This is a genomic window from Centipeda noxia ATCC 43541 (assembly GCF_000160555.1).
Lineage (GTDB): Bacteria > Bacillota > Negativicutes > Selenomonadales > Selenomonadaceae > Centipeda > Centipeda noxia.
On the sequence record NZ_GG749279.1, the window covers coordinates 421,099 to 472,777 of the forward strand.

A 51,679-nucleotide genomic window follows, 5' to 3' on the forward strand; every position below is an offset into this window, starting at 1 on the left:
CAAGCATTTGCCATGAGTTTGGGAGGTCAATATGCGTGCGCAAATAGTCCTGATTCACTGCAAACACGATAGGATCATACCATACGCCTGTCCAATAGCCATTGGGATGACGAAATGTATCTGCGACCTGATCGCTTTTCTCGGAAATGTAGGGTACAAGGTATCCCGCGGCTGCAGCACGGCCCAGAGTCTCCTGGTCGGTCAATACAAGTGCAGATTTTCCTTCCTGCACTCCAAGAGCCTGCTCTTGCAGTCGTTTTAAAATTTGCTCGGAAGAGAGCTGAACGAAATTTACACGAATATTATACTCTTTTTCATATGCTTCCGACAACGCCATCGCGACCTCTGCAGGAAGCGACGTATATGCAGTAAACCCACGCATAGGGTGATGGTATTTAGCTTCGCGTGAGCCGGACGAAAGATATGCCGAACCTGCAGCAATCGATATTACTAGAAGGGCGGTCATCACAATGAACAGCGAATACCGCTTCATAAGGATTCCTCTTTCATTTAGAACAACTTGTCTTTTTATATTATAAACAATTCCCCCAAAATCCACAAGCCATTTTATCTATGCAGTCATGCTTCCGTGCCAAAATGAAAAAGATGCTCTCATCATAGCGAAAGCATCTTTTGGGTTCATTTATTTGCTGATAAGCTTTTTTGTATGAGCTACAATATGCTCTGAAGTAAGGCCAAATTGTTTCAAAAGCTCCGCAGCAGGTCCAGAGTGTCCGAACTCATCATTGACACCGATGCGGTGCACAGGAACTGGACAGTTCTCGGCAAGGACGGCGCAGACAGCTTCACCAAGACCACCGATAATATTGTGTTCTTCGACTGTTACAATCTTTCCGCAATCCTCCGCTGCCTGAATAACAATATCCTTATCAAGCGGCTTTATCGTCGCCATATTGATGACGCGGGCACGTATGCCCTCAGCAGCGAGACGTTCTCCGGCATCAATAGCCTCAGGAACAAGGATCCCTGTTGCAATAATTGCGACATCTTTTCCGTTTCGAAGCACTTCGCCTTTCCCCACAGCAAATGCGAAGGACTCGTCATGATACACCGGCGTTGCTGCCCGACCGAAACGGATGTACACGGGGCCCTCCATCTCGTACGCCGCACGCAGCATCTTACGTGCTTCCACATCATCCGACGGACACATAACGGTCATACCTGGGATCGTACGCATCAGAGCAAAATCCTCGCAGCACTGATGCGAGGCACCATCCTCCCCCACAGAAATGCCGCCGTGCGTCGCGCAGATCTTTACGTTCAGATGCGGGTAACCGATTGTATTGCGTATCTGCTCATAGGCTCGCCCCGCCACGAACATAGCAAAGGTGGAAACAAACGGAACAAGCCCCATTGTCGAGAGTCCGGCTCCGACACCGACCATATTTGATTCTGCAATACCGCAATTAAAATGCCGCTCCGGAAACGCCTTCTTGAACATTCCGCTCTTTGTGGCTCCTGCAAGATCCGCATCCAGCACAACAATATTCTCGTGTATTTTCCCAAGCTCTACAAGCCCGTTTCCATAGCTGTCACGCGTTGCAATCTTCTTTACGTCCGCCATTCTCACCCCTCCTCAAGATCCCGGCGAATCGCAGCAAGTTCCTCGAGGCCTCGAGCGAGTTCGTCATCATTAGGCGCCTTGCCATGCCAACCAGCATTGTTTTCCATAAAGGATATATCCTTCCCCTTGATCGTCTTCATTAGAATGACGGTAGGTTTTCCGCTGCTCTTATTGGCATGAAATGCAGTAAAAGCACGCTCAAGGGCCTCGTAATCATGTCCGTCAATCTTAAGTACTGCACAGCCAAATGCTTCGAATTTCTTATCGATCGGTTCCGTATTCATGACATCTGCTGTCGCTCCATCAATTTGAAGTCCATTAACATCAACCGTGATGCAGAGATTGTCAAGGCCATAGTGTGCAGCAAACATCGTGGCCTCCCAAACTTGCCCTTCGGCAAGTTCGCCGTCTCCAAGAAGTGTATAGACGTTGATGTTCTTCTTTAGATATTTTGCTCCCTTAGCCATGCCAACCGCTGTCGAAATTCCCTGGCCCAATGAGCCTGTAGACATATCCACGCCCGGCGTGAGGTTCATATTCGGGTGTCCCTGCAGACGCGACCCAATATGGCGAAGAGTCAGGAGTTCTTCCACGGGAAAAAATCCGCGATTGGCAAGTGTTGCATAGAGACCAGGGGCGACATGTCCCTTTGAGAGTACAAGGCGATCACGCTCCGGATCATGAGGCTTCTTAGGGTCCACACGAAGTTCCTTGTTGTAAAGGTAGGTAAAATATTCCGTCGATGAAAGTGAACCGCCGGGATGCCCACTCTTTGCGGCATGTGTGCTGCGTAGAATCCCCTCACGCACCTTTACGGCAAAAAGCCGAAGCTCTTTTTGTTCAGCTGCTGTCATAAAACTCCTCCTCACCCGAAAAGCCATAATAAAGCTACGTCTATTTTATCCTCTTTTCTTCTGGGACGCAACATGCTTAAAGTTACAATTTTACCTGTATCTCCAAAAAGAAAAGCCATCCCATAAGGATGGCTCGCAGATCAGATTTCCATAATGATGGGCAAAATCATTGGACGGCGACGCGTTTTATCGAAAAGATACCGGCTGAGCGCATCACGTACATTTGATTTAATCGCAGACCATTCGCGTACGTTCTCGTCCTCGCAGCGATCAAGCGCCTGCTGCACGCGCGCCCGGGCCTCCTCCATCAGCGCTTCCGACTCACGCACGTAGACGAAACCGCGCGATACAATATCGGGACCGGAAACCACTTGATTCGTCTGCCGATCCATCGTCACAACAATAATAAGTATGCCATCCTGCGAGAGCTGGCGACGATCACGCAAAACGATATTACCGACATCGCCGACTCCAAGCCCGTCGACCATAACCATGCCGGACTGCACACGACCAACAACCTGCCCCTTCTCCTTTGTAAACTCGAGGATCTGTCCGTTCTCACTGATGAAGATATTTTCCTTTGGCATCCCAAGTTCACGTGCCAAATCTGCGTGCTGTACGAGATGATGGTACTCACCATGCACCGGCATAAAGAATTTCGGACGTACAAGATTGTGCATCAGCTTGAGTTCTTCACGGCTGCCGTGCCCTGAGACATGAATTCCCTTATCACGTCCATAGATGACGTTTGCACCGAGCTTCATTAGATTATCTACCGTCTTGGATACAAGCTTTTCATTGCCCGGAATAGGCGTTGCCGAGATGATGACTGTATCTCCTGGGACAATCGTGATCTTTCGATGATCGGATGAAGCCATGCGCGATAATGCAGACATGGGTTCGCCTTGGCTGCCCGTAGTCACGATGACAATCTGATCCGCCCGAAAATTGTTGACTTCATCAATACTGATGATAGTTCCTTCCGGAGCAGTGAGATAACCGAGTTCAAGGGAGATTCCCACCACATTCTCCATACTGCGGCCAAGGACAGCAACGCGGCGATTATATTTCACGGCAGTATCAATGACCTGCTGAATGCGATGAACATTTGATGAAAATGTCGCTACAATAATTCGTCCGCGCATATTATGGAACGCCTTATCAAACGCTGCGCCGACAGTTCGCTCGCTCGCTGTATGACCATCACGCTCCGCATTCGTACTGTCAGCGAGAAGCAAAAGGACTCCTTTGTTGCCAAGATCTGAGAAACGGCGAAAATCCGTCATCTGGCCATCCACCGGCGTATAATCGAGCTTGAAGTCCCCTGTATGAACGATCATTCCTACCGGAGTCTTGATTGAAAGGCCAACCGCGTCGGGAATGGAGTGATTGACTCGAATAAAACCGACGCTGAAACAGCCGATGTTAATGATATCTCCTGCCATCACAGAGTGCAGATTAGCCGAGTCCACACCGTTTTCCTTAAGCCTTCCTTCGAGAATCCCAAGCGTCAACCGCGTCCCGTACACAGGTGCAGGAATCTGCTTCATTACATACGGCAAAGCACCAATATGATCTTCATGTCCGTGCGTAAGGACGATCGCGTTGACTTTATCCTTGTTCTCAATCAAATAAGTGATATCCGGAATAACAAGATCAACGCCGAGCATATCTTCCTCCGGGAACATCAGCCCAGAGTCTACAACGAGAATCTCATCGTCCACCCGGATGGCAGTCATATTCTTTCCGATCTCACCTAGGCCGCCAAGCGGTATTACCTGCACCTTCTGCACACTCTTTCCATGATTGCCATTACGATTTAACGACAAAAAACACACCTCCAAAATCATGAGACAAAGGGTTCTAGCCCCTCTGCTCTAAAATTATTTGTTCATATCATTCGATCATGAAATCAGAATTCATCCACACGAAAATACAGCGACCTGGAGGAGCTATTATCTCCGTTTGCCGCCATACATGGAAAAACGCCGTCTCCGTACGATTGCTGCGAAAAAATACGACCACACAGCAATTTCGAAAACTGCAAGAAAAATAATCCGATCCATTCACTTAATTTATATTTTACCATTGCAACAGCAACAATGCAAATAAAATTTAAAAGGCATCTCTCGCATGTGCAAGAGATGCCCAATGTTCTTTTATGTTTTCCTTTTGTGAACGGTCAAAATCGCATCGTAAGACCAACGCCGACCCCGTTTTCACGGGTGCCGTGATCCGGCTTAAAGTTATGATAGTTCACATTGAGATCAAGGTTGGCAATGAGCGATTTGTTAAGCCCTACTTGCGTCTCATTGAAATCCTTGCCGGCAATATAGGAGGCATATGCATTGAATCCGAGGACGCTCGGTGTACTGAGACCAAGTCCGCCGTATAGGTTGTTTTCATCTGTCGGCCCCATATCCCAACGATAGCCGCCGATCAAACGAATATTTTGTCCGAGAACATTATACTGCATATAGATATCCTTCGGATTTCCGTACTCATCACGATCATTGCGCGCAATACCAACCGTCATCTCATCTGTTGGCTTGTGTTCAATAAAAGCCTCTTTCGTTCCAATACCGACCGCAGTGTCGTGTGCGTCGAGATGATTAATCGGTGCCGCCATAGCTGCCGAAGAAATCGAAAGGCCTATCGCTGTAGCAAGAAGTGCACTTTTCCTCATCGTAAATCCTCCTTTCTGATATAGTATATTATCCATTTATTTCTTTATACTCAAATTAAATTATTATTATTGTTTGATAAATTTTAGTACCTAGCACTAAATCAAAAATTTCAGAGAAGATTCTGCTTCGCTTCAAGTTCAGAAATAATACGATGCTCCTCTGCCATTAGAGCCTCCGCCGCATCGAGCTGACTCTCAACCTGTTCATAAGATGTTCCCCCATAAGAGTTGCGGCATGCAACGCAAGTCTCCGGGCGAATCACCTCATATACGTCTTCATCGAAGAGTGGGGAGAGTTTCTGATAGTCAGCAAGCGACATATCACGGAGCCAGATTCCGCGTGCAATACACTGTGCTACAGATTGTCCCGCGACGGTATGTGCCTGACGGAACGGCATCCCCTTCTGAACGAGATAGTCGGCGAGATCCGTTGCATTGGAGAAATCGGCTTCAACAGCATGGCGCATTACATCGGCCCGTACCTTCATACCGCGAATCAGCTGCGCATAAACAGCAAGGCTGAACTTCACCGTATCAATGGCGTCAAAGAGTCCTTCTTTATCTTCCTGCAAATCCTTGTTGTAGGCGAGAGGCAACCCCTTTACTGCCGTGAGCATTGCCATGAGATGACCGACGACACGCCCGGTCTTTCCGCGCACAAGTTCGGAGACATCGGGATTTTTCTTCTGCGGCATCATGGACGATCCGGTACAGTGTGCATCGTCCAATTCAACAAACGAGAACTCACGGGAACACCAGAGGATAATCTCTTCTGAAAGCCGAGAAAGATGCACCATGAGGATAGATGCCGCTGCGAGGAATTCGAGAATGTAGTCGCGATCGCTGACCGCATCCATACTGTTCGTATAGATGCGGTCGAAGTTCAGCTTCCTAGCGACAAATGCACGATCAATCGGCAGCGTTGTTCCAGCAAGAGCACCGGCACCGAGCGGCATGAGATCCGTTCGCACATAAACCCCTTGAAATCGCTCAAAATCCCGCGTGAGCATGTTAAAATATGCCATAAGATGATGTGCAAAGAGAATTGGCTGCGCACGCTGGAGATGCGTATATCCTGGCATGATGATATCCTTGTTTGCATCTGCAGATTCAACAAGCGCATTTTGAAGTTCCCTGATATGGTCCAGCACCTCCACAACAGCATGCCGCACAAACATATGGGTATCAAGCGCTACCTGATCGTTGCGGCTGCGTGCCGTGTGCAGTCGGCTTCCGGCATCTCCGATGGCATCCGTGAGATGTTTTTCGATATTCATATGAATATCTTCAAGCTCCGTGCTGAACTCAAATTCCCCGCATTCGATCTGCCCAAGGATATCACGAAGCCCGGCATTAATCGCTTGATAATCTTCCTCTGAGATAATTCCCACTCTCATCAGCATTTCAGCATGCGCAAGAGAGCCTGCAATGTCCTCGCGGTACATCCGTCGGTCAAAGCCGATGGATGCTTGGAACTCGTTGATCATCTCATCAGTCGTTTTAGAGAAGCGCCCGCCCCAGAGCTTTTCGCTCATTTATTCTGCCCCTCCTGCATAAGAGCGCGCACCTTGAGCGGCAGTCCAAAGAGATTGATGAATCCCGTCGCATCTGCCTGGTTATAGACGTCGTCATGCTCAAACGTGACAAATTCCTTGCTGTACAGCGAGTATGGCGATGTTGTGCCTGCTGAAATGATATTGCCCTTGTAGAGTTTCAGACGCACCTCGCCCGTCACCGTCTCCTGCGTGCTGTCCACAAATGCGGAAAGCGCCTCACGCAGCTGGCAGAACCACATCCCATCGTAAACGAGCTCGCCGTAGCGGATCGCAAGCCCCTCTTTGTAGTGATAGGTTGCGCGATCAAGACAGAGATACTCGAGCTCGCGATGCGCGTAGTAGAGGATCGAGCCGCCCGGATTCTCATAGACGCCGCGCGACTTCATGCCGACAAGGCGGTTCTCGCAGATGTCCACGATACCGACGCCATTGCGCGCACCAATTTCGTTGAGCTTCGTCAGCAGCTCGACCGCGCCCAGCTTCTCGCCATTGACGGCGACGGGAACGCCCTTTTCAAACGTGACGGAAACATACTCCGGTGCATCCGGCGCATTCTCCGGTGCACAAGAAATCAGGAACATGGAGTTCTTCGGCTCATTCGCAGGATCCTCAAGGTCGGAGCCCTCATGGGAGAGATGCCAGATATTTCGGTCCATACTGTATGTCTTATTGTCCTCGGCAACCGGTATCCCATGCTTCTTGGCATACGCAATCTCAGCGCTGCGGGAATCAAGATCCCACTCACGCCACGGCGCAATGATCTGGAGGTTTGGAGCGAGAGCCTTTACCGTCAGTTCGAATCGAACCTGGTCATTTCCCTTTCCCGTTGCGCCGTGCGCAATGGCATCTGCCCCCTCGCGCTTTGCGATCTCGACGAGCGCCTTTGCAATCACGGGACGCGCAAACGATGTGCCGAGCAGATACTTCCCCTCATAGACGGCGCCCGCCTTGAGTGTCGGCCAAACATACTCCTCAAGGAACTCCTTTGTCAGATCGACAATGTGCACCTTCGATGCGCCGGATGCCAGCGCCTTGTCATGAACGGGTTCCAGTTCCTCGCCCTGCCCGATGTCCGCACAGACGGCAATGACCTCACAGCCGTCATAGTGCTCTTTGAGCCAGGGAATAATAACCGAGGTGTCAAGACCTCCGGAGTATGCAAGAACTACCTTTTTGATTTGCTTTGCCATACTTGAAACAACTCCTTTGTATAATCAGCCGCCCATAACGAGCGCCATGATGGCTTTTTGAACATGGAGACGGTTCTCCGCCTCATCAAAGATCACATTGGCAAATTCCTCAAAGACATCCTCCGTGATCTCCTCTCCCCGATAGGCGGGCAGACAGTGCATGACAATGCAGCGCGGATCGCCTGACTCGGCAACGAGTTCCCAATTCACCTGATAGGGACGAAAGACCGCCGTTCGCGCGTCGTGCTCCGCCTCCTGCCCCATGCTCGCCCACGTGTCCGTGACGATGACAGCTGCACCCGCAACCGCTTCCATCGGATTGTGCGTGATCGTGACGGTCGCGCCTGTTGCTGCCGCATCTGCCTTGGCATTTGCCACAACTTCGGCATTCGGCTCATATCCCTCGGGTGTTGCCACCGCGAAGTTCATGCCGACCTTTGCCGCCGCATACATGAGCGAGTGCGTCATATTGTTGCCGTCGCCGACGTATGCCATCTTCAACCCCGCGAGATTCTTGCCCTTATACTCACGGATCGTGAAGAGGTCAGTGAGCGCCTGGCACGGATGCAGGAGATCGCTGAGCGCATTGATAACAGGGATGTCCGCATAGCGTGCCAGCTCCTCGATACACTCATGCCCATAGGTACGGATCATGATGCCGTCGAGGTAGCGCGAGAGGACGCGCGCCGTATCCTTGATCGGTTCGCCGCGCCCGAGCTGCAGGTCCCGGCTGCTGAGAAAGAGCGCCTGTCCGCCGAGCTGATACATCCCGACCTCAAAGGATACGCGTGTACGCGTTGAGGCTTTCTCAAAGATCATACCGAGGGTCTTACCCGCAAGAATCGGATGCGTGATACCCGCCTTCTGCTTTGCCTTGAGATCAGCGGCAAACGTCAGAATCTCATCCACATCATCTGCACTGAGTGCATGGATGGAGAGTAAATCCATGCCTTTCTTCATCATAGCCCTCCTTGCTCGCATATGTCAAGAATGCAGCGCTCCAAAATACCAATCAGTTCATCCACTTCATTCTTTGTAAAAATCAGCGGCGGAATAAAGCGCAGGACATTCCCCGCCGTACAGTTGATAATAACGCCGCGTTCCAGCATAAGCCGTGCAATCGCAGCCGCATCCTTGCTCTGCTTCATCTCCATGCCGAGAATCAGTCCTGCGCCGCGCACCTCTGTGATATGTTCCGCGAATTTCTCCTGCAAGTCCATGAGGGCCCGCTTAAAGTGCGCGCCGACGGATTTCACAGTGCTCAAAAAATCCTCATCCGCAATTGTATCAAGGACGACATTTGCCGCCGCACAAGCAAGCGGGTTGCCGCCGAACGTAGAGCCGTGATCCCCTGCGTGAAAGGCTGCGGCAACCTTTTCTGTGACAACAAATGCACCGATCGGCACGCCACCGGCAAGCCCCTTGGCAAGGGTCACAATGTCCGGCGCCGCGCCATACATCTCGTAGGCATAAAAGCTGCCCGTGCGTCCCATCCCTGTCTGGATCTCGTCAAAGATCAAAAGTGCATCATACTTGTTGCAGAGGGCACGCACCTGCTGCAGATACTCCGCCAACGGCGTGCGTACGCCTCCCTCGCCCTGAATCGGTTCGAGTAAAACAGCCGCCGTATGCTCACTCATCTTTTCTTCGAGCGCCGCAATATCATTATACGGCACATAGTCAAATCCGCCCGGCAGCGGCTCGAATCCCTTGTGGAACTTCTCCTGTGCCGTTGCAGTCAAAGTCGCAAGCGTGCGTCCGTGGAAACTGCCGAGCGCCGTTATAATCTGCGATTTTTCCGGACTGATCGTATGCGCGTATTTACGAGCGGCCTTAATTGCTCCTTCATTCGCCTCAGCACCGGAGTTCCCAAAGAATACCTTGCCGCCTGCGGTCAGCCGAGACAGCTTTGCTGATGCATTCGCCTGTGCCTCCGTGTAGTATAGGTTCGATACGTGTATGAGGCGCTTTGCCTGATCCGCAATGGCATTCACGAGCGGAACATAGTTATGTCCTAGCACATTGACGGCAATGCCGCCAAGCGCATCCAGATATTTTCGTCCATTGACATCCCACACATACGATCCCTCGCCATGATCGAGGACAATCGGATAGCGCGCAAACACAGGCAAGTAGCTTGCCTGGTCTTCTTTCATAATCTCTTCTGCGTTTTTCATTGCAACTCCTGCCTACGGAAGCACCATCGTTCCGATGCCGCGCGACGTAAAAATCTCCAATATGATCGAGTGATCCAGCCGTCCGTCAATGATATGCGCTTTATGCGCCCCTGCCTCGAGAGCACGGAGACAGGCCTCCACTTTTGGAATCATCCCGCCGTCGATCACACCGCTGCGAATGTATGCTTTCGCTTCTTCCAGATGCAGCTGCGAGATCAGGCTGCTCTTATCTGCAAAATCTTTGTATACGCCCTCGACATCCGTCAGAAGCAGCAACTTCTCCGCCCGAAGCGCACCGGCAATCTCTGCAGCGACATAATCAGCGTTGATATTGTAGCTCTCGCCATGCTCGCCCATGCCGATGGGCGCAATGACGGGGACATAATCCTGCTGCAGAAGGTCTGTAATAATCCGCGTGTCAACGGCCGTAACTTCGCCGACATAGCCGATGTCCACCTCGCGCACGGCATCGCTTTCATACACGGCAGCCAGCTTCTTCTTTGCCTTAATCAGCCCTGCGTCCTTCCCGCTGAGACCGACGGCACGCACCCCGCGCAGATTCAAGAGGCTTACGATCTCGGAGTTCAGCTTGCCGTCCAAGACCATCTCTGCGATTTCAACCGTCTCTTCATCCGTCACCCTGAGCCCGGAGACAAATGACGATTCCTTGCCGACCTTTTTGAGAAATCCCGTGATCTCCGGGCCCCCTCCGTGTACGAGAATCGGCTGTATCCCGACGAACTTCATCAGCGCCACATTGCGCATGACGTTTTCTTTCAACGCCTCATTGATCATCGCATTCCCGCCGTATTTGATTACGACGGTCGTTCCGTAAAACTCCTGAATATACGGGAGTGCATCCATTAGGATCTCAGCTTTGTCTTTATCGGAGTACATGTCTCCCTCCTCTCAGGTATGGTATTCGCCGTTGATCTTGACGTACTCATACGAGAAATCGCACGTCCAGACCTTTGCCTCCTCCGGTCCGTCGCCGAGATCGACCTCGATCACAATATCATGCGCCGTCATGACCGCGCGCAGCGCATCTGCATCGTAGGCTGCACCAACACCGTCAGAATAAACGGGGATGCCGCCGAACTTTACGGTTGTGCGGTGCGGATCCATCGAAACACCGGAATAGCCAACTGCACAGATAACACGCCCCCAGTTTGGATCCTCGCCAAAGAATGCCGTTTTGACCAGCGGACTGTTTGCAACGCTCATGCCGACGGTTTTTGCATCGGCGAAGCTTTTTGCCCCCTTGACATGAATGGTCAGGAACTTCGTTGCGCCCTCGCCGTCGGCGGCAATCTTTTCCGAGATGCCTTGGCAGAGCGCAAGCAGCGCGTTCTTGAACGCCTCATAGTCCGCATTCTTCTCTTTGATCTTGGGGTTCCCGGCAGCGCCGTTAGCAAGCACAATCGCCATATCATTTGTACTCATGTCGCCGTCAATCGAGATCATATTGAGGCTGTGCTCAATGACTTCGGAGAGGGCCTCCTGGAGCAGTACACCGTCAATATCCGCATCGGTCGTGATAAAGCAGAGTACGGTTGCCATATCCGGGCGAATCATGCCGGAACCTTTTGCAATGACGCCAAACCGGACCTCTTTTCCGCCGAGCGCAACCGTTGTCGTCCCGGCTTTGGAATACGTATCTGTCGTAATGATGGCATTCCCCGCATCCGCACTGCCATCCAGAGAAAGCGCCTTGACTGCCGCGTGAATGCCGGATTCCACTTTATCCATCGGAAGCGGCTGTCCAATGATGCCGGTCGATGCGACGATCACATCCTGCGCTCTGCATCCAAGCGCATCGGCCGCAATCTCCTGCATGCAGACAGCATCTTCCTCTCCTTGGGCTCCCGTACAGGCATTTGCACAGCCTGCATTGGCAACAATCGCATGTGCCGTGTGTGTCGCAACAACCGCCTTAGAAACATGCACGGGAGCTGCTGCAACGGCATTCTTCGTGAATGTCCCTGCAACGGCAGCTTCTTTTTCACTGTAGATCACAGCAACATCGGGATTACCGCTTCTTTTGATGCCCGCCTTGACTCCAGCTGCCAGAAATCCTTTCGGGTAGGTAATCCCTGCTTTTGCACTCTGTTCACTAAACATATGTATTTCCTCCATTCAATTACGGATACATCGGCACAAGATCAAGCCCCGTGCGTTCATCAAATCCAAATGCAATATTCATATTCTGAATCGCTTGGCCCGCTGCGCCCTTGACGAGATTATCGATTGCTGAAAATACGACAACGCGCCGCGTGCGCGGGTCCACATGCCAGCCAATATCGCAGAAATTTGTGCCGCGGACGTATTTCGTCGAGGGATACCCTCCCCGTCCGAGCAAACGAATGAAAATTTCATCCGCATACATTTTTTCGAATGCCGCGTCAATTTCCTCGAATGCAGCGTCAGCGCGTATCGTCGCATAGCAGGTCGCAAGAATACCGCGTGAGATCGGAGCAAGATGCGGCGTAAAATTGACAATGATAGTTTCTCCCGCCTGATCACTCAGCGCTTGCTCGATCTCAGGTGTATGCCGGTGTGAAACAGCTCCATATGCCGTAAAATTGTCATAGAACTCCGGAAAATGCGAACTCTCCTTTGGGGATCGTCCAGCCCCTGACACCCCGGAGACCGCATCGACAAGCAGGGAATCCATATACACAAGATGTTCCTTTACAAGCGGTGCGAGCGCCAGAATACTCGCGGTTGTATAACACCCGGCATTTCCGATGATACGGGCTGTACGTACTTGACTGCGATAGAGCTCTGAAAGACCATATGCACGGTCTGCATGCGAATCAACGTGATCTACACGATACCATTCCTCATATACAGACACATCCGCGAAGCGATAATCTGCTCCAAGATCGATGATCCGCAGCGGCAAATCCGAAAGAGCCTTTGCTATCTTCATCGCATGACCATGCGGAAGAGCAATAAAGAGAACATCACTGGCTGCTCCGATGTCATGAATTTTCTCCATGGAGTCAAGTTTATTATCATAAATTCCCTTTAAATGCGGATAAAGTTTCGATATTTGTTCGCCTGTACGGCTTTCCGAAGTCAAATATGCAATCTCTGCTTTCGGGTGTCCATGCAGAAGACGAAGAAGTTCTTCCCCTGCATAGCCGGATGCTCCGATAATACTCGCTTTCATTTTATCCCTTCTCTATTCCCTTTCATAAAAGTTTTTATAATTATACATCTTTATTGGATATTTTTTCAAGTCTTTTCCAAAAAAATTTTACCGGCCTCGCAGCAGTTCAAAAACATACTACAGACCGGTAAATAAGGGAATCAGCCTCTTACCAGGGAATCTTTCCGGCGCAGAATACGCGCCCCCTTCGTATCCAGATGCAGATGCAAAGGCCGGGCATCGACATCATGCGCACGGAATGCTTTACGCATAGCCGCAGCAACTTCCTCCGTACAGTTTCGATGTTCCGGCACAAAAGCGATGAGACAGGGCCCCGCCCCGCTCAATACTGCACCGTAAGCCCCCGCCTTTTTTGCTGCCGCAAAGACATCAAACATTCCCGGGATAAGCGGCGCACGATAGTTTTGATGCAGGGCATCCTCGAAAGCATTCTCCAAATGCCTCTCCGAGCCTCGTGCAAGGGCTGCTGTCAGCATGGATGCATGGCTGATATTAAAAATGGCATCCTTCATCGGCACTTCTGATGGAAGCACCTGTCTGGCAGATTTCGTTGAAAGATAGAAATCCGGCACCATAACAACAAAATGTATGAGGATACGCGGTAAAAACGAAAAACACTCTACATAATTGTCCGTTACCGTATTCACTGTAAAGCCGCCGTAAATTGCAGGCGCGACATTATCCGGATGCCCCTCGATATCTGTCGCAAGCTGAAGCAGATCATGCCGACTGAACGGATTTCCAACGATAGCGTTCGCTGCTGTGAGCCCGGCAACAATCGCAGTTGCACTGCTGCCCAGACCACGCGAAAGCGGAATCCGATTGCTCATACGAATCTTTGCGCCCCGAAACTCATCCATACAATCCGCTCTCTGCAGGAGGTACTGTATCGATTTCCATACAATATTGCGTGCATCGGTTGGAATATAGGCCGCGCCTTCTCCACGTGCCACAATATTCAGACCCGGCTCAGGGGTGAGCGTAAGAGTCATTTCATTGTAAATCGTGCAGGCTATGCCAAGCGCATCAAATCCGGGTCCCAGATTCGCACTGGTCGCAGGAACACGAACCCGTACCGATCGCTCGTTCATATCGTGTCCTCCTGCCCATCAGCAACGCGAATCAAACTGCGTACCTCACGCACAACAGGGAGTGCTCTCAACGCTTCTGCTGCAGCAGATGCTGCCGCGTGCGTAACAACATGGGTCACAGCAACGATTTCCGCATCCCCGTCCTCGGTCCAGCGCGCCTGTATGACAGACTTTAAGCTGACCTTTGCACGGCCGAAGGTTGTTGCAATCTCTCCGAGCACGCCAGGTTCATCCGCAACGACAAGACGAAGATAATAGGATGATCGCGTTTTCTCTACGGGACAGAGTTTCTTCCTCTCTCCGATTCTATACTTCATACGTCCCGTTGTTCCAGAGACAATATCCCGTACGACCTCGATGATGTCAGCAACAACGGCCGATGCTGTTGGAAGTGCCCCCGCCCCACGCCCGTAGAACATGGCATCACCGATCACATCTCCGCGAACAAAAACTGCATTGAAAACACCGTTTACCGAAGCAAGCGGATGCATCTTCGGGAGGAATACCGGATGTACGCGAACATCAATACCGTCGTCCGTATTGCGCCCGACAGCAAGCAGTTTGATCACATAGCCCAGATTGAGCCCGTATTCAATGTCATCCTCTGTAATATGCGAGATTCCCTCAACGGAAACATCCTCAAACTCAATAACCGTATCAAAAGCAAGCGAGGCAAGAATCGCCGCCTTTCGCGCAGCATCCAGTCCGTCTACATCCGCCGACGGATTCGCTTCGGCATAGCCCTTTTCCTGCGCACGACGCAAAACAGCATCATAGCTGATATGCTTCTCCGTCATCTTCGTCAGCATATAGTTCGTCGTTCCGTTGATAACGCCCATAATCTCAGAAATTTTGTTCGCCGTAAGACATTCCTTCAGCGGTTTAATGATTGGAATGCCGCCGCCAACACTTGCTTCATAGAGGAAATCAACGGTATTTTCATTTGCAGCCGTATAGAGCTCGCTCAGATGCTGTGCGATGACATCCTTATTCGCCGTAACAACATGCTTTCCTGCGGCCATCGAACGCAGCATATAGTCCCGCGCCGGAGAAAGGCCGCCCATAACCTCGACGACAATCGAAATCTCCTCATCGTCGAGAATTTCATCAAAATTATCTGTTAATAAAATCCCGTTCACTTCGGGTCGCTGTTTTTTAGCATCGCGTACGAGAATTTTTTTGATCTCAATATATGCGCCGGAACGTCCCGCAATTATGTCCGCATTCATGGACAGTGCCTGAATGACCCCCGAACCGACTGTTCCCGCTCCTAAAAGAGCAATCTTGATCGTATGCACAGAATCTCATCCCCCATTTTCAGCCTGTTCGAGCATCTCATGATATTTTTACCACATAATCAAAGTATATCATAATACAAAAGATTTCATCAAACATAAAGGACAGACATCAAATCTTGTTTTCCGTTCCGCGTATCAACCGATTGATATTCTCACGATGCCGCAGAATAACAAGAGTAGAAGCAAGCATGGCAAAGAGGATATACTCCATCGGGTACCCAAAGGCCGCAGCAAGGATTGGTGTGAGAACAGCGGCCGTAACTGAGCCGAGAGAAACATACCGCGTCTTGTAGACAATGATCAGCCAAATTGCAAATACAAGGAAGGTAACATTCCCCATCAATATTGTCAAAACGCCGAGAGATGTGGCAACGCCCTTCCCGCCGTGAAAGCGAAGGAACAGTGAAAAACTGTGTCCAATAATGGCAAAAAGTCCGCCAATGACGGCTGCAATTGGGGTCCCCGGCAGCGAAAGGCCGAGCAAGACGCCTGCTTGCCCCTTGATGCAGTCCGCAATGAACACAGCAATCCCGGCTCCTTTCCCAAGTGTTCTCCATGCATTCGTCGCGCCAATATTGCGGCTCCCATGTGCGCGCAGATCTGTGTGCCAAAAGAGTCTGCCGAGAATCAACCCGCTTGGAATAGAGCCAATGATATAGGAAAAGACAGCAACGAGAATATAATCCATCATTCCTCCTCCTTGCGCGCACGTACGATAAGACGAAGCGGCGTTCCCTCGAATCCGAAACTTTCACGCAGGCGATTTTCGAGAAAGCGCAGATACGAAAAATGCATCAATTCCGGATCATTCACAAAAATGACGAAGGTCGGCGGTATAATACTTACCTGCGTAACAAAAAGTATTTTGAGCTGCTTTCCTTTCTTTGTCGGCGGAGGATTGACGGAAACCGCATCACGAATCAGTTCATTGAGCACACTTGTCTTGATGCGCATCGACTGCTGTTCCGCAACATATTTCACCAGTTCCGTCACACGTTCGATGCGCTGCCCCGTAAGCGCCGAGGTATAGAGTATAGGTGCATATTGAAGAAATCCAAATTTATCACGAAGTTCATCGGTAAACCGGAGCGTAGACTTATCATTCTTATCCGGAAAAATATCCCATTTATTTACAACAATAATGACACCCTTGCCAGATTCATGCACATAACCTGCAATCTTCGTATCCTGTTCCAAAATCCCTTCAGCTGCATTGATGACCATGAGTACCACGCCCGCACGATCAATCGCACGCAGGGAACGCATGACACTGTAACGCTCAACGGGCAGAGTGATCTTCCCCTTGCGGCGCATGCCGGCAGTATCAATGAGGAGATACTTCACCCCGTCGCGTGTGAAGTGTGTGTCAATGGCGTCGCGTGTCGTTCCGGGAACATCACTGACGATGACGCGGTCTTCTCCCAGCAGACGATTTACCAGAGAGGATTTTCCGACATTCGGACGTCCAACTACGGCGATTGCGATCTCGTCCGATTCTGCATCTGCATCTGTCGCCCTTGGGAATGCCGCAGCGACCATATCCAGAAGGTCACCAAGATTCATGGCATTCGACGCAGAAATTGGAATCGGATCGCCCAAGCCAAGTGCGTAAAAATCATAAATCAATGCCTCACGGTCAAAGCTATCAATCTTATTAACCGCAAGAATCACCGGCTTTTGGGTTCGGCGCAAAATGCGCGCAACCTCCTCATCAGATGAGGTCAGCCCCGCACGTCCATCGACAAGAAAGAGGATGACATCTGCCTCCTCTATTGCAAGTTCTGCCTGACTGCGCATGGAACGGAGAATATGATCGCTCTCATCAAATTCAATGCCGCCCGTATCAATCATGATAAACTCATGGTTCAGCCATTCCGCATCCATATAGATACGGTCACGCGTCACACCTGGCATATCGTCAACAATGGAGATACGCTTCTTGCCAATTTGGTTAAACAGCGTTGACTTCCCCACATTGGGGCGTCCAACTACTGCTACAATAGGCTTGCTCATCGAACGCAGCTCCTCTCATAGTCCCTGTGAATGCATTTCCGGCTGCAGGTTTCGTATAACCGGCATTACTTTGCCATGTATATCCTCCGCTGGCGCGTTCGCGATGATAATGCTCCCAATCTGTAATCGCCTCATAATAGTCGGCCCCAGTCGCAACCGGCTCGATACGGACATCAGGAAAGCTGCGGCGCATATCATCCAGCGTGACATCATCCAAAAAGACATCCTCTCCTTCACGCAAAGAGGATGCCGGGATTAATATCCCCTCTATATTCTCATCCAGCATCTTCAATGAATGGATCATATCACGTCCCGTAAGAAGCCCCGATACATTGACAGTTGCCCCAAAATGACGGTTTTCAATGGGCAGGACATGTATGCTCTGTGCCTCCGGATCAATCTCCCGTGCCAGTCGCTCTATCACAGGCGCAACTGCTGTCCCGCTCACAACAGCGAGTGATGATGTCCGTCCTTCTTTCGCACTCGGGGTGCTCACACGCGCCCATTCTTCGATGAAATTGCGCGTTAAACCTATACCGTTGTCCAACTGCGGAAACCCATCATACATTTCAGCAGGAGGAACTTCACGTCCTGCGAGAAAATAAAACTCATCTCCCAAATAGATAAAAGTACGTCCCTCCTCTGCACGAATCTGATGCTGCCAGCGTTCGACCTCATCAATCACGCACGCGGCCCCTTCACGATCGAACTGCACAAGAGGAAACGGATCACTGCGATGCTTGGTGAGCCCCACGGGAACGATCGCAAGGGACAGCGCATGCGGCCGGCGCGCTACAATATCACGAATCGTTCGTTCCAGCTCTTCCCCATCATTCAGTCCGTGGCAGAGTACTACCTGCGTATGGTAATCCGCTCCCGCTTCTTCCAGTTTTGTGAGTTGCCCAAGGATATCTGCCGCTCCTTTATATCGGAGCATTTCAGCACGCAGTACGGGATTCGTACACTGTACGGAAACGTAGAGCGGCGACAGGTGAAAGCTTTGGATGCGTGAAAAATCCGCCGGTCCCATATTCGTCAGTGTTACAAAATTTCCATAGAGAAAGGAGAGCCGATAGTCGTCATCCTTGACAGAGAGACTATGTCGCATATTCGGGGCAATCATATCGACAAAACAAAAGCAACAGTGATTCGCACATTCGCGAATCCCGTCAAAGACTGCGCGCTCAAACTCTACGCCAAAATCCTCATCATAATCCTTATCAAATTCGATGAGTTCCTGTTCCCCGTTCGTATGCTCGACAAGGAGTTCGATTTCCTCGTCTGCCATCGCAAAACTAAAATCAATGATATCACGCAAGGGCATGTTGTTTACAGAGAGGATCTTATCCCCCGGCACAAGCTCCAATTCCTCGGCAATACTGTTCTCTATAACACGCAATATAACGCCCGGATATAACTTCGCCATATGTCACTCCTTTCTCACGAAAAAGGAGTGACGTTGCATCACTCCTTCATTATCGTATGAAATTATTCGCAATCCGACTTACTTCAGCCAATCGAGATGCGCTTCGACCTGACCTTCCGTGTTCTCGCTTGCTTCTGCCTTTTCTGCCTGGCTCTCATCCACATATTTCTTAACATCCGCAGCATCTGCATCGCGCTTTGCCTTGGTGATCGAAAGTGAAATACGCTTACGTTTTGTATCGATGCGGAGTACTTTAACCAGTACAACATCACCTGTATGAACAGCCTCATCTGCACGCTCAATACGCTTTTCAGCAAGCTCGCCCATCGGAATAAGCCCATCGAATCCCGGTTCGATCTCCATGAACGCACCAAAGTCCGTCAGCTTGATAATCTTTCCTTCAATGAAGTCACCTTCTGCGTACTGCGCTGCCTTCTCGACCCACGGATCCGGAAGAGTATCTTTCACCGAAAGAGAAATACGCTTTGCTTCGCGGTCTACACTCTTAACATAGACATCAAGTTCCTGACCGACCTCGAGCACCTCTGAAGGATGCTTCACACGATGCCACGCAAGATCCGAGATATGAGCAAGTCCATCTACACCGCCAATGTCGATAAACGCACCGTAGTCGACAAGACGCTTAACCGTACCGCGTACAACCTGCTCCGGCTCAATAGCCGAGAACACAGCCTCTTCCTTTTCTGCTCGGTCACGCTCGAGAAGTTTCCGACGTGAAAGAACAAGGCGACGCTTCTGTACATCAACCTCGATGATCTCCGCTTCAACCGTCTGATCAACATAAACAGATAGATCCTTGACGAAGTGCAGTTCCATCTGGGATGCCGGAATGAATCCTCGTAGCCCCATAACGTATGCGACAAGACCGCCCTTGACTTCTTTCGCGATCTTCGCCTCAACTGTATCGCCATTTGCCTGAATCACTTCGATATCCTTCCAAGCCGCCATCTTATCGGCCTCAACCTTGGACAGGCTACCGCCATTATCTCCACCAAGCGACTTGATGTAAACATCAATCTCGTCGCCGACTTTCACAACATCGCGTGCATCATCCGGCGCAGGAACGGCAAGATCCCTCTTAGAGACAGGAATTTCCTGTTTGTATCCGATATCAACGTATGCTTCATCGCGGGATACCTGAACGACTACCCCTTTGACGACCGTACGCTCTTGGATATCGGGCATATCCTCCTGTTCCAAAAGTTCTTTCATGCTCTGCTCTGACACTGTTTATAAACCTCCTTGATAATCCAGTCCGGTGTAGAAGCTCCGGCTGTAATACCAATTTTATTAACATTATTCATCCATTCGTCTTGTAGCTCAGCTACAGTCTCAATGTGATATGTTCTGCACTTAGTGGCGCATAGTTGGGCAAGCCGCGTCGTATTGGCACTGTTCTTTCCGCCGACGACAAGCATCATGTCCACCTTTTCGGCAAGCTCCAAAGCTGCCGTTTGGCGCATGTCTGTCGCCGTACAAATCGTACGCAGAATTTTGATGTCACGCGATTTTTCCAAAAGACATGACACAATACTCCGAAAGCGATCACTTGAAAAAGTTGTCTGACAAACGACCCCGAGCTTTCCGCATTTCGGCAGCGCATCTGCCTCCTCCTCGGTCTCGATAATACGTGCGCCATGCTGGGTCCATTCGAAAATACTCTTGACTTCCGGATGTTCCTTCTCTCCAACAATAACGACAGTATATCCTTCCTCGGACAGCAGTTTTGCCGAGAGCTGTGCTTTTTTGACATGCGGACAGGTTGCATCCACCAGTTCTAAACCGCGTGACTCTGCCTCCTCATACACCTTTGGCCCCACTCCATGCGAGCGGATGATGACAAGACCATCCTCCATCTCCCCGAGTGAAGCAACAGTCCCAACGCCTTCATTTTTTAGACGCTCAACCATCTGCGGATTATGAATGATCGGACCAAGCGTACTGGAAGTACCATCTGGAGAGGCATTCTCTCTGGCGATCTCAATAGCGCGCTTCACACCATAACAGAATCCCAGATATTCAGCTAAAATAACCTCCATAGACCTCACCAGAAGCGTGTAACGATTCTCGGCACCTACACGCAGACAACCCCTATCCACACAATCTGCCTAACAGTATAACACGCCTGCTTCGCACGCGCAAATAAAATTTATTTTTTTTCTGCACTATTCGAGTTCGATCGTCCCGGGCGGCTTGCTTGTGCAGTCGTAAAGTACGCGATTGACTCCCCGAACTTCATTGACAATGCGGGTGGTGACCTTTGATAAGATCTCCCATGAGAGCTGCGCTGCCTCTGCCGTCATAAAATCGCTGGTCTCGACCGCACGTAGGACAACCGCGTAGTCATATGTGCGTCCATCGCCCATGACGCCGACGGAGCGCATATTCGTGAGCGCGGCAAAATACTGGCCGAGATTCTTCTGTATTCCAGCATTTGAAATCTCCTCGCGGTAGATAGCATCCGCTTCCTGCACGATACGTATCTTCTCCGGCGTAACTTCACCAATGATACGGATGCCGAGACCGGGCCCAGGGAAGGGTTGACGTTCGACAAGATGATCCGGGATGCCGAGTTCACGCCCTGCCGCACGAACTTCATCTTTGAAAAGCAAGCGAAGCGGCTCGACAATCTCTTTGAAGTCTACATGATCTGGAAGGCCTCCGACATTGTGGTGCGACTTGATAACGGCAGATTTGCCGAGCCCGCTCTCAATGACGTCGGGATAGATCGTCCCCTGTACAAGAAAGTCAACGGCACCGATCTCACGCGCCGCTTCCTCGAAGACACGAATAAATTCCTCTCCAATGATCTTTCGTTTCTGTTCCGGCTCTGTTATGCCCCTCAGTTTTTCATAGAAACGGTCCTGCGCATTGATACGGATGAAATTGACATCATAGACACCCGAACTGCCAAAGACCGCCTCGACCTCATCCCCCTCGTTTTTGCGCAGGAGTCCATGGTCCACAAAGACGCAGGTGAGCTGACTTCCGATCGCCTTAGAGAGCAGAACTGCCGCAACAGAGGAATCGACACCGCCTGAGAGCGCACAGAGCGCACGTCCCGAGCCGATTTTTTCGCGCAATTCCTCCACAGTCTTTTGAACAAAAGACTCCATACGCCACGTACCGGTACATCTACAGATACCATAAACGAAGTTTCGCAGAATCTCCGTACCGTTTTCCGTATGCATGACCTCGGGGTGAAATTGTACAGCGTAGAGACTTTTAGCAGGATTCTCCATAGCGGCAATCGGGCAGACCGACGTGGTTGCCGTTGTATGGAACCCGGCAGGAAGTCGGCTGATATAATCCGTATGACTCATCCAGCAGATATTTTTTGCAGGGATTCCCGTAAACAAAAGAGAGGACGGATCTATCATATCCACTTCGGTTCTGCCGTATTCGCTGATTGGCGCGGTCTCGACATGACCGCCGCATAGATGAGCCATGAGCTGCGCCCCGTAACAAATACCGAGCACAGGAACGCCAAGAGAAAAAAGTTCCTTTGGAGCCGTCACTGCCCCTTCCCCATAGACGCTGTTCGGCCCGCCAGTCAAAATGATCCCGCGCGGTGCGAGCCCGCGTATGTGTTCTAAGGAAATTGTATGAGGATATACTTCACAGTAGACGTGATTCTCTCGCACACGGCGTGCAATGAGCTGATTGTATTGTCCTCCGAAGTCGAGTACTAAAATCATCTCTGCAGCATCGGATCTATTCATAGTGGAAGTACCTCTCTCGTATTATGCTTCTGCAGTTTCCGTAAAATGCCGGACGGCACTGTGTGACACATCGATCGAAAATCCTTTTTGATAAAGGTTCGCCATCATCTTCTGGGCAGTGTCCGTCGGTTTATGCTTCATTGCAAGGATACGTTCTGCCACTTCGACCTCCCGCTCAAAGGTATCATGGGGGACCACACTCCACACCAGATCATGATCAAACCCTCTCTGTATCAGTTTGGCACATATCTGGCGAACAGAACTGCGGCGCTCATTGTAAAGGTACATAAACTGCTCGGCGCAAAGCTCTGCATCGTTAAGATATCGATGTTCAACGAGCCGTGCAATCGCGGCATCAATCTCTTCGCCAGAGAAGCCCTTGCGTTCGAGCTTCTCACGCAGCTTTTTCTCGCTGTGTGCCTGCCGTGCAAGATAGTCAACAGCGGTCGCAAGCGCTGTTTTTACAGCAGTCTTCGCTTTCCGTTTGCACGGCATATTCTCTTCTAAACTCATTCAGGCACACCCGCCGAATTCTCCTGAGCGGCGGATTCCGGCTTTGCCAAGAGTTTCCCTCGGATCTTTTCTTCAATCTCTGCAATGATATCGGGGTTCCCTTCTAAAGTAATTTTGGCATTTTCCTTTCCCTGACCAAGGCGCGTACCGTTATACGAGTACCATGCACCACTCTTCTCCACGATATCTAGGTCAACTCCCATATCGATGATACTGCCGAGACGGGAAACACCCTCTCCGTACATAATATCAAACTCTGCCGTTTTAAAGGGTGGTGCGACCTTATTCTTAACGATCTTGGCCCGCGTACGATTACCAAGAGATTCGGTTCCCTGTTTAATAGAATCCGCACGACGTACGTCAATACGCACAGACGCATAGAATTTTAATGCGCGTCCACCCGTCGTCGTCTCTGGATTACCGTAGGTCACACCAATCTTCTCACGCAGCTGATTGATAAAGACGGCAACCGTGCGTGTCTTGCTGATAATACCTGTGAGTTTTCGCATCGCTTGACTCATAAGCCGCGCTTGAAGTCCAACATGCGAAGAGCCCATATCCTCATCAATTTCTGATTTCGGTACGAGCGCCGCAACCGAATCCACAACGATGATATCGATCGCGCCGCTGCGTACCAGTGCATCCACGATCTCAAGCGCCTGCTCTCCCGTATCCGGCTGGGAGATAAGAAGATCCTCGATATTCACCCCCAGCTTTCGTGCATATTCGGGATCAAGAGCGTGCTCCGCATCGATAAATGCGGCAATTCCGCCGGCTTTTTGTGCTTCAGCGATCATGTGGAGCGTAACTGTTGTCTTACCCGAGGACTCCGGCCCGTACACTTCAATAATTCGCCCACGGGGAATTCCACCAACGCCCAGCGCTATGTCAAGGGGAAGAATACCGGTCGAGATGACTTCGATATTCATATTTGCCTTGGCCTCTCCGAGACGCATAATAGACCCTTTTCCATGTGTTTTCTCAATCTGCTTAAGTGCATTCTCGAGAGCTTCTTCACGCGCTGTTCTCTTATCTTTCTCTGCCATATTATCCGCTCCTTCACAGTCTTTTATTTTCTTTTCAATTATACGAAAATCCCCACTCTTTTGTCAAAGGAATACGCGGGGATTTCTGACAGTCGGGAGAATATATTATTTTAAAAGTGAGCGAATGATTTCGTTGACGAGCTTTCCATCCGCACGCCCTTTTATGCGAGGCATAAGAACCCTCATGACCTTTCTCATATCCTTTGCAGTTGCTGCGCCAACCTCGGCAACTGCCTTCTCTGCAATCTGCTTTACCTCGTCCGGACTGAGCGGGGCAGGCAAATAGGGCGTCAGGATATCGATCTCCGCTTTTGTCTTTTCAACAAGATCGGCACGCTTTCCACGCTCAAATTCCTCAATAGAGTCACGACGCATTTTCACTTCCTTCGCAATAACATTGATGATCTCATCATCGTTCAATGTCTTCTTTCCGTCAATTTCTGCCTGACGTACGGCACCGCGAACAAGGCGAATTACGGAGAGGCGCGCCTTCTCCCCTTGCTTCATAGCAGCCTTCATATCAGCAGTGAGCAGCTCCATCAATGACATTATATTTCATCCTTTCCCAGTAATTACCGAAAAGAAAGGCATCCGCGGCACAGCGTCCACGGATGCCTTTTGCAATCAGCCTCTGTATTTGCGTTTACGCGCTGCCTCAGACTTCTTTTTGCGGCGAACGCTCGGTTTCTCGTAATGTTCACGTTTGCGAACCTCGGCAAGAGTGCCGGCTTTCTGTGACATACGCTTAAAGCGGCGGAGAGCACTGTCGATCGACTCATTCTTGCCGACCTTGATTTCATTTGCCATGCATTTCCCTCCCTCCACACGCGGAGTAGTATTATGTCAATAAATGACACGAACATATTATACTCTATTGAGATAATCTGTGTCAATCATTGAATATAATTTTCATAAAATGCTCATTCAATCAGTAATGCTATTATATGAGTGATATATAACCATTGAATAAATGAACAGATTTAAGTATATAGTATTGTTCAATAGATAATATTTATATTTTCTTCCTGATTGTATTGACATTCTATCTCAGTTTGCGTTATAGTTCTTTTGCGAGATTTAACCCAATCTACCAAATGTTCAAAGTTTAAGGAGATCTATTACCCATGCGCAGCGCAGCAAAAATTCTATCACTCCTGCTCCTGGTTCTCTCCCTTGCCCTTGTCGGGTGCGGCTCCGGAACCAAGACAGCGGATCAGCCGGCGGATAAGAAGGCAGCAGAGCCGTTCCGTATTGTCACCTCGTTTTATCCGATGTATGTTGCAGCGATCAATATCACCGACGGAATCGACGGTGTTGAGGTCCACAACATGACAAAACCGCAGACCGGCTGTCTCCATGACTACCAGCTCATGACCGAGGATATGAAGACCCTCGAAAATGCCGATGCCTTCATCATCAACGGTGCAGGCATGGAGGACTTCATGGACAAGGTAACCGAGCAACAGAAGAAGCTGAAGGTCATCGATGCCTCACGCGGCATTGAGCTCATCCATGATGAGGAGGGCGACAACCCGCACGTCTGGCTCAGCGTCACGGATGCCATCCAGCAGGTGCGCAACATTGCAGATCAGCTCAAGGAAGCAGACCCTGCCCACGCAGATGCCTACGAAAAGAACGCGGCGGCATACATTGAGAAGCTCACGGCACTCAAGACGGAGATGCATGCGGCTCTCGACAACGTTCCGCACAAGGATATCGTAACATTCCATGAGGCATTCCCCTACTTCGCAAAGGAGTTCAATTTCAACATCATCGGTGTCATCGAGCGCGAGCCCGGCACGGAGCCGACGCCGACGGAGCTCCAGGAGACGATCGAACAGGTCAATGCGCTCCCCTCGAAGGTTCTCTTCACAGAGCCGCAGTACTCCCCTGCCGCAGCCGAAACCATTGCGCGCGAGACAGGCGCAAAGATCTACACGCTTGACCCCGTTGTCACCGGCGAGGCAACACCCGCTGCAAAGACGGCATATCTCGACACCATGCGCAAGAACATGGAGACGCTGAAGAAGGCGCTTCAGTAAGCAGTACAAATCACCGCATCAAAAAACCCGGCGAGTTTTCGCCGGGTTTTTCATTTGGAATTATCCTGCGTTTGTGACCTGATCCGGCATCTCCATCTCCGGGACTTCGATGCGCGGGGCCTTGCCCTTCGGCAGAAGGGTGAACACGGACTTCAGAAGCTTTTGCGTGTACGGATGCTTCGCCTGTGCGAGATCTTTCCCGTCCAGCTCCTCCACAACCTTGCCGAAGTACATGACGACGACGCGGGTGCAAAGACGTGAGACAAGCGCAAGATCGTGGCAGATAAAGAGAATCGTCAGATTCCGCTCGCGTTGGATGCGGACAAGCAGCTCCACGATTGTTTCCTGTACGGAAACATCGAGTGCACTCGTTGCCTCATCGCAGACCAGAATCTCAGGCTCGAGCGCAAGCGCACGCGCGATCCCTACGCGCTGACGCTGTCCGCCGCTCATGTTTGCGGGGTAACGTTCAGCGAACTCCTCGGGCAGATCAACGAGACGCAGCAGCTCTGCAGCCTTGTCCCGCGCACTTCCTTCGAGAAGGCCAAAGTTCCGAAGCGGTTCGCAGATGATGTCCTTGATCTTCATCTTCGGATTGAACGAGGTCGTCGGGTCCTGAAACACCATCTGGATGTTGCGCCGCATATTGCGCGCATCCTCGCCCTTGAGCCCGGTGATCTCCTGGTCTTTAAAGAAGATCTGCCCCTCCGAAGGCGGATGCAGCTGCATCAATGTGCGCACCAGTGTACTCTTTCCGCAGCCGCTCTCACCGACAATGCCGAGAATATCTCCCCGATAGACGGGGAAAGTCACGTCATCGCATGCCGTGAGCACCTTGCCGCCCTCCAGAGGAAAGCGCTTCGTCAGGTGTTCGATGCGCAGAATTGTCTCACGCGCCGATGCTGTCATAACGCTCCCCTCCAATCTGCGGCACTGCACGCAGAAGTTCTTTTGTGTAGTCCTTCTGTGCGTGCTCAATCACCTCTTCGGCAGTGCCGTGCTCAACGACACTGCCGTTCTGCATGACCATGATCTGATCCGACATATAGGCGGCAACGCCGAGATTGTGTGTCACAAGAACGATCGACGTGCCGTCTTTCTGACAAATATCCATCATCTCGTTGACGACCTGTGCCTGTGTGGTCACATCCAGTGCAGATGTCGGCTCATCGGCGAGCAGCAGGGCCGGCTTGAAGAACATCGCCATGGCGACGCCGACACGCTGACGCATGCCGCCTGATAGTTCAAACGGATGGCACTTCATGACATTGGCAGGATTGGAGAGGTGCATGCGCGCCAGCATATCCTGAGCCTGCGCAGCAGCCTCCTTCGCCCCCATATCATCATGTGTCTGAATGTACTCAACAAACTGCTCGCCGATGGTCCGAATCGGATCCATCATGCTGCCGCTGTCCTGGAAGATCATCGCGGCGGTCTTGCCGCTCACGTGACGCCAGTCCTCTGCGGAGCACTTCGTCATGTCCTTCCCGTCATAGAGGATCTCACCAGCCGTTACCCTGCCGACATGCGGCAGGCAGCCGAGCATCGCCCGAATGACGGTAGTCTTTCCGCTGCCGCTTTCGCCGACAATGGTCAGCACTTCCCCGTCCTTGAGAGTGAAGTCCACACCGTGCACCATTTCCGTGCCTTCGTATGCGATTTTGAGCCCTCGCACCTCAATTAACATTCGGGCTTCTCCTCCTTATTAGTTCGCAGGCTTAATTGCGCTTGTGACCCAGTAGTAATCTGCCGGATGCATGATTGCACCCGTAATCCTCGTCGAACTGACAATGTTCGTCTCAGGGTAGCCGAGGAACAGTGCCGCACCGTCATTGAGCAGGATCTGCTGCATCTCGATCATCAGCTGACGGCGCTTTGCCGGGTCAAATTCAACGGCAAGAGCCGCACACAGCGCATCATACGAGGGGTTGCTGTACCCGGAACCGTTCTGAGGGTTGTCCCCATTCACATTCGTGCGCCAGTACCAGTTGAGGTAGATCTCGGGGTCACCCGTGTTGGCTGTTGTAATGTTCGAGATCAGCAGGTCATATTCACCGCTGATGCCAATCTTGTCGAGCAGGTTGTAGTCAACTGGCTTGATTTTGACATCGATGCCGACCTTCTTCGCATCTGCCTGAACTGCCTCTGCATAGATCGGCAGCTCAGCACGGCTGTTGTAGATAACAAAGTCAACGGAAAGCGGTTTGCCGTCCTTGTCGCGAATGCCGTCGCCGTCCGTATCCTTCCAGCCCGCCTCATCGAGGAGCTGGTTTGCACGGTCGACATTGTACGCATTCGGATCAGTCAGCTGATCGAAACCATAATCAAGAGAGGGCGGAACCGGCGCCTTGCCTGGGATAAAGGTCCCCTTGAGGATAACCTCATTGTACGCCTTGCGGTCCGTCATCGAGATGAATGCAGCGCGTACCTTCGGATCGCCGAGAATGCCTTTGTTGTTGATACGGGCGAGAACTGTACGGAGAGACGAAATACGGTCAATATGGAACTTCGACGTGTCATTGAAGAGCCCAATGTCGCCGGCAGCGATGTTGACCGCCATATCGACCTCACCCGACTGCAGCGCCATCGCGCGTGTATTCGGGTCGTCGATGGACGGAATCTCAACGGTTTCATACGGTACTTCCCCATCCCAATAGTACGGGTTCTTCTTCATGACGGCCTTTTCCTTCACGAAGGATTCGCATACATAGGGACCTGTGCAGATGGGACCCTGCTTTGCAAAGTCGCGCTCCCCTTCGCTCGATACATCCACGATGAGGAAGAGAGGATCTGCAAGGAAGCCCGGCATACTTGGCGACGGCTTTTCCGTCTTGATTGTGAGTGTCTGGCCGTCCGCCTTCATCTCCGTGTACTTGAAGAAGGTCTCCGCGCGCTTGTTCTTCGCAAAGGAGCGCTCGATCGATGCCTTGACCGCCTCCGCCGTCAGTGGTTTGCCGTTTGAAAACTTAACGTTGTCACGAATCTTGAACGTCCATGTCAGCTTATCGTCGCCGATCTTCCAGCTCTCGGCAAGCCACGGTGTCGCGTTCATTTTCTCATCGAACTTGACAAGCGTCTCGCCCATGCCGTAGCGCATGACGACCCAGCTGAAATAGTTCTCGGTCGGCTCAAGCGTATCCGCAAAGTTCGTGACGCCAACCTTCAGCGTCGTCTTGTCGCCTGCGGACTGTCCGCCGCCGCAGCCCGCCAGGAGCGCCGCTGCCATACAGCATGTCAGCAGTGCCGCAAGCCATCTTTTTTTCTTTCCCATTTGTTCCTCCTTTAATTTGCCTTGCGCGGGTCCATAATATCCCGCAGACTATCTCCCCATAGATTAAAGATTGCAACTACAGAAGCAATTGCAAGTCCCGGGAAAATCATAAGCCAGGGTGCCGTCTGAATCAGCTGACGGCCCTCATTCAGCATGAGGCCCCATTCCGGCGTCGGCGGCTGTGCGCCGAATCCGAGGAAGGAAAGCCCTGCAAGCTCCATCATGAGCGCCCCAATATCAAGCGCTGCCGTCACAATGATGATCGGTATGATATTCGGCAGGATATGCCGGCGAATCATCGCAATCGGACGTGTTCCGCTCGTGATCGCTGCAGATAGATAGTCCTGCTGCTTTACCTTGAGGGTCAGACTGCGCGCCAGACGAGCATACTTTGTCCACCCCACAATAACAACGGCGAGAACCGCATTGACGGCGCTGCCGCCGAGCACACCAGCAATCGCAATCGCAAGCACAATGCCCGGGAATGCAAGGAACACATCGGTCAGACGCATGATGGCGTTGTCCACCTTGCCGCCGATATAGGCGGAGATCACACCAATCAATGTGCCAAGCCCCGACGAGATAATCACAACAATAAGCGTCATCGTAATCGAGATGCGTGCACCATAGAGAATCCGTGTGAAGATATCGCGTCCAAGCTTGTCTGTGCCAAAGTAATGTTCAGCGGACGGCGGCAGGAGTGAGTTCTGAATCTGAGATTCATACGGATCATACGACGAGATCAGCGGCGCACAGATGGCGACAAGCACAATCAGGAGAATGATGCCTGTATAGATACGAAACAGCAGCTGGTCCCGTGTCATGCCTTCGCCCCCTTCCGCAGTCTCGGATCAAGATAGGTATAGGATATATCAACAATCAGATTCACAATCATATAGAGCGTTGCAATCCAAAGGACAAACCCCTGCAGGAGCGGATAGTCGCGCATCTCAATCGCGCGCACAGCAACTCGTCCGATGCCCGGCCACGAGAATACAATCTCGATGACGGCAACGCCGCCGAGCAGCCAGCCGATGGCAAGACCGAGCAGTGTGATGAGCGGCAGAAATGCATTCGGCAGAACGTGCCGCCAGAGGATGCGCTGCATCGACATGCCGCGCGCCTTCAACCCCGTCACATAGTCCTGTCCGAGTTCCTCAAGCACCGCCGTGCGCACCTGCCGCGTATATTTCGATGAGAGCAGAATGGCGAGCGTAAAGGCAGGAAGAATCAGACGGTCCAGGCTGACCTCGCCGCCCGCAATCGGGAACAACCCCAGCTTCAGACCAAAGACATAGAGCAGAATGAGTCCCACCCAGAAACTCGGCATTGAAACACCAAGAAAGGTGAAGACGCGGATGACCTGATCGGGCCAGCGATTGCGGTAGAGTGCCGATACAACGCCTGCCGGAATGGAAATCAGCAGCATCATAATAACTGCTGTTCCTGCCAAGAGCAGCGTCCCCGGCAGGTTCTGCAGGAGTTTATCCTGCACCGGCATCTTCGCCGAGTAGGAACGCCCCATATCCCCATGTACCACGCCATTCAGCCAGCTGAGATACTGTTCGTGAAAGGGGCGATCCAGCCCCAGCTCATGACGTGTCCGCACAATCGTTTCCTGGGAAACAATTGTGTCACCTGTCTCCAGGATCGCATCCACAGGATCCCCCGGCGCAATGAATGTCAAGCTGAAGGTCAGAAAACTGACGCCCAGCAGGGTAATGACCATTTGCGCCAGGCGCATTAGGATTGCTTTCGCACTCAACTCCCCAACTCCTTTTTTGATAATTGCATACTAAAACCGCTTATCTCATAAGAGAAAGCGGCACAAACAATCTGCAATAATATGTTCCTAGGCAAGGCATATCACTGTCTTATTCATCTCCCCATCTCTCGTGAGTCCAGCAATGAATCCTATTGCGAGCAGGCTTTCCGGCTCATAGATCAGCGCGTTCCTCCGCCTTCCCGGTTTACACCAGTGACTTTACGGGCACAGGCTCTGCGCCTGTGGAAGAACACTCCCTATTTACGGCTGCGGGACAGCACGGGCATCACACCCGTTTTCCTCTCATCGCACGGCAAATCTCCGCATAATACGTCGATTACCGACACTCGCAACGTACTCTATGCAATTTTAATAGAATGTTAGTCGTAGTATATCTGTATCGGACATCCTTGTCAAGATATTCATTTCAGATTATTCTTCATTTATCAGACATAAGTCCCGTTTTCTTAAAGTTATTCTTTGTTAATATTGTCCCACCCCATTATACGAATACTTTTTTTGATAAGCAGAACACAAGAGTATTGTTGCACAAACAGCTCTTATCATCTGATCAAGAGCAAGGGAAAGCCATGCTCCTTCAAGTCCCATATGTAGTTTATAGAGAAACAGATAGGTGATGATAGGACGCAATACAGTAATGCTGATAAAGGAGTACACAGCGACTTGTATTGTCCTGCCGCTGGCACGCAAAATCCCCGCACAAACCATCTGGTGTGCTTCAGGAAAGCTCACTATTGCTACATAGGCAATAATAAGGCTGCCGAGTGGAATCAGTGCGGCATTGTGTGTGTAAATGGAGAAAATCTCCGTGCGTAATACAAAGGTTGCCAGGAACACCACTGTAGAAAAAAGCAAACTCCATCGTATGCCTGTCCATAGGTAGCGCCGCCATATATCGCGTTTCTCGTCATCTCGATTATGACCGGCAAGTACTGTGCTTGCCTTGCCGAGTCCGGCGCTGAAACTGTAGTAGAAATCGCAGAAATTCATGGCAATCGCATGTATAGCATAAGGAATCGTTCCAAGTTCCGCAACCATGCGCGTATAAACGACCATACCGATGCGCTCAAAGCCCTGCTCACTGAAGATGCCGCCAAACACACCAAAAAACTCGCGCAGATATGTCCGCGTCATGCGATAGCTGCCCTGCCGGAAGATGCCCCATGAGAGCAGGACACGCACACTCATGACAAACGACCAAACAGCGCCTCCTACTGTGCCGAGTGCAGCACCAAGAACGCCAAGCGCCGGAAAGGGACCAAGTCCGAAGATGAAGAGTGCGTTCAAGATGACATTGACAATATTACCTTGTATGTTGATCGAGAGTACGCTCATGGACTCCGCGCGACCGAACATCACCGCCTGCATGAGTGTTGTGACCGATGTGATAAAAACAGCCGGCAGGGTCCAAGTACCATAAATCATAGCATCCGGAAGATAATCCCACTGCGCACCCATCCAGAGGAGAATATCATTAAGAAAAACAAAAAAGAAAATATGCGCAACTCCGAGAACGATACCGACCAGAACTATTGTTTTTTTGAGGATATCCCCATACGTATCATGTCGATCCTGCCCGAATCGCTCTGCAATCAGAATGGTCACGGCTGCTGCCACCGAACGTGCTATCGTCAGGAGGATCATGCGGGGCTGCGTAAAAATACTGACGGCTGCAATTGCGCCTGTTCCAAGCGTGCCAACCATGATAATGTCGGCATTGCTCAAAAAAATCATAAGGACGCCCTCAAGCGCTGCGGGCAGTCCAATTCTAAGATAAGTTCTATCATAGGAGGTCAGCAATCTATCATCTCCCCACAACGCTTCTCGCATTTCCCTGAACAAGCTATCATAGAATAATAATACTTGTCAACAATATACACAAATATGAATTGACTTTCTCCATCAAATCATGTAGGTTTAGCCCATATGAGTTTATAAGTGTACGTGAAGGAATAATATCATCCATGAAAATAGCTTTCAGTGACTATGACGGCACACTCTCCGTTTCAGACACAGGCGTCACGGCAGAGACTATCGAGGCCATCCATGCGTGGCGCAGTTCCGGAAATAAGTTCGGCATTGTGACCGGGAGGAGTTACGACCTCATCGCTATGGAAACAAACAGTCATAAAATTCCAGTCGACTTTTACATCTGTTGCAACGGCGCGGCAATTCATGAACCGAACGGAAAGCCGATCACATCGACGTGCCTCCTGCACGAAGCGATGGCTCAGCTCTTCGACTCATCACATATTCGTACGTATGAGGGCGGCATGCTCTTCTTTACGCCGGAGCGCTCATATAGCTATGGTCTCCGTGAGGATATTCCTGCCCCCTTCCTTACACCGATTCAAAACATTGAGGATGTTCTATGTTTGAATAATGTCATCCAAATGGGCATGATGTTTTGCGATCGTGAAGCAGCCGTCGCAGCCTTTTCCTCAATTGATTCGGATTTCCCCAATATGTTTACAGGGAATATAAATCGTCAGTTTCTCGATCTCAATCATGCCGGAGTGAACAAGAGTACGGGCATCGCTTCTCTTGTTCATGAGAGAGGCTGGGAAGAGCGAGAGCTGCTCATTATTGGAGACGACCGCAACGATCTCACGATGATTGAGGCATATAAAGGCTTTACGGTCAGTCATGCAGAGCACTTTATGCATGACGCAGCATATGCTGTTTATGATTCTGTCGGCGCCATGCTACGCGATTATCTCTAAGCAAATAAAAATATCGGGCCTGCCGAAATATCTCGGCAAGCCCGATATTTTTTTAACGATTCAATGCACGATGCGCAATATCTTTGCGATGATATTCACCTTTGAAAGAGATCTGATCTACTGCGTCATAGGCAGATTGAACTGCCGAAGCAATATCCTTTCCCATACCGACGACGCCGAGTACGCGCCCTCCGTTCGTTACAATTTTCCCATTCTTCTTTGCTGTTCCGGCATGGAATACAAGAGCACCAAGCTTTTCGGCATTTCCTATGCCGTAAATCTCGTTTCCTTTTTCATAAGAAGCAGGGTATCCTCCCGCTGCCAGCACGACACAGACCGCTGCACCGTCTTTCCATCGAATGGGAACATCGGCAAGAGTCCCGCCTGCACAAGCGTGCATAATCTGGACCAGATCCCCATCGAGAAGAGGAAGAACCACCTGCGTCTCCGGATCGCCGAACCGCGCATTAAACTCCACAACCTTGGGTCCGTCTGCCGTAATCATCAGGCCGAGGTAAAGGCAGCCACGATATGCCCGCCCTTCCTTTTCCATGGCGGAGATTGTCGGCTTTAGTATCTCCTCCACGGCACGCTCCGTCAGCTCCGGCGTCATGACTGGTGCTGGCGCATAGGTTCCCATTCCCCCTGTATTCGGACCCTTGTCCCCATCAAAGGCACGCTTATGGTCCTGTGCACTGATCATAGGGCGAATCACCGTTCCGTCTGTAAAAGCAAGAAGAGAGGCCTCCTCACCTTCCATGAATTCCTCGATAACGACACGTGCTCCCGCATCGCCGAATGAGTTGTGCTCCATGATTGCATCAACGGCATCAAGTGCTTCCTGCTCTGTCATGGCGACGACGACACCCTTTCCGGCCGCAAGGCCGTCGGCTTTGACAACAATTGGGGTTCCTTCGCTGCGAATATACGCACGTGCAGCTTCCGCCTCAGCAAAGACTTCATAGCGGGCAGTTGGAATCCCGTACTTCTTCATGAGATCCTTTGCAAACGATTTCGAGCCCTCGATCTCTGCTGCGTTTGCACGGGGGCCAAAGGCAGGAATACCGGCAGCTTCGAGATCGTCTACAAGACCGTTCATCAGGGGGACTTCAGGGCCGACAACGACGAGACCGATGTCCTTCTCCTTGGCAAATTGCAGGATCGCCGCATTATCGGTGACAGCGATATCCGTCATCTCACCCATGCCCGGATTGCCGGGAATCGCATATATGCGCTCTGTTTGAGGGCTTTCGGAGAGCTTCCAAAAAAGAGCATGCTCACGGCCGCCTGATCCGATTACGAGAATGTTCACGTTGCTATCCTCATTTTTCCAGCTGCTGTGCAAGATACGCATTGATCGCAGCATCATAATCTGCCGTATGCGCAAACGCCTCATAGGCAAGCCGCATCCGCGTCATACCGTCAACTGCACCATCCTTGCGTATCTTTTCCGCAATCTCCGCATATCGTTCAGGATTTGTAATCACGGTGACAAATTTAAAATTCTTTGCCGCCGCACGAATCATCGCAGGCCCTCCGATATCAATCTGTTCAACAGCCTCTGCAAGCGTTACATTTGGATTTGCAACCGTCTCCTTAAACGGATAGAGATTGACCGCAACAAGATCAATAGGCGTGATCTTCAGCTCGCGCAGAGCTTTCTCATGGCTCTGGTTTCCTCGTACGGCAAGAATCCCTCCGTGAATAAACGGATGCAAAGTCTTGACGCGGCCGTCCATGATCTCCGGAAATCCCGTCACATCGCTGACATAGACGACGGGTATGCCGGCCTCACGCAACGCTCTCATCGTTCCGCCCGTGGAGACGATCTCTACCCCTGCCGCATGCAGCACACGCGCAAACTCCACAACGCCGGTCTTGTCGGATACGCTGATCAGGGCACGCTTTATCTTCATAATGCTCCTCCTTCACCGGCGGGCAGAATATGCACCTGCCGCCCGTCCGTATGCAGTCTTCCTTCAATATAGAGTTTGATTGCCTCGGGGAATATCCGATGCTCCTGCTCGAGAACCCGGGCGGCAAGGGTCTCCTCTGTATCGCCCTCCAGAACGGGAACCGATGCCTGAAGTATAATGGGACCGGAGTCCGTGCCCTCGTCCACGAAATGCACGGTACATCCGCTGACCTTCACCCCGTAGGCGAGTGCATCACGATGCGCGTGCGCCCCAGGGAAGCTGGGCAGAAGTGCCGGATGGATGTTCAGGATACGGCCCGTGTAGGCATGTACAAAAAGTGGCGACAGGATACGCATAAATCCCGCAAGCACAACCAGCGTCACACCGTGCGCATACAGCTGCTCCAGAAGCGCACGTTCAAACGCATCGCGCTCCGCATAGTCCCTGCGGACCACAGCAATGGCGGGGATTCCCTTCTTCCGTGCACGTTCGAGCGCATAGGCATCTGCCTTATCAGCGATGACCACGGCAATCTCCGCGTGTATACTGCCATCCTCAATAGCGGCGATAATAGAGGCAAGATTAGAGCCGCGGCCCGAACAGAGAACGCCAAGTTTCTCCTCACGCATCAAAGACACCGCCCTTGATGACGACTTCATGTCCGCCTTCTGTCACACGGCCGATCCGATAAACAACCTCATTCTGGGCCTGCAGATGCCCCTCAATGCACGCCGCCTCCTCCGGCGAAGCAATGAGGACCATGCCGATGCCCATGTTAAACGTACGGTACATCTCCGGCCAGTCCACATTGCCCCATTCCTGGAGCAGGCGAAATATGGCAGGCATCTCCCATGCTGTGCCGTCCACCTCTGCTCCCATGTCCTCCGGCAGGGCACGGGGAATGTTCTCGTAGAATCCGCCGCCTGTAATGTGCACCATACCGTGGATGTCAAACATACGGATGAGCGGAAGACAAATGCGCGGGTAGAGCCGCGTCGGCGTCAGGAGTTCCTCGCCGATCGTTCGGCCGAGTTCCGCCATGTACTCATTCCCCTGGAAGCCCTTGTGCTCAAAGACAATTTTACGCACCAGCGAGTAGCCGTTGGAGTGAACCCCCGAGGAGGGCAAACCGAGCAATACATCACCGGCCTGCACACGCGCACTTGTAATAAGTTTTGACCGTTCCGCAACGCCGACGGAGAACCCTGCGATATCGTATTCGCCCGCGGGATAGAACCCCGCCATCTCTGCCGTCTCACCGCCAATCAGGGCACAGCCGGACTCCCTGCAGGCACGGGCAACACCCGTGACTACTGCAGTGACCTGATCTGGTTCGAGTTTTCCAACAGCAAGATAGTCGAGGAAAAAGAGCGGCTCTGCCCCTTGTACGAGAATGTCATTGACGCACATCGCAACCGCATCCTGCCCAATTGTATCATGCTTATTCAGCATAAAGGCAAGGCGCAGCTTTGTGCCGACCCCATCCGTACCGGATACGAGAACCGGTTCTTTATATTCCTTCGTATTAAGGGCAAACAGTCCGCCGAAGCCGCCAAGATCCCCCAGCACCTCGGAACGATAAGTCGCGCGTACGCAGTCCTTGATCATGGATACGGATTTATTTCCCGCATCAATATCGACGCCTGCACTGCGGTAGGTCATTTTCTCCATCGGTTCTCAGAGCTCCCTTTCACGCTGTGCAATCTGCCGCCGTTCCAAAATAATCTTATCGTCTTCGTCGAGCTCGGCATCCTCTTCGGGAACCGGGTATTTATTATTGAAGCATGCATAACACATATGATCCGGATTGAGTGCGGAAACACACTGCCGCAGCCCATCAATCGAGATAAAATGCAGAGAATCTGCTCCAATAAAAGAACAGATTTCATCGACACTCTTGGTTGCTGAGATGAGTTCCTTGCGGACAGATGTATCGATTCCGTAGTAACAGGGGTCCGTAATGGGCGGACTGCTGATGCATACATGGATCTCACGCGCTCCGGCATTCCGCAGGAGGCGTACGATTTTGCCGCTCGTCGTTCCGCGCACGATGGAGTCATCGACCATGATGACGGATTTCCCTGCAACGACGGAACGCACCGGACTAAGCTTGAGCTTGACCGCTGCATCACGCTGTTTCTGCGTCGGCTGAATGAAGGTACGCCCAATGTAACGGTTCTTGATGAGGCCTTCGGCAAACGGAATCCCAGCCTCATAGGAGAATCCAGTCGCTGCCGTCGTCCCGGAATCCGGTACAGAAATAACGACATCCCCGCGAAAACCGGATTCGCGCGCCAAAACACGCCCCATCTCAAAACGCGCTGCATGGACGCTCTGTCCGTCAATGATAGAGTCGGGACGTGCAAAATAAATGTATTCAAAGATACAAGAGGCCACATCCTTGCCGTTAGAAAAACGATAGGATTTAAGACCGTCGCTGTCCATAACAACCATCTCACCCGGCAGAACATCGCGCACAAACTCTGCGCCATTGACATCAAGGGCGCAGGTTTCAGAGGACAGAACCCATCCGCCGTCCGGTGTCCGGCCGATGCAAAGAGGGCGAAACCCCTGCGGGTCGCGCACACCGATGAGTTTATCCTCCGTCATGATGGAGAGACAGAAGGCCCCGCGCACAACACTGACCGCCTCAAGAATTCGTTCCTCGACGGACGGCTTTTGTGAACGTGCGATAAGATGGACAAATACCTCTGTGTCAATTGTCGTCTGAAATACCGTGCCCTTAGACTCAAGATCGCGGCGAATCAGCGCGGCATTCGTAAGATCGCCGTTATGAGCCAGCGCGAGAGCGCCGCCCGCATAGTTAACACGCAGCGGCTGGGCATTCGCCGCGAGGCTGAACCCCGTTGTTGCATAGCGCACATGACCGATAGCAATTTTTGCGTTGTCAAGACGCGGAAGCTGCTCGCGAAAAACTTCGCTGACCAACCCCATGCCTTTTTTCACATCAATCCAATCGCCATCGGTGAGCGCAATGCCTGCACTCTCCTGTCCGCGGTGCTGGAGCGCAAAGAGGCCGAGGTACGTCATCTCAGAGACATCTTCCGTTGGGGAATATACCCCATAGATGCCGCACTCTTCCTTCCACTTTGGCACTTTTTCGTACATCGTGCTTATGCTTCTCCCGTCAGCCTGTGGAGCATCTCCTTATAGGCATCCTCGACGTTGCCAAGATCGCGGCGGAAACGGTCCTTATCCAACTTTTCCTTCGTATCACTGTCCCAGAAGCGACAGTTATCCGGTGAAATCTCATCGGCAAGGATGATATTTCCGCTGGCATCTTTACCGAATTCAAGCTTAAAATCAATGAGGTCCACGCGCTTCGTCTTGAGGAACTTTGTCAGAATATCGTTGATCTTCAGTGACATGCGCTCGATCTCATCAAGATCTTCGTCTGTAGCAATCTTCATGGCACGAATATGATAGCGGTTGAGCATCGGGTCACCGAGATCATCGTTCTTGTAACAATATTCGATGATGGGGAACGGCATAGGTACGCCCTCCTCCAAACCAAGGCGCTGAGCGAGCGACCCTGCCGCAACATTGCGGATAATGACCTCAAGCGGGATAATCGTAAGTTTTTTTACAATCATCTCGCGATCATTAGGCATAGAGATGTAGTGGTGACGAATGCCTTCCTTTGCCAATAGGTCAAAGAAAAATGCTGTCATCTTGTTGTTCATGACGCCCTTGTCTGCAATCGTTCCGCGCTTTGCTCCATTTCCAGCGGTCGCGTCATCCTTATAGTAGACAAGATATTCATCCGGATTTTCCGTCGCGTAGATAATCTTTGCCTTACCCTCGTAAAGAGCTTCTTTCCGCTCCATCACAAGCCTTCCTTTCATTCTGTTTCAATATAAATTTACCATAATAGCGCAATCAATCAGAGCTGTGCGGCCACACGGTCTGCCTTCGCCTCAACCTCAAGCACCATCTTCTCCCGATAGTCCATCAATGCTTCTGCAATTGATGCATCATATACGGCAAGAATCTCCGCCGCAAATATGGCAGCATTTTTTGCTCCATTGATCGCCATAGATGCTACGGGTACTCCCGAAGGCATCTGTACGGTGCTGAGCAGCGCATCCATACCATTCAGAGGAGTCGCGTTGACCGGAATGCCGATAACAGGTTTGATCGTATAGCTTGCAACAACACCTGCCAGATGTGCCGCGGCACCTGCTGCAACAATGAATGCCGCGAAGGCCTTGTTGTGATCCGCTTCCATAACGAAATCACGAACATTTGACGGCGTACGATGTGCAGATGCAACCTTGACCACAGGTTCAATGCCAAACTGCTTTAAGAGCTCAACTGCAGGCTTCAAGATTGGCCAGTCGGAATCGCTTCCCATGAGGACCGCTACCTTCATTTTACCATCTCCTTGGTCTCTATGATAACGAGATTTTATAGTCATGTCAATAGAACGAAAAAGGACTGCTGCAGTACATGCAGCAGTCCTCCAAACAAGAGAAGATATTAAGGTTTATTTGTATCATCGTGGAGCGGTGCACCGAATGTCAATGTATCCAAGAGGTTGATCAGCTGATTGATCTCCGGCTTCGAAACCTGCCCCGACGCCCCGAGGCTGTCCCCCTTTCGCCTCATCTCCTCACTGATAAGAGAGGAAAAGAGGACGAGAGGAACATTGCTGAGACGGTCATCCTCGCGCACGAGCTTCAGCAGGCGATGGCCGTCCATCTTCGGCATCTCGATGTCTGAGATGATAATGCGTACATGATTTTCGATCGGGCCGTTTTTGCGGGAAAGATCCTGTAAATAGTCCCACGCGTCCTGACCATTGCCAAAGTCGCGAATGAATTTATAACCTGCCTCATGAAGCGTTGAGACCAGGAGATCACGCAGCATCTTTGAATCCTCCGCCACAACGACATGTGCTGCGCCGCGGCGCGTCTTGGCATCCTGCGGAGCCTCTGCTACCGTCGTAAGCTTTTGATTGATTTCAGGATTGATCTCTGCAATGATCGTCTCAAAGTCAAGCAGGAGAACTATGCGGTCCTCCATCTTGATGATGCCGACCACACGCGAACCTTCGCCGACATTCGGTGCAGGCTCCATGTTTTTCCATGAGATACGATGAATGCGATAGACATTCCCGACGAGGAATCCGATGTCGTAGTTATTGATCTCCGTGACGATAATGTTCTGAAGCTCATCCGTCGTCTGGAGATTGAGACAGCGCGCCATATTAACAAGAGGCATCGCTTTTCCACGCAAGGTAAACAAGCCGTCAACATAGGGATGTGCCTCGGGCATTGTTGTCACTGGTGTCCGCGTAATGACCTCGCGCACCTTTGCAACATTGATGCCGTAGTTCACCTTCCCTATGCTGAACTCGACAATCTCAAATTCGTTTGTCCCCGTCTCAAGCAGGATTCCCTTTTTTTCTTCGATAACCGTATCTGCCATTTATCTCTCTCCCCCTACTCGTAAACATTGTTTGCTATGCTCTCTATTCGCCCTTTGGGAAAAAATTCCTTCCTATCTTTAAAAAAAATTAAGAGTTTTTCTTGCGCTCCAGTAAATATGTCCATCCATTGCGCTGCTCAATACGTCCTTCTTTAATGAGTCTGCCAAGCGCACGCTTGAATGCCGCTTTGCTGATATGGAAGCGGTCCTGGATAATTAAAGGAGAGGTAGCGTCAGTATAGGGAATTTTCCCATCATGTGCATCTAAAAGTGCAAGAATGATCTCAGCATCCTCTATCCGTGCTGTTTCCTTCGGCGGGCGCAGCGAAGCGTTGAGCCGGCCGTCCTCACGCAGATAGGTCACACGCATCTCGACCGTCTCACCGACACGCGGACGACGCGGTGCTTCACGGTGATCTATGAAGACGATATACCGCTCCTCTGTAAAGGCAAAAACTCCGCGCTCCGTGATATTGTAGATTGATCCCTTCAAGCGGTCTCCCACACGCACTCCCTCGGCAGGACGGGATGCACGCCGGAGTTCGTCCTCGACCTCCATTGTCACAGCAAGACGCCCGGACTTGTCCGTATAGAGCTTCGCCCATACGGTCTCTCCGACCTGAGGCCGCCCGCGCATGCCCGCATATGGCAGGAAGATACCGCGTTCGGCACCGACATCGAGAAAGGCCCCCTCCTTCGTGACATTAATCACGCGCAGACGGGCAACCTGTCCTTCCTTCATGCGCGGTGTGCGCATACTCGCAGTGAGGCGGCGCTTCGGATCGAGATAGAGGAACACGCGGACGCGGTCGCCGATCTTCACGGGCGCTGTCTGCTGAACTGTATGCAGAAGAATATCGTCACTCGTATTCCCTGTCTCCGCATCAAGAAAGACGCCCAGTTCACTCGCGCGGACGGCAGTGAGTTCCGCCACCTGGCTCGGCCCGTATTTGCGCGGGAGTTGTTCCGGCCTGCGCGTTCGCTCCTGCATCAATTAGGACTCCTCGTAGGGAGTAAGCTTCGCATCCCCCCACAAGCGCTCCAAGGCGTAGTATTCACGCGCCTCCTGCTGGAATATGTGCGCAACGGTGTCGCCGTAGTCGAGCAGCACCCACTCGCCCTCACGATAGCCTTCCTTGTGCAGGAACGAAATACCGGCCTCCTCCATTTTTTCCTCAATATTGTCTGCGATGGCGCGCACCTGCGTTGCCGTATTTGCAGAGCAGATCACAAAATAATCGTTCGTCGACATAAGTCCGATCATATCCATCTGCACGATATCGCGCGCCTTCTTCTCATCTGCCGCACTGCAAATCGCACGGCATTTTTCCTGCTCTGTCAATTCTGCCCCTCCTGGTTCTCTGTACCCGCCTCCGGCGGGAAAAGTTCATGAATAATTTCGTCCGCAGCCGTGCGGTCCATGATCCAAACGGTATCATCATCCCGCGAGAAATCTCCCGGGAGCATGATTGTACGCGGCGGTTCAATGCTCAATTTCCGAATGACGTTGCCGATGTGCACCGAGTCAAAGAGTTCCGCACTGGTCGTGACATTATGCTTCAGGATATCTGCAATCGCAGGAATCTTGGGCAGTGTATCCACGCGCAGCAGCTTCGCATAGAATGCCTTGACAAACTTTTGCTGGCGCTGCGTGCGCCCGAGATCACCAAGATCATCGCTGCGGTAGCGGAGGTAATGCTCTGCTCCAACGCCGTCCAAATGACGGTACCCCTGGCGCATATGGATGGAAAGCCCTGCTTCTGGATCGTCGTAGTCCATATTCCGCTCAACGTAGAGATCAATCCCGCCGATGGCATCGACAATCTGCCCGAATGTTGCAAGATCAATCACCACGTACTGATGAATCGAGATATCGAACATTTGATTAATCGTCCTGACCATCAGTGGTGCTCCGCCGACGGCATAGACATTCGCGAGACGCGTCTCCCCCTTGTTCTGCGCCATCGGTGCCCACGTATCACGAGGGATGTTGAGGATGCGCACCTTGCCCGTTGCGTTCTCCATGCTGATAAGCAGGATTGCATCGGCACGCGTTTCCTCCACATTGTCCATATTGACGGAATTATCGAGGCCGAGCACCAGCACATTGGTATAGCCGTCAAAGCGCACATCGACCGCGCCGCGGTTTTCCTCCTGGCGGATCAGATATGCCTCGTACATGTCCCGTACATCACGGTATGCCTGAACGCTCCACCCGATCAGATAGTATCCCGCAACACTGACGCTGACAAGGAGGACAATCGTAGAGATCAGCCGAAAAAGGCCGCGGAGAAATGCCCTGCGGCGGCGGCGCGTGCGCTGGCTGCGCCGTTTTTTAATATTTTCACGCGAATTCTCGCTTGCCAGCTGTGCGGCAAGTTCCTCCGCATCGTATTCCGACATGATCTCCCCCTTCCTCCCATGTGTTCCGATGCTGCACTCATGTGGGTCGATTATTTGATGCGTACGCCGCTGAAAATCAGCTCATTTCGCGCCGTAACGGTATCCGGATGGATGAGCCCGCCTTTCTGTATCACAAATCGTATAGACTCCGTCAGCGCAGCCAGCATCATCTCATCGAGCGAAACCGTGCGTGCGAGCTCACGCAGATACTCTGCCTCCGGATACACCCGCGACGGCTCGATCATATCGGCGTAGTAGACAATCTTATCAAGCGCGGTCATGTTGGCCCCCCCGACCGTATGCCGCCAGACTGCCTGTGCAATTGCCGCATCATCCACGCCGTAGACCTCATAGATGAGATAGGCCCCAACATAGGCATGAAGGAGAAGCGGCATCACGGACTCAATCCTGCCGATGGGAATCCCGCGCCGCCGCGCCTCCGCCGGAAGTGCAGCCGTCTCATAGGCGCGGCCGCAGTCATGCAGGAGTCCCGCTGTGCGCGCCCGTTCCTCATTCATCCCGAACCGCCGTGCCATCGCTGCCGCAGTCTCCGCAACGCCGAGCGAATGTCGATACCGCCCGGGGGCAAGGTTCTGTTCCAGAAGGAGCCGCATCTCTTCATACGTTTTTGTCATCGGCACGATACAGCCCCCTCTCCCTAATATACTCCTCTACGGCGCGCGGCACAAGATGCCGAATGGAAAGGCCGGCACGAACACGTGCACGAATCACTGTTGAGGAAATCTCTAAGTGCGGTGTCGGAAGCACCTGTATGTGGCTGCGCTCCTCTGCAGTAAATTTTTCAGCAATGAGCAGCTCATCCAGAGGAGCACCCTGCCGCGTCGCAACGATGAAGCGGCAGGAGCGCAGAAGACGCTCCGGCTCATGCCAGCGATAGAGATCGTTCATCGCATCCGCCCCTGTGATAAAGAAGAGCTCTGCACCCGCAAGCTGGGCCTGAAGTTCTGTAATCGTATCTACCGTATAGGACGGTCCTTCTCGGCGCAGTTCAATATCTGAGACAAAAAAATGTGGATTTTCGCATACGCCGTACTCTGTCATAGCAAGCCGGTCCTGCATGGACGCAGCGTGTGCAGCGTCCTTATGCGGCGGACGTGCCGCAGGAACAAAGAGCACAGCATCCAGGGGGGCCGCAGAACACACCATTTCCGCTGTAATAAGATGCCCCATATGGATGGGATCAAAGGTGCCTCCCATAATCCCGATTCGTCTCTCCATGCCGGCTCACCTCACGATGCAGAGAATCATGAACACAAGCGCGGTCAGCACGAGGAATATGCCAACTGCACGCAGATCATCGAGCATATCATGCCGCCCCTTCGGCGTCGCCGCATATTGGCGCAAGGTACGAAGATAGGCAGTCAAACGCCGCATTCGTGTATTTTCTGTGCAGCGGGCACAGCCTCCCGCACCTGTCCCTCGCCGTAGACAAGATACTTCGTACTCGTCAGCGCGTCAAGCCCCATTGGTCCCCGCACATGGAGCTTCTGCGTACTGATGCCGATCTCTGCGCCGAAGCCGAACTCAAATCCGTCTGTGAATCGCGTTGATGCATTGACATAGACGGTCGAAGCATCCACCCTCTGTTGGAAGTCATGGGCCGCCCGAATGTCGTTCGTGACAATCGCCTCAGAGTGCCCGGTGTTATAGCGATTGATATGTGCAAGCGCCGCATCTATATCCTTCACCGTCCGGATTGCGAGGATGAGATCACCGTATTCTGCCGCCCAGTCCTCCTCTGATGCCGCAGCGATGTCTGTGAGAATCGCACGCGTCCGTTCGCAGCCGCGCAGCTCCACGCCATCCGCACGAAGCAGATCAGCCATCCGCGGCAGGAACTCCTCCGCAATGGACTCATGAACGAGCAGTGTCTCTGCCGCATTACAGACCGAGGGACGCGATACCTTCGCATTGCGCACGATCTGCAGTGCCATCGGAACGTCCGCCGACCGATCCACATAGACGTGGCAGACCCCGGCTCCCGTCTCGATCACCGGAACGCTGCTGTTCTCGACAATCCGTCGAATGAGTCCGGCTCCGCCGCGCGGAATCAGCACATCGAGCAGGCCCGTCAGATGCGTCATGACATCAACGGCGGACCGATCCTTCATCGCGAGCAGCTGAACCGCCCCGGAGGGAATGCCCGCAGTGTATGCAGCACGCGAGAGCACCTCTGCAATCGCCCGGTTGGATCGAAGCGCGTCTGAACCGCCGCGCAGAACCACAGCATTTCCGGATTTCAGACAAAGCCCGATGGCATCTGCGGTGACATTCGGCCGCGCCTCATAGATCATGCCGATCACGCCCAGCGGCACACGCATACGCCGAATCTCAAGACCATTTGGACGACGCACGGAGTAGTCTTCTCTGCCGAGAGGATCCGGCAGCGCCGCCGTCAGGCGAAGCCCTTCTGCCATCGAGGCAACACGCTCTGCATCAAGGTGCAGGCGATCGATATACGATGCGCGCATCCCAGCTTCCTTGGCCTCGGATACATCCGCTGCATTCTCATGCAGTATGGCATCCGTATGCTCCATGAGGGCATCGGCCATCGCTTCGAGCGCCGCATTGCGCACATCCGTCCGCAGCGCCGCCAGCGCATAGGATGCTGCCTTTGCGGCCTCTGCCTGTGTACGAATCTCCTGCTCTATCATACGCAACGCCCCCCTTATACCATCAGAACCATATTATCCCGATGGATGATTTCCTCATGTGACGCTCCTTCTACGAGGGTCTGAAAATCCGCAGTCTGATGCCCCATAAGACGTGCAATATCCGCAGCATCATATGCGGCAATACCGCGTGCAACCTCCTGTCCTGCCAGGCTCAGAACACGAACAGTATCACCCGCCGAGAAGGCTCCGTAGACGTCCGTCACGCCGACCGCAAGGATACTTGCTCCGCGCCGCATCGCATCAATGCATCCGGCATCGACAACAATCTCGCCGGCAAGTTTCTTCCCGAAAGCAAGCCAGCTTTTGCGGGTTCGGAGATGTGCCTCGCGCGCAGGGAACAGTGTTCCGATTTCCTCGCCGCGCAGAATGCCGCGTATGATGCCGTCCTCATCGCCGCGTGCAATCACCATTGTCACGCCTGCATTCTGGGCAATCTTTGCCGCCTCGATCTTCGTCTGCATTCCGCCCGTCCCCTGCGCCGATCCTGCACCGCCGGCGAGGCGTTCAATCTCCGGCGTAATCTCCGGAATCTCAGAAATCAGACAGGCCGCTGCATCCGTCCGCGGATTCGCTGTATAGACCCCGTCGATATCGGAGAGAATAATGAGCGCATCTGCATCGACGAGCGCCGCAACGACCGCGGACAGATTGTCATTGTCGCCGATCTTGATCTCGTCGACAGCAACCGCGTCATTTTCATTGATAACCGGAATAACGTTCATCCCAAGGAGGGCAAGAAGAGCATTGCGTGAGTTCATATACTGATGATGACGCGCGGCATTCTCCTTTGTAAGGAGTACCTGCGCCATCGTGCGCCCGTACTCGTGAAAAAACTTCTCATAGATGTGCAGCAGCGCCCCCTGCCCGATCGCAGCCAGTGCCTGCCTCTCCGGCACACCCGCGGGGCGTTCCTTGAGACCAAGCGTATTCATCCCCGCCGCAATCGCACCGGAGGAGACGAGCAGAACTTCCTTGTCCTGATTTGCCTCATCGATCAGTTCGCGCACGAGATGCTCGATCCGATGGAGATTCATCCCGTCCGACGGGTGCGTGAGCGTACTTGTCCCAACCTTGACGACAATGCGTCTTGCATCGCGCAGACGGTCCCGCGCACTCATAGCTCGATCCTGGGCTTGTCGAAGTTCCGCCGGAAGAGCAGACCGTTCCTGCCAATCACCTGGACGAGGTTGGCGTCTGCCCGCTCTGCAAGAACGGTAATAGCATCCTCCGGCTCATCCGGCGCATTTTGCAGAACACGCACCTTGATGAGTTCGCGCTTTTTGATGGCCTCACGCGCCGATGCAACAACAGCGGGCGTCACCCCTTCCTTGCCGATCATGACGACGGCTTCCTCCGTCATGCCGAGTGAGCGCAGCTTCCGCACCTGCTTACTGGTCAGCGAATTTCGCAGCAAAGTCTTTCCTCCAATACTCCTTAATCCTGATAGTCGAACGCCATATCTCCGATGTGAACGGTCATGCCCTCTTTGATGCCGCGTGCACGAAGCTTCTCATCCAGCCCCTTGAGGCGCCAGATATACTGAAAACGGCGTACCGCCTCATCATTGTTGAAGTTCGTCATTGCAACGAGTTTTTCAATCGCCTTGCCTGAGACAATGAAGTCTCCCGCATCGTTGCGCGAGATCGTCACCTTCTCATCATCTGCTGCATTCTGATCGTATACCGCGACATTATCTTCTTCTGCCTCGGGCTCGGGAACATACGCATCCAGCCATGCCCCGACATGATCAATCAGCTCCTGCACCCCTGCACGCGTTGCCGCCGAGATTGCAAAGAACTCCATGCCCTCTTTCTGAGCAAGTTCTTTCAGGCGCGGCAGATGTTCCTCGGCAGACGGCAGATCAATCTTGTTCGCCACAAGAATCTGCGTGCGCCGAGCAATCTTCTCGCTGTACCGCGCCAGCTCCCTGTTGATTGTGTAGTAATCCTCCACCGGATCACGCCCCTCGATGCCCGATGCATCCACGATATGCAGAATGAGGCGCGTGCGTTCCACATGGCGCAGGAAATCATGTCCGAGGCCGACCCCATCGGCAGCCCCCTCGATCAGTCCCGGAATATCTGCCATGACGAAGCTCTTCTCATAGTCCGTCTGTACAACACCGAGCACTGGGGTCAGCGTTGTAAAATGGTAGTCCGCAATCTCGGGACGAGCTGCCGAACACGAGGCAACGAGGCTCGATTTCCCGACGCTCGGATACCCGACAAGACCGACATCAGCGAGAAGCTTGAGCTCTAAACGCAGTTTGCGGCTCTCCCCCGGTTCACCGAACTCGGCAAAGGACGGTGCACGATTGGCCGCATTCGCAAATTTTGCATTGCCGCGGCCCCCGCGTCCCCCGCGGGCAATCACTGCCTCGGCACCAACCTCGGTAAGATCGGCAAGCACCTCTCCCGTTGCGTCGTCGGCAACGATCGTCCCCGGCGGCACGTCAACATAGAGCGGCTGCGCATTTTTTCCATACTGATTTTTATGTTCGCCGTTCTCCCCGTTCTTCGCCGTAAACTTGCGATGAAAGCGGAAAGAAAGGAGCGTATTCAGATTGCGGTCGGCACGAAAGATAACATCTCCGCCGCGTCCGCCGTCACCGCCCGACGGGCCGCCCTTGGGCATAAACTTCTCATGGCGGAAGGCTGATTTGCCATGTCCCCCGTCTCCCGCCTTCACCGTGATCTGCGCGCGGTCAATGAACTGCATACGTCCCCCTATAGTAAGAAGCTGCTCCCACAAGCGGCACATTTCACCTGTGAAAACAGCTTTCTAAAAGAGCCTGCACCACAAGGTACAGGCATCTTCATATAACAAACTTAAACAGCAGTCTCCGCAAGCGGATACACACTGATCTGGCGCTGATGACGCCCCTTGCGCTCGAAGGCAACCTTGCCGTCAATCTTCGCAAAGATCGTATCATCCTTGCCGATGCCGACGTTGTGCCCCGGGTGGAAATGCGTGCCGCGCTGACGGACAATGATGCTGCCCGCCGTCACGTGCGTGCCGGCCTGCTCCTTCACGCCAAGGCGCTTGGAATGGCTGTCACGGCCGTTGCGCGTAGAGCTGACGCCCTTCTTATGTGCAAAAAGCTGCAAATCAAACGAGAACAATCTGTTCACCCCTTTACTTCCTGAATACGAATACCCTTCGGGCTGATCTTCTCAATCTCCGCAAGTCCCATATACATGGTACGGAGAATCGCTTCGGTGCAATCATCCGGCGGCTCTTGCAACCGGATTTCGAGATTTCCGCTCGCAATGTCATAGGTGACGGCGCGATGCAGGTGCTCCATGATGCCAAGAAGCGCGGACTGGGTCAGTGCAGATACGCCGGCGCAGACAATATCCTCTCCGCGCTCCGCCGTTCCGCTGTGTCCTGCGACACGACAGCCCGTGATCATCCCGTATTCATTCGTGACGATCTCAACCGAAATCACAAATTACGCCTCGATCTTCTCGATAATGACCTTCGTGAACGGCTGACGATGGCCCTGACGCTTGCGGTAGTTGGACTTCGCCTTGTACTTGAAGACGAGAATCTTCTTGCCCTTGCCGTGCGCCATCACCTTGCCCGTCACCTTCGCGCCATCCACCATCGGACGGCCGACCTTAACGCTGGCATCGTTCACAACGGTCAAGACCTGATCAAAAACGACGGTCTCGCCCTCGCCTGCCTCAAGCTTCTCCACAAAAATGGTATCGCCTTCAGCGACCTTGTACTGCTTGCCGCCTGTCTTTACGATTGCATACATGAAAACACCTCCCTATATCGTTACTCGCCGGCTGCGGTTCGGCAGTGCCGATTGTAGTGACCTCGCCGTGCGGTTGGGAATGGGCCTATGCCCAAACAGAGGCTATACGCCTACGTTAGAGGATAATAGCATATTCATAAGATACTGTCAAGCTTGACTGATAGGCTGATTCACCATTTTTATCTTCAAAACTTTAATTCCCAAAATAAGAGTATTCCATAATCAAAAATAATGTTTTTTCATTATATCATTACTCTTTCATAACACTTTTTAACTCTTCTATATACTTTGATGTGTATTTATGAAGTATTTTTCTAAGAAGAAATACTTTTATATCATTATCATTGATCACATAGCGTACTTGACTGTTGAAAAGGGCATTTTGTGCAATTGAATCTGCTTCTTCTTCTGTCCATGTGTTAATCTCCTTCATTTCAGCTATGATTTTATGTGTCTGTTCAAATGATCTACTGGCCTCCAATGCCAATATAAGATCTGTTTTCTTCTTATCTTCCAATTTTCTACCGCTATCATGCTGTATTAGCTCATTTTGACAAGAATAATATTTTCTTTCCAGTTTCTCATTGATCGCGGTTCTAGTAATAATATCCTTTACCAGTCTATCCAATTCTTTTCCAACCGAATAATCTGCCGGAACAAAATACTTAATTCTTTCATCACGCATCATTTTATATACTTTACTCTTGTCGCTAGTTTCCAAATTATAGACACCAATAGAATATCCACCATAGGAGTTAACTAATTTCATACATGGAATATCTGTATCACTATCCCCGATATAAATCATATTTCTAAAAGGAACACGAAGCTGATCTGGAGCAAAGTGATCATTGACCTCTTGATTATTGACATCTAAAATCCCTTTTTCTATACGAAACAAGAACTGCGTTTTGTTCGTATAATTAACTACAAGTGCAGGCCATATAGCAACATCAGTTTCTTTATCAAATAAAAAGGAGCTAGCAAATATTCCTTCAAATTCATTTGCTATAGCCGTCCCCTCAATCATTTCACGTAGCCCAGAAGAAATAATATAATGTTCAACTTTTACACCTTCATCTACCCCATATTTCTTTATACGCTTGAACCAATCTTCTACTCCTGGAAACAACTTTACTTTTGAACCATAATCCTTTAATGCCGTTCGAGTAAATAGTGTTTTCCCTTCCGAACGTTTCTTCATCTCATACATCCATGCAAGATTCTGATCCATATTGTTTTCCTTAGCAAGACTATTGGATTCATCCCAGAATT

Annotated in this window: 54 protein-coding genes and 1 riboswitch (1 of these 55 cut by a window edge); of the genes, 2 read left to right on the forward strand and 52 right to left on the reverse strand. The window is 51.8% G+C overall.

The window, feature by feature from the left end:
- The 24 genes from HMPREF7545_RS03415 to rpsU all read right to left on the reverse strand — a co-directional run.
- On the reverse strand, window positions 1–493 hold the 5' end (the start) of the coding sequence (locus tag HMPREF7545_RS03415) for an ABC transporter substrate-binding protein (RefSeq protein ID WP_006694281.1). 560 nt of this gene lie to the left of the window's left edge; only the first 493 of its 1,053 coding nucleotides appear in the window; its start codon is at window positions 491–493; its stop codon lies beyond the left edge, outside the window.
- Window positions 494–643: 150 nt separating this feature from the next.
- A complete protein-coding gene (locus tag HMPREF7545_RS03420; RefSeq protein WP_006694282.1) occupies window positions 644–1,585 on the reverse strand; it encodes a transketolase family protein in 942 nt (313 codons plus the stop codon).
- Window positions 1,586–1,587: 2 nt separating this feature from the next.
- Window positions 1,588–2,439: a transketolase gene (locus HMPREF7545_RS03425; protein ID WP_040571171.1), complete on the reverse strand. Its 852-nt coding sequence runs from the start codon at window positions 2,437–2,439 to the stop codon at window positions 1,588–1,590.
- Between the two features lie 140 nt (window positions 2,440–2,579).
- Window positions 2,580–4,289 (reverse strand): ribonuclease J, encoded by a 1,710-nt coding sequence (locus HMPREF7545_RS03430; RefSeq protein ID WP_006694284.1) that lies wholly within the window; start codon window positions 4,287–4,289, stop codon window positions 2,580–2,582.
- A gap of 332 nt (window positions 4,290–4,621) precedes the next feature.
- Window positions 4,622–5,125, reverse strand: coding sequence for a hypothetical protein (locus HMPREF7545_RS03435; RefSeq protein WP_006696073.1), 504 nt, complete (start codon window positions 5,123–5,125; stop codon window positions 4,622–4,624).
- 110 nt (window positions 5,126–5,235) lie between these two features.
- Complete coding sequence (gene argH, locus HMPREF7545_RS03440; RefSeq protein ID WP_006694286.1) at window positions 5,236–6,660, reverse strand: argininosuccinate lyase; 1,425 nt, start codon at window positions 6,658–6,660, stop codon at window positions 5,236–5,238.
- Complete coding sequence (locus tag HMPREF7545_RS03445; RefSeq protein ID WP_006694287.1) at window positions 6,657–7,871, reverse strand: argininosuccinate synthase; 1,215 nt, start codon at window positions 7,869–7,871, stop codon at window positions 6,657–6,659. Before HMPREF7545_RS03445 ends, argH begins: the two co-directional genes overlap by 4 nt.
- 24 nt (window positions 7,872–7,895) lie before the next feature.
- On the reverse strand, window positions 7,896–8,831 hold the full coding sequence (gene argF, locus HMPREF7545_RS03450; RefSeq protein WP_006696070.1) for an ornithine carbamoyltransferase: 936 nt from the start codon (window positions 8,829–8,831) through the stop codon (window positions 7,896–7,898).
- Complete coding sequence (locus HMPREF7545_RS03455) at window positions 8,831–10,048, reverse strand: aspartate aminotransferase family protein (protein ID WP_006694289.1); 1,218 nt, start codon at window positions 10,046–10,048, stop codon at window positions 8,831–8,833. The genes argF and HMPREF7545_RS03455 overlap by 1 nt, the downstream gene beginning before the upstream one ends.
- Before the next feature lie 12 nt (window positions 10,049–10,060).
- On the reverse strand, window positions 10,061–10,945 hold the full coding sequence (gene argB / locus HMPREF7545_RS03460; RefSeq protein WP_006694290.1) for an acetylglutamate kinase: 885 nt from the start codon (window positions 10,943–10,945) through the stop codon (window positions 10,061–10,063).
- Between the two features lie 12 nt (window positions 10,946–10,957).
- Window positions 10,958–12,169, reverse strand: a complete 1,212-nt coding sequence (argJ, locus tag HMPREF7545_RS03465; RefSeq protein ID WP_006696068.1) for a bifunctional glutamate N-acetyltransferase/amino-acid acetyltransferase ArgJ — start codon at window positions 12,167–12,169, stop codon at window positions 10,958–10,960.
- A 19-nt stretch (window positions 12,170–12,188) separates the two neighbouring features.
- Complete coding sequence (gene argC, locus HMPREF7545_RS03470) at window positions 12,189–13,223, reverse strand: N-acetyl-gamma-glutamyl-phosphate reductase (RefSeq protein ID WP_006694292.1); 1,035 nt, start codon at window positions 13,221–13,223, stop codon at window positions 12,189–12,191.
- A gap of 140 nt (window positions 13,224–13,363) precedes the next feature.
- A complete protein-coding gene (thrB, locus tag HMPREF7545_RS03475; protein ID WP_006694293.1) occupies window positions 13,364–14,314 on the reverse strand; it encodes a homoserine kinase in 951 nt (316 codons plus the stop codon).
- Window positions 14,311–15,612, reverse strand: a complete 1,302-nt coding sequence (locus tag HMPREF7545_RS03480) for a homoserine dehydrogenase (RefSeq protein ID WP_006694294.1) — start codon at window positions 15,610–15,612, stop codon at window positions 14,311–14,313. The genes thrB and HMPREF7545_RS03480 overlap by 4 nt, the downstream gene beginning before the upstream one ends.
- 109 nt (window positions 15,613–15,721) lie before the next feature.
- Complete coding sequence (gene plsY / locus HMPREF7545_RS03485) at window positions 15,722–16,303, reverse strand: glycerol-3-phosphate 1-O-acyltransferase PlsY (protein WP_006694295.1); 582 nt, start codon at window positions 16,301–16,303, stop codon at window positions 15,722–15,724.
- Entirely contained in the window at window positions 16,300–17,625 is a 1,326-nt protein-coding gene (der, locus tag HMPREF7545_RS03490) for a ribosome biogenesis GTPase Der (RefSeq protein WP_040571172.1), read from the reverse strand. The genes plsY and der overlap by 4 nt, the downstream gene beginning before the upstream one ends.
- Complete coding sequence (locus tag HMPREF7545_RS03495) at window positions 17,564–19,051, reverse strand: DUF512 domain-containing protein (RefSeq protein WP_006694297.1); 1,488 nt, start codon at window positions 19,049–19,051, stop codon at window positions 17,564–17,566. The genes der and HMPREF7545_RS03495 overlap by 62 nt, the downstream gene beginning before the upstream one ends.
- Window positions 19,052–19,129: 78 nt before the next feature.
- Complete coding sequence (rpsA, locus tag HMPREF7545_RS03500; RefSeq protein ID WP_006694298.1) at window positions 19,130–20,284, reverse strand: 30S ribosomal protein S1; 1,155 nt, start codon at window positions 20,282–20,284, stop codon at window positions 19,130–19,132.
- On the reverse strand, window positions 20,281–21,111 hold the full coding sequence (ispH, locus tag HMPREF7545_RS03505) for a 4-hydroxy-3-methylbut-2-enyl diphosphate reductase (protein ID WP_006694299.1): 831 nt from the start codon (window positions 21,109–21,111) through the stop codon (window positions 20,281–20,283). Before ispH ends, rpsA begins: the two co-directional genes overlap by 4 nt.
- Before the next feature lie 126 nt (window positions 21,112–21,237).
- Window positions 21,238–22,794, reverse strand: coding sequence for a glutamine-hydrolyzing GMP synthase (guaA, locus tag HMPREF7545_RS03510; RefSeq protein ID WP_006694300.1), 1,557 nt, complete (start codon window positions 22,792–22,794; stop codon window positions 21,238–21,240).
- A gap of 21 nt (window positions 22,795–22,815) precedes the next feature.
- A complete protein-coding gene (locus HMPREF7545_RS03515; RefSeq protein WP_006694301.1) occupies window positions 22,816–23,307 on the reverse strand; it encodes a regulatory protein RecX in 492 nt (163 codons plus the stop codon).
- Window positions 23,304–24,353, reverse strand: coding sequence for a recombinase RecA (gene recA / locus HMPREF7545_RS03520; protein WP_006694302.1), 1,050 nt, complete (start codon window positions 24,351–24,353; stop codon window positions 23,304–23,306). The genes HMPREF7545_RS03515 and recA overlap by 4 nt, the downstream gene beginning before the upstream one ends.
- A 105-nt stretch (window positions 24,354–24,458) precedes the next feature.
- Window positions 24,459–24,902 (reverse strand): GatB/YqeY domain-containing protein, encoded by a 444-nt coding sequence (locus HMPREF7545_RS03525; RefSeq protein ID WP_006694303.1) that lies wholly within the window; start codon window positions 24,900–24,902, stop codon window positions 24,459–24,461.
- 75 nt (window positions 24,903–24,977) lie between these two features.
- Entirely contained in the window at window positions 24,978–25,160 is a 183-nt protein-coding gene (rpsU, locus tag HMPREF7545_RS03530) for a 30S ribosomal protein S21 (RefSeq protein WP_005841552.1), read from the reverse strand.
- Window positions 25,161–25,477: 317 nt separating this feature from the next.
- Here rpsU and HMPREF7545_RS03535 point away from each other — a divergent pair, with 317 nt between their 5' ends.
- Window positions 25,478–26,395: a metal ABC transporter substrate-binding protein gene (locus HMPREF7545_RS03535; protein WP_006694304.1), complete on the forward strand. Its 918-nt coding sequence runs from the start codon at window positions 25,478–25,480 to the stop codon at window positions 26,393–26,395.
- A 60-nt stretch (window positions 26,396–26,455) separates the two neighbouring features.
- Here the strand turns inward: HMPREF7545_RS03535 and HMPREF7545_RS03540 are convergent, their stop codons facing one another.
- The 6 genes from HMPREF7545_RS03540 to HMPREF7545_RS03565 all read right to left on the reverse strand — a co-directional run bounded on the left by HMPREF7545_RS03540 (window position 26,456) and on the right by HMPREF7545_RS03565 (window position 33,252).
- Window positions 26,456–27,304, reverse strand: a complete 849-nt coding sequence (locus tag HMPREF7545_RS03540) for an ABC transporter ATP-binding protein (protein WP_006694305.1) — start codon at window positions 27,302–27,304, stop codon at window positions 26,456–26,458.
- On the reverse strand, window positions 27,285–28,082 hold the full coding sequence (locus HMPREF7545_RS03545; RefSeq protein ID WP_006694306.1) for an ABC transporter ATP-binding protein: 798 nt from the start codon (window positions 28,080–28,082) through the stop codon (window positions 27,285–27,287). Before HMPREF7545_RS03545 ends, HMPREF7545_RS03540 begins: the two co-directional genes overlap by 20 nt.
- A gap of 18 nt (window positions 28,083–28,100) precedes the next feature.
- Window positions 28,101–29,666: an ABC transporter substrate-binding protein gene (locus tag HMPREF7545_RS03550; RefSeq protein ID WP_006696061.1), complete on the reverse strand. Its 1,566-nt coding sequence runs from the start codon at window positions 29,664–29,666 to the stop codon at window positions 28,101–28,103.
- Window positions 29,667–29,677: 11 nt separating this feature from the next.
- Window positions 29,678–30,490 carry a nickel transporter permease gene (nikC, locus tag HMPREF7545_RS03555; protein ID WP_006694308.1) on the reverse strand — a complete coding sequence of 271 codons (813 nt, stop codon included), beginning with the start codon at window positions 30,488–30,490 and terminating at the stop codon, window positions 29,678–29,680.
- Complete coding sequence (gene nikB, locus HMPREF7545_RS03560) at window positions 30,487–31,431, reverse strand: nickel ABC transporter permease (RefSeq protein ID WP_006696060.1); 945 nt, start codon at window positions 31,429–31,431, stop codon at window positions 30,487–30,489. Before nikB ends, nikC begins: the two co-directional genes overlap by 4 nt.
- A 140-nt stretch (window positions 31,432–31,571) precedes the next feature.
- Window positions 31,572–31,797, reverse strand: a riboswitch (cobalamin riboswitch).
- A gap of 117 nt (window positions 31,798–31,914) precedes the next feature.
- Entirely contained in the window at window positions 31,915–33,252 is a 1,338-nt protein-coding gene (locus HMPREF7545_RS03565) for an MATE family efflux transporter (RefSeq protein ID WP_006696059.1), read from the reverse strand.
- Between the two features lie 164 nt (window positions 33,253–33,416).
- On the opposite strand from HMPREF7545_RS03565, the gene HMPREF7545_RS03570 reads away from it, so the two are divergent.
- Window positions 33,417–34,175 (forward strand): HAD hydrolase family protein, encoded by a 759-nt coding sequence (locus HMPREF7545_RS03570; RefSeq protein ID WP_006694311.1) that lies wholly within the window; start codon window positions 33,417–33,419, stop codon window positions 34,173–34,175.
- A gap of 52 nt (window positions 34,176–34,227) precedes the next feature.
- Here the strand turns inward: HMPREF7545_RS03570 and purD are convergent, their stop codons facing one another.
- The 22 genes from purD to HMPREF7545_RS03675 all read right to left on the reverse strand — a co-directional run.
- Complete coding sequence (purD, locus tag HMPREF7545_RS03575; protein ID WP_006696058.1) at window positions 34,228–35,487, reverse strand: phosphoribosylamine--glycine ligase; 1,260 nt, start codon at window positions 35,485–35,487, stop codon at window positions 34,228–34,230.
- Window positions 35,488–35,497: 10 nt separating this feature from the next.
- Window positions 35,498–36,091 carry an IMP cyclohydrolase gene (locus HMPREF7545_RS03580; RefSeq protein WP_006694313.1) on the reverse strand — a complete coding sequence of 198 codons (594 nt, stop codon included), beginning with the start codon at window positions 36,089–36,091 and terminating at the stop codon, window positions 35,498–35,500.
- The gene (gene purN / locus HMPREF7545_RS03585; RefSeq protein WP_006694314.1) at window positions 36,088–36,720 is read right to left on the reverse strand and encodes a phosphoribosylglycinamide formyltransferase; all 633 of its coding nucleotides are present in this window, start codon (window positions 36,718–36,720) and stop codon (window positions 36,088–36,090) included. The genes HMPREF7545_RS03580 and purN overlap by 4 nt, the downstream gene beginning before the upstream one ends.
- Window positions 36,713–37,762, reverse strand: coding sequence for a phosphoribosylformylglycinamidine cyclo-ligase (gene purM, locus HMPREF7545_RS03590; RefSeq protein WP_006694315.1), 1,050 nt, complete (start codon window positions 37,760–37,762; stop codon window positions 36,713–36,715). Before purM ends, purN begins: the two co-directional genes overlap by 8 nt.
- Window positions 37,763–37,768: 6 nt before the next feature.
- Complete coding sequence (gene purF, locus HMPREF7545_RS03595) at window positions 37,769–39,220, reverse strand: amidophosphoribosyltransferase (RefSeq protein ID WP_006694316.1); 1,452 nt, start codon at window positions 39,218–39,220, stop codon at window positions 37,769–37,771.
- Between the two features lie 5 nt (window positions 39,221–39,225).
- Window positions 39,226–39,939, reverse strand: a complete 714-nt coding sequence (purC, locus tag HMPREF7545_RS03600; RefSeq protein WP_006696056.1) for a phosphoribosylaminoimidazolesuccinocarboxamide synthase — start codon at window positions 39,937–39,939, stop codon at window positions 39,226–39,228.
- Window positions 39,940–39,995: 56 nt separating this feature from the next.
- On the reverse strand, window positions 39,996–40,484 hold the full coding sequence (gene purE, locus HMPREF7545_RS03605) for a 5-(carboxyamino)imidazole ribonucleotide mutase (RefSeq protein WP_006694318.1): 489 nt from the start codon (window positions 40,482–40,484) through the stop codon (window positions 39,996–39,998).
- Between the two features lie 107 nt (window positions 40,485–40,591).
- Entirely contained in the window at window positions 40,592–41,542 is a 951-nt protein-coding gene (locus tag HMPREF7545_RS03610; protein WP_006694319.1) for a chemotaxis protein, read from the reverse strand.
- An 88-nt stretch (window positions 41,543–41,630) separates the two neighbouring features.
- The gene (locus tag HMPREF7545_RS03615; RefSeq protein ID WP_006694320.1) at window positions 41,631–42,533 is read right to left on the reverse strand and encodes a CvfB family protein; all 903 of its coding nucleotides are present in this window, start codon (window positions 42,531–42,533) and stop codon (window positions 41,631–41,633) included.
- Between the two features lie 3 nt (window positions 42,534–42,536).
- Entirely contained in the window at window positions 42,537–42,884 is a 348-nt protein-coding gene (rsfS, locus tag HMPREF7545_RS03620; protein WP_006694321.1) for a ribosome silencing factor, read from the reverse strand.
- On the reverse strand, window positions 42,881–43,945 hold the full coding sequence (locus HMPREF7545_RS03625) for an LCP family protein (RefSeq protein WP_006694322.1): 1,065 nt from the start codon (window positions 43,943–43,945) through the stop codon (window positions 42,881–42,883). Before HMPREF7545_RS03625 ends, rsfS begins: the two co-directional genes overlap by 4 nt.
- A gap of 50 nt (window positions 43,946–43,995) precedes the next feature.
- Window positions 43,996–44,580 (reverse strand): bis(5'-nucleosyl)-tetraphosphatase (symmetrical) YqeK, encoded by a 585-nt coding sequence (yqeK, locus tag HMPREF7545_RS03630; RefSeq protein WP_006694323.1) that lies wholly within the window; start codon window positions 44,578–44,580, stop codon window positions 43,996–43,998.
- The gene (gene nadD / locus HMPREF7545_RS03635) at window positions 44,564–45,184 is read right to left on the reverse strand and encodes a nicotinate-nucleotide adenylyltransferase (protein ID WP_006694324.1); all 621 of its coding nucleotides are present in this window, start codon (window positions 45,182–45,184) and stop codon (window positions 44,564–44,566) included. Before nadD ends, yqeK begins: the two co-directional genes overlap by 17 nt.
- A gap of 6 nt (window positions 45,185–45,190) precedes the next feature.
- A complete protein-coding gene (locus HMPREF7545_RS10230) occupies window positions 45,191–45,340 on the reverse strand; it encodes a hypothetical protein (RefSeq protein ID WP_006694325.1) in 150 nt (49 codons plus the stop codon).
- Complete coding sequence (locus HMPREF7545_RS03640) at window positions 45,328–46,620, reverse strand: glutamate-5-semialdehyde dehydrogenase (RefSeq protein ID WP_006694326.1); 1,293 nt, start codon at window positions 46,618–46,620, stop codon at window positions 45,328–45,330. Before HMPREF7545_RS03640 ends, HMPREF7545_RS10230 begins: the two co-directional genes overlap by 13 nt.
- Before the next feature lie 14 nt (window positions 46,621–46,634).
- Window positions 46,635–47,759, reverse strand: a complete 1,125-nt coding sequence (gene proB / locus HMPREF7545_RS03645) for a glutamate 5-kinase (protein WP_006694327.1) — start codon at window positions 47,757–47,759, stop codon at window positions 46,635–46,637.
- On the reverse strand, window positions 47,756–48,055 hold the full coding sequence (locus HMPREF7545_RS03650; RefSeq protein WP_006696053.1) for a YhbY family RNA-binding protein: 300 nt from the start codon (window positions 48,053–48,055) through the stop codon (window positions 47,756–47,758). The genes proB and HMPREF7545_RS03650 overlap by 4 nt, the downstream gene beginning before the upstream one ends.
- A 20-nt stretch (window positions 48,056–48,075) precedes the next feature.
- Window positions 48,076–49,359 (reverse strand): GTPase ObgE, encoded by a 1,284-nt coding sequence (gene obgE / locus HMPREF7545_RS03655; protein ID WP_006696052.1) that lies wholly within the window; start codon window positions 49,357–49,359, stop codon window positions 48,076–48,078.
- 110 nt (window positions 49,360–49,469) lie between these two features.
- Window positions 49,470–49,772: a 50S ribosomal protein L27 gene (gene rpmA / locus HMPREF7545_RS03660; RefSeq protein ID WP_006694330.1), complete on the reverse strand. Its 303-nt coding sequence runs from the start codon at window positions 49,770–49,772 to the stop codon at window positions 49,470–49,472.
- Window positions 49,769–50,089 (reverse strand): ribosomal-processing cysteine protease Prp, encoded by a 321-nt coding sequence (locus HMPREF7545_RS03665; protein WP_006694331.1) that lies wholly within the window; start codon window positions 50,087–50,089, stop codon window positions 49,769–49,771. The genes rpmA and HMPREF7545_RS03665 overlap by 4 nt, the downstream gene beginning before the upstream one ends.
- 3 nt (window positions 50,090–50,092) lie before the next feature.
- On the reverse strand, window positions 50,093–50,404 hold the full coding sequence (gene rplU, locus HMPREF7545_RS03670; protein WP_006694332.1) for a 50S ribosomal protein L21: 312 nt from the start codon (window positions 50,402–50,404) through the stop codon (window positions 50,093–50,095).
- A gap of 250 nt (window positions 50,405–50,654) precedes the next feature.
- Window positions 50,655–51,679, reverse strand: a 1,025-nt coding sequence (locus HMPREF7545_RS03675; RefSeq protein ID WP_006694333.1) for an HAD family hydrolase, incomplete at its 5' end; no start/stop codon positions are given.

Excerpts from the sequence above, each read along its gene's own strand:
- HMPREF7545_RS03615 (WP_006694320.1), bottom strand. The coding sequence starts at position 42,533 with ATGCAGGAGCGAACGCGCAGGCCGGAACAACTCCCGCGCAAATACGGG.
- HMPREF7545_RS03515 (WP_006694301.1), bottom strand. The coding sequence starts at position 23,307 with ATGAGTTTAGAAGAGAATATGCCGTGCAAACGGAAAGCGAAGACTGCT.
- argH (WP_006694286.1), bottom strand. The coding sequence starts at position 6,660 with ATGAGCGAAAAGCTCTGGGGCGGGCGCTTCTCTAAAACGACTGATGAG.
- HMPREF7545_RS03435 (WP_006696073.1), bottom strand. The coding sequence starts at position 5,125 with ATGAGGAAAAGTGCACTTCTTGCTACAGCGATAGGCCTTTCGATTTCT.
- HMPREF7545_RS03640 (WP_006694326.1), bottom strand. The coding sequence starts at position 46,620 with ATGATAGAGCAGGAGATTCGTACACAGGCAGAGGCCGCAAAGGCAGCA.
- argF (WP_006696070.1), bottom strand. The coding sequence starts at position 8,831 with ATGAAGAAAGGCATGGATTTACTCTCCATCCATGCACTCAGTGCAGAT.
- purE (WP_006694318.1), bottom strand. The coding sequence starts at position 40,484 with ATGAAGGTAGCGGTCCTCATGGGAAGCGATTCCGACTGGCCAATCTTG.
- HMPREF7545_RS03445 (WP_006694287.1), bottom strand. The coding sequence starts at position 7,871 with ATGGCAAAGCAAATCAAAAAGGTAGTTCTTGCATACTCCGGAGGTCTT.
- HMPREF7545_RS03570 (WP_006694311.1), top strand. The coding sequence starts at position 33,417 with ATGAAAATAGCTTTCAGTGACTATGACGGCACACTCTCCGTTTCAGAC.
- argJ (WP_006696068.1), bottom strand. The coding sequence starts at position 12,169 with ATGTTTAGTGAACAGAGTGCAAAAGCAGGGATTACCTACCCGAAAGGA.
- HMPREF7545_RS03430 (WP_006694284.1), bottom strand. The coding sequence starts at position 4,289 with ATGATTTTGGAGGTGTGTTTTTTGTCGTTAAATCGTAATGGCAATCAT.
- ispH (WP_006694299.1), bottom strand. The coding sequence starts at position 21,111 with ATGGAGGTTATTTTAGCTGAATATCTGGGATTCTGTTATGGTGTGAAG.
- nikC (WP_006694308.1), bottom strand. The coding sequence starts at position 30,490 with ATGACACGGGACCAGCTGCTGTTTCGTATCTATACAGGCATCATTCTC.
- purF (WP_006694316.1), bottom strand. The coding sequence starts at position 39,220 with ATGTACGAAAAAGTGCCAAAGTGGAAGGAAGAGTGCGGCATCTATGGG.
- argC (WP_006694292.1), bottom strand. The coding sequence starts at position 13,223 with ATGAAAGCGAGTATTATCGGAGCATCCGGCTATGCAGGGGAAGAACTT.
- rplU (WP_006694332.1), bottom strand. The coding sequence starts at position 50,404 with ATGTATGCAATCGTAAAGACAGGCGGCAAGCAGTACAAGGTCGCTGAA.
- HMPREF7545_RS03610 (WP_006694319.1), bottom strand. The coding sequence starts at position 41,542 with ATGGCAGATACGGTTATCGAAGAAAAAAAGGGAATCCTGCTTGAGACG.
- plsY (WP_006694295.1), bottom strand. The coding sequence starts at position 16,303 with ATGATGGATTATATTCTCGTTGCTGTCTTTTCCTATATCATTGGCTCT.
- proB (WP_006694327.1), bottom strand. The coding sequence starts at position 47,759 with ATGAGTGCGCGGGACCGTCTGCGCGATGCAAGACGCATTGTCGTCAAG.
- HMPREF7545_RS03525 (WP_006694303.1), bottom strand. The coding sequence starts at position 24,902 with ATGTCATTGATGGAGCTGCTCACTGCTGATATGAAGGCTGCTATGAAG.
- HMPREF7545_RS03455 (WP_006694289.1), bottom strand. The coding sequence starts at position 10,048 with ATGAAAAACGCAGAAGAGATTATGAAAGAAGACCAGGCAAGCTACTTG.
- HMPREF7545_RS10230 (WP_006694325.1), bottom strand. The coding sequence starts at position 45,340 with ATGCGGCGTTTGACTGCCTATCTTCGTACCTTGCGCCAATATGCGGCG.
- HMPREF7545_RS03625 (WP_006694322.1), bottom strand. The coding sequence starts at position 43,945 with ATGTCGGAATACGATGCGGAGGAACTTGCCGCACAGCTGGCAAGCGAG.
- HMPREF7545_RS03580 (WP_006694313.1), bottom strand. The coding sequence starts at position 36,091 with ATGAAGATAAAGCGTGCCCTGATCAGCGTATCCGACAAGACCGGCGTT.
- nadD (WP_006694324.1), bottom strand. The coding sequence starts at position 45,184 with ATGGAGAGACGAATCGGGATTATGGGAGGCACCTTTGATCCCATCCAT.
- purN (WP_006694314.1), bottom strand. The coding sequence starts at position 36,720 with ATGCGTGAGGAGAAACTTGGCGTTCTCTGTTCGGGCCGCGGCTCTAAT.
- HMPREF7545_RS03420 (WP_006694282.1), bottom strand. The coding sequence starts at position 1,585 with ATGGCGGACGTAAAGAAGATTGCAACGCGTGACAGCTATGGAAACGGG.
- HMPREF7545_RS03550 (WP_006696061.1), bottom strand. The coding sequence starts at position 29,666 with ATGGGAAAGAAAAAAAGATGGCTTGCGGCACTGCTGACATGCTGTATG.
- guaA (WP_006694300.1), bottom strand. The coding sequence starts at position 22,794 with ATGAATAGATCCGATGCTGCAGAGATGATTTTAGTACTCGACTTCGGA.
- purC (WP_006696056.1), bottom strand. The coding sequence starts at position 39,939 with ATGGAGCGGAAAGAAGCTCTTTACGAGGGTAAGGCAAAGATTATCTAC.
- thrB (WP_006694293.1), bottom strand. The coding sequence starts at position 14,314 with ATGAACGAGCGATCGGTACGGGTTCGTGTTCCTGCGACCAGTGCGAAT.
- argB (WP_006694290.1), bottom strand. The coding sequence starts at position 10,945 with ATGTACTCCGATAAAGACAAAGCTGAGATCCTAATGGATGCACTCCCG.
- yqeK (WP_006694323.1), bottom strand. The coding sequence starts at position 44,580 with ATGACAAAAACGTATGAAGAGATGCGGCTCCTTCTGGAACAGAACCTT.
- purM (WP_006694315.1), bottom strand. The coding sequence starts at position 37,762 with ATGGAGAAAATGACCTACCGCAGTGCAGGCGTCGATATTGATGCGGGA.
- der (WP_040571172.1), bottom strand. The coding sequence starts at position 17,625 with ATGAGCAAGCCTATTGTAGCAGTAGTTGGACGCCCCAATGTGGGGAAG.
- HMPREF7545_RS03540 (WP_006694305.1), bottom strand. The coding sequence starts at position 27,304 with ATGACAGCATCGGCGCGTGAGACAATTCTGCGCATCGAACACCTGACG.
- rpsU (WP_005841552.1), bottom strand. The coding sequence starts at position 25,160 with ATGGCAAATGAAATCAAGGTCGGCAAGAATGAGTCGATCGACAGTGCT.
- HMPREF7545_RS03535 (WP_006694304.1), top strand. The coding sequence starts at position 25,478 with ATGCGCAGCGCAGCAAAAATTCTATCACTCCTGCTCCTGGTTCTCTCC.
- HMPREF7545_RS03495 (WP_006694297.1), bottom strand. The coding sequence starts at position 19,051 with ATGGCGAAGTTATATCCGGGCGTTATATTGCGTGTTATAGAGAACAGT.
- HMPREF7545_RS03545 (WP_006694306.1), bottom strand. The coding sequence starts at position 28,082 with ATGTTAATTGAGGTGCGAGGGCTCAAAATCGCATACGAAGGCACGGAA.
- HMPREF7545_RS03425 (WP_040571171.1), bottom strand. The coding sequence starts at position 2,439 with ATGACAGCAGCTGAACAAAAAGAGCTTCGGCTTTTTGCCGTAAAGGTG.
- obgE (WP_006696052.1), bottom strand. The coding sequence starts at position 49,359 with ATGCAGTTCATTGACCGCGCGCAGATCACGGTGAAGGCGGGAGACGGG.
- recA (WP_006694302.1), bottom strand. The coding sequence starts at position 24,353 with ATGGCAGAGAAAGATAAGAGAACAGCGCGTGAAGAAGCTCTCGAGAAT.
- rpsA (WP_006694298.1), bottom strand. The coding sequence starts at position 20,284 with ATGAAAGAACTTTTGGAACAGGAGGATATGCCCGATATCCAAGAGCGT.